The organism is Bradyrhizobium sp. SRL28, from assembly GCF_018596315.1.
Classification (GTDB): domain Bacteria; phylum Pseudomonadota; class Alphaproteobacteria; order Rhizobiales; family Xanthobacteraceae; genus Bradyrhizobium.
This window is the reverse complement of sequence record NZ_JAHEAG010000007.1, coordinates 111,816-168,442: the sequence shown is the minus strand read 5'-3', so window position 1 is coordinate 168,442 and position 56,627 is coordinate 111,816. Positions and strand designations below refer to the sequence as shown.

54 protein-coding genes and 1 pseudogene (1 of these 55 only partly in view) are annotated in these 56,627 nt (G+C 62.3%); 43 read left to right on the top strand and 12 right to left on the bottom strand.

Features of this window, described 5'->3' with window-relative positions; all coding sequences use genetic code 11:
• The 5 genes in view from KIP88_RS17970 to KIP88_RS17950 are tightly spaced (at most 14 nt apart) and all read left to right on the top strand, a layout consistent with a single transcriptional unit that may run on beyond the window.
• Positions 1-1,801 carry the 3' portion of an extracellular solute-binding protein gene (locus KIP88_RS17970; RefSeq protein WP_214489392.1) on the top strand. 50 nt of this gene lie to the left of the window's left edge, so the window shows 1,801 of its 1,851 coding nt (coding positions 51-1,851); its start codon lies off the left edge, out of view; it ends in the stop codon at positions 1,799-1,801.
• Between the two features lie 14 nt (positions 1,802-1,815).
• Positions 1,816-3,699: an extracellular solute-binding protein gene (locus tag KIP88_RS17965; protein WP_214489257.1), complete on the top strand. Its 1,884-nt coding sequence runs from the start codon at positions 1,816-1,818 to the stop codon at positions 3,697-3,699.
• The gene (locus KIP88_RS17960) at positions 3,699-4,811 is read left to right on the top strand and encodes a microcin C ABC transporter permease YejB (protein ID WP_214489256.1); all 1,113 of its coding nucleotides are present in this window, start codon (positions 3,699-3,701) and stop codon (positions 4,809-4,811) included. Before KIP88_RS17965 ends, KIP88_RS17960 begins: the two co-directional genes overlap by 1 nt.
• On the top strand, positions 4,811-5,989 hold the full coding sequence (locus tag KIP88_RS17955) for an ABC transporter permease (RefSeq protein ID WP_214489254.1): 1,179 nt from the start codon (positions 4,811-4,813) through the stop codon (positions 5,987-5,989). Before KIP88_RS17960 ends, KIP88_RS17955 begins: the two co-directional genes overlap by 1 nt.
• Before the next feature lie 11 nt (positions 5,990-6,000).
• Positions 6,001-7,617, top strand: a complete 1,617-nt coding sequence (locus KIP88_RS17950) for an ABC transporter ATP-binding protein (RefSeq protein ID WP_214489253.1) — start codon at positions 6,001-6,003, stop codon at positions 7,615-7,617.
• A 127-nt stretch (positions 7,618-7,744) separates the two neighbouring features.
• Here KIP88_RS17950 and KIP88_RS17945 read toward each other — a convergent pair whose 3' ends face one another.
• Together KIP88_RS17945 and KIP88_RS17940 are read right to left on the bottom strand one after the other, a co-directional pair.
• A complete protein-coding gene (locus tag KIP88_RS17945; RefSeq protein ID WP_214489252.1) occupies positions 7,745-8,593 on the bottom strand; it encodes an NlpC/P60 family protein in 849 nt (282 codons plus the stop codon).
• On the bottom strand, positions 8,586-9,968 hold the full coding sequence (locus KIP88_RS17940; protein ID WP_214489251.1) for a M17 family metallopeptidase: 1,383 nt from the start codon (positions 9,966-9,968) through the stop codon (positions 8,586-8,588). The genes KIP88_RS17945 and KIP88_RS17940 overlap by 8 nt, the downstream gene beginning before the upstream one ends.
• 135 nt (positions 9,969-10,103) lie before the next feature.
• On the opposite strand from KIP88_RS17940, the gene KIP88_RS17935 reads away from it, so the two are divergent.
• The gene (locus KIP88_RS17935) at positions 10,104-10,940 is read left to right on the top strand and encodes a tetratricopeptide repeat protein (protein WP_214489250.1); all 837 of its coding nucleotides are present in this window, start codon (positions 10,104-10,106) and stop codon (positions 10,938-10,940) included.
• A gap of 135 nt (positions 10,941-11,075) precedes the next feature.
• On the opposite strand, the gene KIP88_RS17930 is transcribed toward KIP88_RS17935, so the two are convergent.
• The 3 genes from KIP88_RS17930 to KIP88_RS17920 all read right to left on the bottom strand — a co-directional run bounded on the left by KIP88_RS17930 (position 11,076) and on the right by KIP88_RS17920 (position 15,026).
• The gene (locus KIP88_RS17930; RefSeq protein ID WP_214489249.1) at positions 11,076-12,527 is read right to left on the bottom strand and encodes a hypothetical protein; all 1,452 of its coding nucleotides are present in this window, start codon (positions 12,525-12,527) and stop codon (positions 11,076-11,078) included.
• Positions 12,528-12,640: 113 nt separating this feature from the next.
• Positions 12,641-14,086, bottom strand: a complete 1,446-nt coding sequence (locus KIP88_RS17925) for a hypothetical protein (protein ID WP_214489248.1) — start codon at positions 14,084-14,086, stop codon at positions 12,641-12,643.
• A gap of 112 nt (positions 14,087-14,198) precedes the next feature.
• Positions 14,199-15,026, bottom strand: coding sequence for a sterol desaturase family protein (locus KIP88_RS17920; RefSeq protein ID WP_214489247.1), 828 nt, complete (start codon positions 15,024-15,026; stop codon positions 14,199-14,201).
• 308 nt (positions 15,027-15,334) lie between these two features.
• On the opposite strand from KIP88_RS17920, the gene KIP88_RS17915 reads away from it, so the two are divergent.
• The 13 genes from KIP88_RS17915 (at position 15,335) to KIP88_RS17855 (ending at position 27,352) form a co-directional block, all read left to right on the top strand.
• Positions 15,335-15,499, top strand: a complete 165-nt coding sequence (locus tag KIP88_RS17915; protein WP_214489246.1) for a Flp family type IVb pilin — start codon at positions 15,335-15,337, stop codon at positions 15,497-15,499.
• Between the two features lie 183 nt (positions 15,500-15,682).
• Complete coding sequence (locus KIP88_RS17910; protein ID WP_214489245.1) at positions 15,683-16,207, top strand: prepilin peptidase; 525 nt, start codon at positions 15,683-15,685, stop codon at positions 16,205-16,207.
• Positions 16,208-16,333: 126 nt separating this feature from the next.
• The gene (gene cpaB, locus KIP88_RS17905; protein WP_214489244.1) at positions 16,334-17,128 is read left to right on the top strand and encodes a Flp pilus assembly protein CpaB; all 795 of its coding nucleotides are present in this window, start codon (positions 16,334-16,336) and stop codon (positions 17,126-17,128) included.
• A gap of 44 nt (positions 17,129-17,172) precedes the next feature.
• Positions 17,173-18,612: a type II and III secretion system protein family protein gene (locus KIP88_RS17900; RefSeq protein WP_214489391.1), complete on the top strand. Its 1,440-nt coding sequence runs from the start codon at positions 17,173-17,175 to the stop codon at positions 18,610-18,612.
• Positions 18,613-18,633: 21 nt separating this feature from the next.
• Positions 18,634-19,374 (top strand): CpaD family pilus assembly protein, encoded by a 741-nt coding sequence (locus KIP88_RS17895; protein WP_214489243.1) that lies wholly within the window; start codon positions 18,634-18,636, stop codon positions 19,372-19,374.
• Positions 19,371-20,642, top strand: a complete 1,272-nt coding sequence (locus tag KIP88_RS17890) for an AAA family ATPase (RefSeq protein ID WP_214489242.1) — start codon at positions 19,371-19,373, stop codon at positions 20,640-20,642. Before KIP88_RS17895 ends, KIP88_RS17890 begins: the two co-directional genes overlap by 4 nt.
• Positions 20,643-20,664: 22 nt before the next feature.
• Complete coding sequence (locus KIP88_RS17885) at positions 20,665-22,122, top strand: CpaF family protein (protein ID WP_214489241.1); 1,458 nt, start codon at positions 20,665-20,667, stop codon at positions 22,120-22,122.
• 7 nt (positions 22,123-22,129) lie between these two features.
• Positions 22,130-23,107: a type II secretion system F family protein gene (locus tag KIP88_RS17880; protein WP_214489240.1), complete on the top strand. Its 978-nt coding sequence runs from the start codon at positions 22,130-22,132 to the stop codon at positions 23,105-23,107.
• A gap of 10 nt (positions 23,108-23,117) precedes the next feature.
• On the top strand, positions 23,118-24,092 hold the full coding sequence (locus KIP88_RS17875) for a type II secretion system F family protein (protein ID WP_214489239.1): 975 nt from the start codon (positions 23,118-23,120) through the stop codon (positions 24,090-24,092).
• Positions 24,093-24,402: 310 nt separating this feature from the next.
• A complete protein-coding gene (locus KIP88_RS17870) occupies positions 24,403-25,230 on the top strand; it encodes a sterol desaturase family protein (protein ID WP_214489238.1) in 828 nt (275 codons plus the stop codon).
• Positions 25,231-25,452: 222 nt separating this feature from the next.
• Positions 25,453-25,950, top strand: coding sequence for a pilus assembly protein N-terminal domain-containing protein (locus tag KIP88_RS17865; protein WP_214489237.1), 498 nt, complete (start codon positions 25,453-25,455; stop codon positions 25,948-25,950).
• A 222-nt stretch (positions 25,951-26,172) separates the two neighbouring features.
• Positions 26,173-26,727: a TadE/TadG family type IV pilus assembly protein gene (locus tag KIP88_RS17860; RefSeq protein WP_214489236.1), complete on the top strand. Its 555-nt coding sequence runs from the start codon at positions 26,173-26,175 to the stop codon at positions 26,725-26,727.
• 4 nt (positions 26,728-26,731) lie between these two features.
• Complete coding sequence (locus KIP88_RS17855) at positions 26,732-27,352, top strand: pilus assembly protein (protein WP_308163591.1); 621 nt, start codon at positions 26,732-26,734, stop codon at positions 27,350-27,352.
• Between the two features lie 596 nt (positions 27,353-27,948).
• On the opposite strand, the gene KIP88_RS17850 is transcribed toward KIP88_RS17855, so the two are convergent.
• The 4 genes from KIP88_RS17850 to KIP88_RS17835 all read right to left on the bottom strand — a co-directional run bounded on the left by KIP88_RS17850 (position 27,949) and on the right by KIP88_RS17835 (position 32,088).
• Positions 27,949-29,532: a TadE/TadG family type IV pilus assembly protein gene (locus KIP88_RS17850; RefSeq protein WP_214489235.1), complete on the bottom strand. Its 1,584-nt coding sequence runs from the start codon at positions 29,530-29,532 to the stop codon at positions 27,949-27,951.
• 280 nt (positions 29,533-29,812) lie between these two features.
• Positions 29,813-30,025 carry a cold-shock protein gene (locus KIP88_RS17845; RefSeq protein ID WP_002714433.1) on the bottom strand — a complete coding sequence of 71 codons (213 nt, stop codon included), beginning with the start codon at positions 30,023-30,025 and terminating at the stop codon, positions 29,813-29,815.
• A 270-nt stretch (positions 30,026-30,295) separates the two neighbouring features.
• Positions 30,296-30,580 (bottom strand): translation initiation factor IF-1, encoded by a 285-nt coding sequence (gene infA / locus KIP88_RS17840; RefSeq protein WP_074819689.1) that lies wholly within the window; start codon positions 30,578-30,580, stop codon positions 30,296-30,298.
• A gap of 23 nt (positions 30,581-30,603) precedes the next feature.
• Positions 30,604-32,088 carry a DEAD/DEAH box helicase gene (locus tag KIP88_RS17835; RefSeq protein ID WP_214489234.1) on the bottom strand — a complete coding sequence of 495 codons (1,485 nt, stop codon included), beginning with the start codon at positions 32,086-32,088 and terminating at the stop codon, positions 30,604-30,606.
• Positions 32,089-32,650: 562 nt separating this feature from the next.
• On the opposite strand from KIP88_RS17835, the gene urtA reads away from it, so the two are divergent.
• The 15 genes from urtA (at position 32,651) to KIP88_RS17760 (ending at position 46,518) form a co-directional block, all read left to right on the top strand.
• Positions 32,651-33,967, top strand: a complete 1,317-nt coding sequence (urtA, locus tag KIP88_RS17830) for an urea ABC transporter substrate-binding protein (RefSeq protein ID WP_214489233.1) — start codon at positions 32,651-32,653, stop codon at positions 33,965-33,967.
• Between the two features lie 137 nt (positions 33,968-34,104).
• Positions 34,105-35,682: an urea ABC transporter permease subunit UrtB gene (urtB, locus tag KIP88_RS17825; RefSeq protein WP_249790860.1), complete on the top strand. Its 1,578-nt coding sequence runs from the start codon at positions 34,105-34,107 to the stop codon at positions 35,680-35,682.
• Positions 35,679-36,848, top strand: a complete 1,170-nt coding sequence (urtC, locus tag KIP88_RS17820; protein WP_214489231.1) for an urea ABC transporter permease subunit UrtC — start codon at positions 35,679-35,681, stop codon at positions 36,846-36,848. Before urtB ends, urtC begins: the two co-directional genes overlap by 4 nt.
• A gap of 4 nt (positions 36,849-36,852) precedes the next feature.
• Positions 36,853-37,614: an urea ABC transporter ATP-binding protein UrtD gene (urtD, locus tag KIP88_RS17815; RefSeq protein ID WP_214489230.1), complete on the top strand. Its 762-nt coding sequence runs from the start codon at positions 36,853-36,855 to the stop codon at positions 37,612-37,614.
• A 3-nt stretch (positions 37,615-37,617) separates the two neighbouring features.
• Positions 37,618-38,313 carry an urea ABC transporter ATP-binding subunit UrtE gene (gene urtE / locus KIP88_RS17810; protein ID WP_214489229.1) on the top strand — a complete coding sequence of 232 codons (696 nt, stop codon included), beginning with the start codon at positions 37,618-37,620 and terminating at the stop codon, positions 38,311-38,313.
• A 31-nt stretch (positions 38,314-38,344) separates the two neighbouring features.
• Positions 38,345-39,181 (top strand): urease accessory protein UreD, encoded by an 837-nt coding sequence (locus KIP88_RS17805; RefSeq protein ID WP_214489228.1) that lies wholly within the window; start codon positions 38,345-38,347, stop codon positions 39,179-39,181.
• A 25-nt stretch (positions 39,182-39,206) separates the two neighbouring features.
• Positions 39,207-39,509 carry an urease subunit gamma gene (locus tag KIP88_RS17800; protein ID WP_025588283.1) on the top strand — a complete coding sequence of 101 codons (303 nt, stop codon included), beginning with the start codon at positions 39,207-39,209 and terminating at the stop codon, positions 39,507-39,509.
• 169 nt (positions 39,510-39,678) lie between these two features.
• Positions 39,679-39,984, top strand: coding sequence for an urease subunit beta (locus KIP88_RS17795; RefSeq protein WP_214489227.1), 306 nt, complete (start codon positions 39,679-39,681; stop codon positions 39,982-39,984).
• On the top strand, positions 39,981-41,696 hold the full coding sequence (gene ureC / locus KIP88_RS17790) for an urease subunit alpha (RefSeq protein ID WP_214489226.1): 1,716 nt from the start codon (positions 39,981-39,983) through the stop codon (positions 41,694-41,696). The genes KIP88_RS17795 and ureC overlap by 4 nt, the downstream gene beginning before the upstream one ends.
• Before the next feature lie 46 nt (positions 41,697-41,742).
• Positions 41,743-42,042: a putative quinol monooxygenase gene (locus KIP88_RS17785; protein ID WP_214489225.1), complete on the top strand. Its 300-nt coding sequence runs from the start codon at positions 41,743-41,745 to the stop codon at positions 42,040-42,042.
• 27 nt (positions 42,043-42,069) lie between these two features.
• Complete coding sequence (locus KIP88_RS17780; RefSeq protein ID WP_214489224.1) at positions 42,070-42,369, top strand: putative quinol monooxygenase; 300 nt, start codon at positions 42,070-42,072, stop codon at positions 42,367-42,369.
• A 4-nt stretch (positions 42,370-42,373) separates the two neighbouring features.
• Complete coding sequence (locus KIP88_RS17775; RefSeq protein ID WP_214489223.1) at positions 42,374-42,955, top strand: urease accessory protein UreE; 582 nt, start codon at positions 42,374-42,376, stop codon at positions 42,953-42,955.
• Positions 42,936-43,673 carry an urease accessory protein UreF gene (locus tag KIP88_RS17770; protein WP_214489389.1) on the top strand — a complete coding sequence of 246 codons (738 nt, stop codon included), beginning with the start codon at positions 42,936-42,938 and terminating at the stop codon, positions 43,671-43,673. The genes KIP88_RS17775 and KIP88_RS17770 overlap by 20 nt, the downstream gene beginning before the upstream one ends.
• 162 nt (positions 43,674-43,835) lie before the next feature.
• Entirely contained in the window at positions 43,836-44,474 is a 639-nt protein-coding gene (gene ureG / locus KIP88_RS17765; protein WP_214489222.1) for an urease accessory protein UreG, read from the top strand.
• A 385-nt stretch (positions 44,475-44,859) separates the two neighbouring features.
• Positions 44,860-46,518 (top strand): HWE histidine kinase domain-containing protein, encoded by a 1,659-nt coding sequence (locus tag KIP88_RS17760; protein ID WP_214489221.1) that lies wholly within the window; start codon positions 44,860-44,862, stop codon positions 46,516-46,518.
• A gap of 207 nt (positions 46,519-46,725) precedes the next feature.
• On the opposite strand, the gene KIP88_RS17755 is transcribed toward KIP88_RS17760, so the two are convergent.
• Together KIP88_RS17755 and KIP88_RS17750 are read right to left on the bottom strand one after the other, a co-directional pair.
• Positions 46,726-47,274 (bottom strand): sigma-70 family RNA polymerase sigma factor, encoded by a 549-nt coding sequence (locus tag KIP88_RS17755; RefSeq protein ID WP_214489220.1) that lies wholly within the window; start codon positions 47,272-47,274, stop codon positions 46,726-46,728.
• Positions 47,274-47,471, bottom strand: a complete 198-nt coding sequence (locus KIP88_RS17750) for a NepR family anti-sigma factor (RefSeq protein WP_108514289.1) — start codon at positions 47,469-47,471, stop codon at positions 47,274-47,276. The genes KIP88_RS17755 and KIP88_RS17750 overlap by 1 nt, the downstream gene beginning before the upstream one ends.
• A gap of 307 nt (positions 47,472-47,778) precedes the next feature.
• On the opposite strand from KIP88_RS17750, the gene KIP88_RS17745 reads away from it, so the two are divergent.
• The 6 genes from KIP88_RS17745 to KIP88_RS17720 all read left to right on the top strand — a co-directional run bounded on the left by KIP88_RS17745 (position 47,779) and on the right by KIP88_RS17720 (position 53,306).
• A complete protein-coding gene (locus tag KIP88_RS17745; RefSeq protein ID WP_214489219.1) occupies positions 47,779-48,585 on the top strand; it encodes a response regulator in 807 nt (268 codons plus the stop codon).
• Positions 48,586-48,711: 126 nt separating this feature from the next.
• Positions 48,712-49,710, top strand: coding sequence for a DUF808 domain-containing protein (locus tag KIP88_RS17740; RefSeq protein ID WP_214489218.1), 999 nt, complete (start codon positions 48,712-48,714; stop codon positions 49,708-49,710).
• 163 nt (positions 49,711-49,873) lie between these two features.
• Complete coding sequence (locus KIP88_RS17735; protein ID WP_214489217.1) at positions 49,874-50,062, top strand: hypothetical protein; 189 nt, start codon at positions 49,874-49,876, stop codon at positions 50,060-50,062.
• A gap of 222 nt (positions 50,063-50,284) precedes the next feature.
• Positions 50,285-51,166 carry a DMT family transporter gene (locus tag KIP88_RS17730; RefSeq protein WP_214489216.1) on the top strand — a complete coding sequence of 294 codons (882 nt, stop codon included), beginning with the start codon at positions 50,285-50,287 and terminating at the stop codon, positions 51,164-51,166.
• 85 nt (positions 51,167-51,251) lie between these two features.
• Entirely contained in the window at positions 51,252-52,526 is a 1,275-nt protein-coding gene (locus KIP88_RS17725; RefSeq protein ID WP_214489215.1) for an MFS transporter, read from the top strand.
• 477 nt (positions 52,527-53,003) lie between these two features.
• The gene (locus KIP88_RS17720) at positions 53,004-53,306 is read left to right on the top strand and encodes a GlsB/YeaQ/YmgE family stress response membrane protein (protein WP_214489214.1); all 303 of its coding nucleotides are present in this window, start codon (positions 53,004-53,006) and stop codon (positions 53,304-53,306) included.
• Positions 53,307-53,383: 77 nt separating this feature from the next.
• Here the strand turns inward: KIP88_RS17720 and KIP88_RS17715 are convergent, their stop codons facing one another.
• On the bottom strand, positions 53,384-54,064 hold the full coding sequence (locus KIP88_RS17715; RefSeq protein ID WP_214489213.1) for a Crp/Fnr family transcriptional regulator: 681 nt from the start codon (positions 54,062-54,064) through the stop codon (positions 53,384-53,386).
• Positions 54,065-55,519: 1,455 nt separating this feature from the next.
• On the opposite strand from KIP88_RS17715, the gene KIP88_RS17710 reads away from it, so the two are divergent.
• The 3 genes and pseudogenes from KIP88_RS17710 to KIP88_RS17700 form a co-directional block, all read left to right on the top strand.
• Positions 55,520-55,882: a phasin family protein gene (locus tag KIP88_RS17710; protein WP_214489212.1), complete on the top strand. Its 363-nt coding sequence runs from the start codon at positions 55,520-55,522 to the stop codon at positions 55,880-55,882.
• A gap of 102 nt (positions 55,883-55,984) precedes the next feature.
• Positions 55,985-56,230, top strand: coding sequence for a hypothetical protein (locus KIP88_RS17705; protein WP_214489211.1), 246 nt, complete (start codon positions 55,985-55,987; stop codon positions 56,228-56,230).
• Between the two features lie 85 nt (positions 56,231-56,315).
• Positions 56,316-56,519: pseudogene (locus tag KIP88_RS17700) on the top strand (PRC-barrel domain containing protein); the annotation flags it as partial.
• Positions 56,520-56,627 lie beyond the last annotated feature (108 nt).

The following is a 56,627-nucleotide window of genomic DNA, read 5'->3' as shown; positions in this document are numbered from 1 at the left end:
AAAGGCGCAAGGCGCAGGCGGCGAGCCGGCCTGGCGGCACGCGCTGTCGCTGTTCGGCGACATCAAATACCCGGCCGACTTCGAGCGTTACGATTATGTCAATCCGGACGCGCCCAAGGGCGGCGTCGCGCGGATGATCTCGATCGGGACCTACGACAATTTCAACATGGCCGTGGCTGGCATCAAAGGCTCGCTCGCCCCCGCCGCTGCCCAGATCTACGAAACCTTGATGGCGAAGTCGCTGGACGAGGTCATGACCGAATACGGTCTGCTCGCAGAGGCAGCCTCCCATCCGGACGATTTCTCCTGGGTCATCTATCGGCTGCGCAAGGAAGCGCGCTGGCACGACGGCAAGCCGGTGACGCCGGAAGACGTGATCTTCTCACTTGAGACGCTCAAGAAGCAGAGTCCGTTCTACGCCGCCTATTATCGTCACGTCGTCAAGTCCGAGAAGAGCGGGGAGCGCGACATCAAGTTCACCTTCGATGCGCCGGGCAATCGCGAACTGCCGACCATCGTCGGCGAAATTCTGGTGCTGCCGAAACACTGGTGGGAAGGCACCGACGAGCAGGGCCGCAAGCGCGACATCTCGCAGACCACGCTGGAGAAGCCGCTCGGCTCGGGTCCGTACCGCATCAAGGATTTCGTTGCCGGCCGTTCCGTTACCCTGGAGCGGGTGAAGGATTACTGGGGCGCCAAGCTGCCGGTGCGGGTCGGACAGAACAATTTCGACGAGTTGCGCTTCGAGTTCTTCCGCGACAACCTCGTGGCGTTGGAAGCGTTCAAGGCCGACCAGGCCGACTGGATCGCCGAGAATTCCGCCAAGCAATGGGCGACGGCGTACGAATTCCCGGCGGTCGTGGACAAGCGCGTCGTCAAGGAAGAATTTCCGGTCAACGATTCGGGCCGGATGCAGGCTTTTGCCGTCAATAACCGGCGGGAGCAGTTCAGGGATGCGCGGGTGCGGCGCGCCTTCAACTATGCGTTCGATTTCGAGGAGATGAACAAGCAACTCTTCTACGGTCAGTACAAGCGCATCAACAGCTACTTCGAGGGCACCGAGCTTGCCTGCTCGGGCCTGCCGCAGGGACAGGAACTGGCGCTGCTGGAGGCAGTACGCGACAAGGTCCCGCCGGAAGTCTTCACCACGGCTTACGTCAACCCGGTTGGCGGCAATCCCGAAAACGTCCGCAACAATTTGCGCGAAGCCACCAAGCTGCTGAAGGAAGCGGGATTTGAGGTGAAGGAACGCAAGCTTGTGGACACCACAGGCAAGCCTGTGACGGTTGAAATCCTGGTTGAGAGTCCCTCCTCCGAGCGTATCGCGCTGTTCTACAAGCCGTCGCTGGAACGCATCGGTGTCACCACATCGATCCGCGTCGTCGACGCTGCGCAATATGAGAACCGGACCCGCAGCTTCGATTTCGACATGATTATCGATCAGTGGGGCCAGTCGCTGTCGCCCGGCAATGAGCAGCGCGAATTCTGGAGCTCGCACGCGGCCGATCAGCCAGGCTCGCGCAACACCCTCGGCATCAAGAATCCGGCCATCGATGCGCTGATTGAGAAAGTGATCTTCGCCACCGACCGCGAGGGCCTGATCGCGGCAACGCGGGCGCTGGATCGCGTCCTGCTGTGGAACTTCTACCTCGTGCCTCAATTCACCTACGGCTTTTCACGGTATGCCCGTTGGGATCGGTTCAGCCATTTCGAGCCGGCGCCCAAATACGGCCGTTCCGGTCTACCGTCGCTCTGGTGGTACGATGCCGAGAAGGCTGCCAGGATCGGCAAGCGCTCTTGAAGGATTTTTCGCGCATGGCGCAATTCTCCCGCCGGCACGTCCTCGGCCTCGGTGCAGGCGCGCTGAGCCTTCTGCGGCTCGGGCCGGTGCAAGCTTCGGAAGAGGCCGGCGCCGAGGTGCATGGTATCTCGGCGTTCGGCGATCTGAAATACCCGGCCGACTTCAGGAATTTCGATTATGTGAATGTCGCTGCCCCCAAGGGCGGCCTGTTTTCGACCATTCCCTCGACGCGCGCCTATAATCAGTCCTACCAGACCTTCAACTCGCTCAACGCCTACATCCTCAAGGGCGAGGGCGCGCAGGGCATGGACCTGACCTTCTCGGCGCTGATGGCGCGTGCCGGCGACGAGCCAGACGCGATGTACGGGCTCGCCGCCAAATCGGTGCAGATTTCCCCGGACAAGCTGACTTATCGCTTCACGCTGCGCCCTGAGGCCAAGTTCCACGACGGCTCGAAGATCACGGCGCATGACGTTGCCTGGTCCATCAACACGTTGAAGGCCAAGGGCCATCCGCTGGTCCAGGTACAGATGCGCGACGTGAAAGGCACTGAGGCCGTTGACGATGCGACCGTGATCGTCAGCTTTGCTGAAAACCGCGCGCGCGACGTGCCGCTCTATGTCGCCGGCCTGCCGATCTTTTCGAAGAAGTATTATGAGACGCGGCCGTTCGATGAATCGACGCTCGATACGCCGCTGGGTTCGGGGCCATACAAGGTCGGCAAGTTCGAGGTCAACCGCTTCATCGAGTATGAACGCGTCAAGGACTGGTGGGGCGCGAACCTCCCGGTCTGCCGCGGTTACTACAACTACGATGTGGTCCGCTACGAATTCTATCGCGACCGCGACGTTGCCTTCGAAGGCTTTACCGGCAAGAACTATCTGTTCCGTGAAGAGTTCACCGCGCGCATCTGGGCGACGCGCTACGAGTTCCCCGCGATCAAGGACGGCCGCGTCAAGCGCGAGCAGGTACCGGACGAAAGGCCGTCGGGCGCGCAGGGCTGGTTCATCAATACCCGCCGCGACAAGTTTAGGGATCCCCGCGTGCGCGAGGCGCTGATCAATGCCTTCGATTTCGAGTGGACCAACAAGACCATCATGTACGACGCCTATGCGCGGACGCATTCGCCGTTCCAGAATTCGGACATGATGGCGAAGGGGCCGCCTTCGCCGGACGAGCTGAAGCTGCTTGAGCCATTCCGCGGCCAGGTGCCCGACGAAGTGTTCGGCCAGCCCTACGTGCCCCCGGTTTCGGACGGCTCGGGACAAGACCGCAACATGCTGCGCAAGGCGCAGCAATTGCTTAACGAAGCCGGCTTCGTCATCAAGGACGGCAAGCGGATGACGCCGAGCGGCGAAGTGTTCCGCATCGAATTCCTGTACGACGAGCCTTCGCTGAATCCGCATCACGCGCCCTACATCAAGAACCTGGGCACGCTCGGAATCGAGGCGAGCCCGCGCATGGTCGATGCCGTGCAGTACCGCGCGAGGGTGGAAGATTTCGATTTCGACATGACTATCACGCGCTTCTCGATGTCGACGACGCCGGGCGATGCGATGCGCGCCTTCTTCTCCTCGCATGCCGCCAAGACCAAGGGTTCGTACAATCTCGCGGGTATCGAGAGCCCTGCCATCGACGCGCTGATCGAAAAGATCATTGCGGCCGAGACCCGCGCCGAGCTGACCGTCGTGTGCCATGCCTTCGATCGCGTTTTCCGCGCCGGGCGCTACTGGGTGCCACAGTGGTACAACAAGACCCACCGGCTGGCGTATTGGGACACGTTCGATCGCCCGAAGAACCTACCGCGTTATCAGATCGATGCATCGGGGTCTGGCGAGCGCGTTATCTGGTGGTATGACGCCGCCAAGGCGGGCAAACTCGAGCAGGCGAAGCAATAATGACTGCCTATATCGCCCGCCGCATCCTTTTGATGTTTCCGACCTTGCTCGGCATCCTCTTCATCTCCTTCGTGGTGGTGCAGTTCGCGCCGGGCGGCCCGGTCGAGCGCGTGATTGCGCAGCTTTCCGGTGCCGACACCGGCGGCTCCTCGCGCATCTCAGGCTCGTCCACCGGCGACTTTGCCGGCCGTACGCCACAGGCCGGCGCCTCCGCCGACGCCGTCAGTTCGAAATATCGCGGCGCGCAGGGACTTGATCCGGATTTCATCAAGAACCTCGAAAAGCAGTTCGGCTTCGACAAGCCTGCGCATGAGCGCTTTGCGCTGATGGTGTGGAATTTCGCCCGCTTCGATTTCGGCAAGAGCTACTTTCGTGACACCACCGTGGTGCAACTGATCAAGGAGAAGCTGCCGGTCTCGATCTCGCTCGGTCTGTGGTTGACGCTGCTGACCTACCTGATCTCGATCCCGCTCGGCGTCCGCAAGGCGGTCGCGGATGGCTCGCGCTTCGATACGTGGACGTCAGCGGTGATCATCATCGGGTTTGCGATCCCCGGATTCCTGTTCGCGATCCTGCTGATCATCCTGTTTGCGGGTGGCTCGTTCTTCAACGTGTTCCCGCTGCGCGGCCTGACCTCGGATGGCTGGGCGCAGTTTCCCTGGTACTGGAAGATCATCGACTACTTCTGGCACCTCACGCTGCCCCTGATCGCCATGGGCCTGGGTGCCTTTGCCACCATGACGCTGCTGACCAAGAACTCGTTCCTCGATGAGATCAGGAAGCAGTATGTGATGACCGCGCGCGCCAAGGGCTGCGGTGAGGGGCAGGTGCTCTACGGCCATATCTTCCGCAACGCTATGCTGATCGTGATCGCGGGCTTTCCCGGTGCATTCATTGGCGCATTCTTTTCCGGCTCGCTGCTGATCGAGACCATCTTCTCGCTCGACGGGCTCGGGCTGCTCGGCTTCGAGAGCGTGCTCAACCGCGACTATCCGGTCGTGTTCGGCACGCTGTTCATCTTCTCCCTTGTGGGCCTTGTGGTGGGTCTGATCTCCGACCTCGCCTATATGTGGATCGATCCAAGAATCGATTTCGAGGCGCGGGAGGTCTGATGACAATGCTCGCCCCGCAGCCGATCGAGACCTCGACGCAGTCGCCGCTCGGCGCCGCCGTGCCGGTCTCGCGTCATCCCCTTGCGATGTCGCCGCTCAACCGCCGGCGCTGGCAGAGCTTCAAGGCCAACCGCCGCGGTTACTGGTCGCTCTGGATTTTCCTCGCGCTGTTCTTGATCTCGCTGTTCGCGGAGCTGATCGCCAACGACCGCCCCTTCATGCTCAAGTATGACGGGAGACTCTATTGGCCGGCTTTCGTCAGCTATTCCGAAACCACCTTCGGCGGCGATTTCGAGACCGCGGCCGATTACCGCGATCCCTATCTGCAGAAGCTGATTGCGGACAAGGGCGGCTGGATCGTCTGGCCGCTGATCCGCTATTCCTACGCCACCCATAATCTCGACCTGCCGACGCCGGCGCCGTCGAAACCGACCTGGATGCTGACGGAAGAGCAGTGCAAGCCTGTGGTCGAGAAGAAAGGCCTGAAGAGCTGCAGCGACCTGGAACAGAACTGGCTCGGTACCGACGATCAGGGCCGCGACGTGGTGGCGCGGCTGATCTATGGCTTCCGCATCTCGGTGTTGTTCGGCCTGACGCTGACCATCTTTTCCTCGATCATCGGCGTCATCGCCGGCGGCGTACAGGGTTATTTCGGCGGCTGGACCGATCTGATCTTCCAGCGCGTCATCGAAATCTGGAGCGCGATTCCCTCGCTCTATCTGCTGCTGATCCTGTCATCGGTGCTGGTGCCCGGCTTCTTCGTGCTGCTCGGCATTCTCTTGCTGTTCTCCTGGACGTCCCTGGTGGGTCTCGTGCGTGCGGAATTTCTGCGTGGGCGTAATTTCGAATACATCCAGGCCGCGCGTGCGCTCGGCGTCTCCAATGGCGTCATCATGTTCCGGCACTTGCTGCCGAACGCGATGGTGGCGACCATGACTTTCCTGCCGTTCATCGTGTCGTCCTCGGTGATGACGCTGACCGCGCTGGATTTTCTTGGCTTCGGCCTGCCGCCGGGCTCGCCGTCGCTCGGCGAGTTGCTGGCGCAAGGCAAGGCCAATGTGCAGGCGCCCTGGCTCGGCTTCACCGGCTTCTTCTCGGTCGCGATCATGCTGTCGCTCCTGATCTTCATCGGCGAGGGCGTGCGCGACGCCTTCGATCCGCGCAAGACGTTCCGGTGAGGGGCAAACGCATGGACGCCATCAACCAGCCCTTGCTCGATGTCCGCGACCTCTCGGTGGCGTTCGGCAACAGCATTGCCGTCGATCATGTGTCGTTCTCGATCAAGCGCGGCGACTGCGTGGCGCTGGTCGGTGAATCCGGCTCCGGCAAGTCCGTCAGCGCGCTGTCGGTGCTGAAGCTGCTGCCCTATCCGAGCGCCTCGCATCCATCCGGCACAATCCATTTCAAGGGCCGCGAGCTGCTCAGTGCCTCGGAACGCGAGATGCGCGAGATCCGCGGCAACGACATCTCGATCATCTTTCAGGAGCCGATGACCTCGCTCAATCCGCTCCACACCATCGAGGCGCAGATCGGGGAAATCCTCTCGCTGCATAGAGGCATCGGCGGATCGGCGGCGCGGGCGCGAACGCTCGAATTGTTGACGCAGGTCGGCATTCCCGATCCGGAAACGAGGCTGCAAAGCTATCCCCATCAATTGTCCGGTGGCCAGCGCCAGCGCGTCATGATCGCGATGGCGCTCGCCAACGAGCCGGACCTCTTGATCGCGGACGAGCCGACCACCGCGCTCGACGTCACCGTGCAGGCCCAGATCCTGGCGCTGCTCGCCGAGATCAGGTCGCGGCTCGGCATGAGCATGCTGTTCATCACCCATGACCTGGGCATCGTCCGCCGCATCGCGGACGTCGTCTGCGTGATGAATTCGGGCAAGATCGTCGAGCAGGGGCCGGTCGAGCAGGTCTTCACCGCGCCGAAACATGCCTATACCCGCGCGCTGCTCGCGGCCGAACCCAAGCCCGATCCGGCGCCGCCGCGGCCCAACGAGCCGGTGGTGATGTCGGCCGACAATCTCAAGGTCTGGTTTCCGATCAAGCGCGGGCTGTTGCGCTCGACCGTCGGCCATATCAAGGCGGTGGATGGCGTCAGCGTCGCGGTCCGCAAGGGCGAGACGCTCGGCGTCGTCGGCGAATCCGGCTCGGGCAAGACCACGCTGGGGCTGGCGCTGCTCCGGCTGATTTCCTCTGACGGCCCGATCGTGTTCCTCGGCAGCAACATCCAGGGCCTGCGCTTCAAGGACATGTTGCCGTTCCGCCGCGACATGCAGATCGTGTTTCAGGACCCGTTCGGCGCGTTGAGCCCGCGCATGTCGGTGGGCGATATCGTCGCCGAGGGCCTGAGCGTGCATCAGAAGTCGCTGTCGTACGAAGAGCGCGAGGTGCGCGTCGTCAAGGCGCTCCAGGACGTCGGCCTCGATCCGGCAACGCGCTTCCGCTACCCACATGAATTCTCCGGCGGCCAGCGCCAGCGCATTTCGATCGCGCGCGCGGTGGTGCTGGAGCCAAATTTCGTCGTGCTGGACGAGCCGACGAGTGCGCTCGACATGCTGTTCCAGGCCCAGATGGTCGATCTCCTGCGCGAGCTGCAGCGCAAGCGCGATCTCACCTACATGTTCATCTCGCACGATCTGCGCGTCGTCGCCTCGCTGGCGAGCCATCTGATCGTGATGCGTCACGGCAAGGTGGTGGAGGAGGGGCCGGCCGCGGAGCTGTTCAAGAATCCGAAGAGCGACTACACCCGCGCCCTGTTCGCCGCCGCGTTCCGGATCGAGGCCGTGCCGGATCTGCAGTGATGGCCGTCAAAGTAACAGTCGTCATACCCCGCGAAGGCGGGGTATCCAGTACGCCGCGGCTTCTCGGCTCTTGCTCAACTGCTCTGGAATACTGGATCACCCGCTTTCGCGGGTGATGACAGCGAGGCTAGTCGGTCAACCTCTTGATCGCCGTGACTTCGCTGCCCGCCGCCTTGATCCGCGCAATCGCCTCGCGCGTGTTTTCGATCACCGTCGCCATGTGATGCGCATTGGCGTGCACAATGGTGTCGCCATCACGGGCGATGGCGACATGCCCCTTCCAGAAGATCAGATCGCCGCGCTGCAGCCTCTTCGTCTCGGCCGGACTCAATTCCCGCCCAAGGCCGTCCTGCTGCATGTCGCTGTCGCGCGGGCAACCGGTGCCGGCGGCGTTCAGCGAAACCTGGACGAGACCGGAGCAATCGATACCGAGCGAGCTCTTGCCGCCCCAGAGATAGGGCGTGCCGACGAAGCGTTCGGCGATCGCGACGAAATCCTTTTCCATCGCGTCGAGGCCGCCGACATGCCGTCGCGGCAGATACCAGCCTTCGCCCGTTACGGCGAACGCGCCGTCTTCACGGGCAACCGTGACGCGCGCGCCCATCGGCAGCGTCTCGACCGGCGGCAGCTTGATCGAGGGGCCCGGGAACGCGAACGTCCGCAACGCCGTGATCTTGTGCGTCGGAGCGGCCGCGGGCCTGACCAGCGCGGCATCCGGAATCCAGCCGACATAGCCGTCGCCGTTCAATTGGCCCCAGGCAAGGCCTTCGCCGTTGCGATCGTAGATCGTGACGCGCTCGCCCTTCAGCGCTTGCGTCGACAGCATGGCATCCGCAGTAGGTCCCTCACGCAGCGGCGCGATGGCGTCGCGCACGTCAAATTCCTCGCCGGTGACATAGCGCGCGGCCGTCACCTTGCCCTCGAGATATTTGGCGGCGACTTCGGGCCGTGCCGGCGTCAGGCGCGGATCATGCATAGCGTTGGCTCAGCAGCTTGTAGATGGCGCGCGCGGCCTGGCATTCGCCGCCTTCGGGGCGCGCGGGTTTAGCGGACGGTGTCCAACCGTAGATATCGACATGCAGCCAGCTCGTTGCATCCGTCACGAAGCGCTGCAGGAACAGCGCGCAGGTGATCGAGCCGGCAAAGCCGCCCGACGGCGCGTTGTTGATGTCGGCTGTCTTCGAATCCAGCCACGAATCATAGGGCGGCCACAGCGGCATTCGCCACAACGGATCGTTCTCCTGTTTCGCATGAGCCGCGACGCTTTCGGCGAGCGTCTCATCATCGGTGTAAAAGGGCGGTAAATCCGGTCCCAGCGCCACCCGCGCCGCACCCGTCAGCGTACCCAGATCCACCAGCAGATCGGGCTTCTCCTCGTCGGCCAGCGCCAGCGCATCCGCCAGCACCAGCCGCCCCTCGGCATCGGTGTTGCCGATCTCCACGTTAAGCCCCTTGCGCGACTTGAAGATGTCGAGCGGGCGGAAGGCGTTGCCGGCCACCGCGTTCTCGACCGCGGGGATCAGCACCCGCAGCCGCACTTTCAGCTTCGCATCCATCACCATCTGCGCCAGCGCCAGCACGTTGGCGGCGCCGCCCATGTCCTTTTTCATGATCAGCATGCCGCTGGACGGTTTTATGTCGAGACCGCCGGTGTCGAAGCAGACGCCCTTGCCGACTAAAGTCACCTTAGGGTTAGCGGGATCGCCCCAGCTCAGGTCGATCAGGCGCGGCGCGCGCGTCGAGGCCATGCCGACGGCGTGGATCAGCGGAAAGTTCTGCTTCACGAGCTCGTCGCCGACGATGCAGTTGAACTGGGCGCCGAACCGCGTCGCCAACGCTTGCGCAGCCTGCGCCAGTTCTTCCGGGCCCATATCGTTCGACGGCGTATTGATCAGGTCGCGCGCCAGCGCGGCCGCCTCCGCCATCCGCGCGACATCGGCGACATCGATGCCGTCGGGCGGCACCAGCCGGACGTCAGGCGTCTCGTTCTTGCGGTAGCGGCCGAAGCGATAGCTCCCGAGCGCAAAAGCGAGCGTTGCCAGCCGCACGTCGTGGGGTGCATTGGCGAAGCGATAGACGCCGGCCGGCAGCAGGCCGGGCAGCGCGCCCGGCCGGAACAGATCGCGTGATTTGGCGGTCTCATCCTCGATGCCGAAAACGACCTGCGCGATCTTCCCGTCGGGTGCGGGCAGCGTCAGGCATTTGCCGGGCTTGCCGGTGAAGTCGTTGGCCGCCGCAAACCGTCGGGCCTGTTCGGGAAGGTCCCTCGCGATCGCGCCCCAGGTTGTCTTGGTGGCGAAAAAGATCGGAATGGCAGCGGCGCCGGGCGTGGTCTCGAACGGGGATTGCATGCTGGTCTCGCTAGAGGGGACGGGCAGGGTGGTGCCGATGGCATAGCACGGCCAATTAACCCGCCGTTAGGGTTAACAGTCTATTGCTGGCGCGTTCGGCTTCATTCGTCAGCCTTTTCCGTGAGTTGAAGTGCCATGCGTCGACCGTCCAGCCATGCCGGATCCCTTGCCCGGTTCCTCTCCTCCGCGGCCGTAACGGCGGTTCTCGCCGCGGGCCTTGGCGGCTGCCAGACCATGTCCGACATAACAGGATCGCTGACCTCCTCGTCACCGAAGGCGCAAGCTGTTCCCGACGATCCGCAGCGCGCGGCCGAGGTCTACGGCGAGCGATATCGCGCCAATCCCAAGGATGCCGAGGCGGCATTGGGATACGGCCAGGCACTCCGCGCCACCGGCCAGCGGGCGCAGGCCGCGGCCGTGCTCGAACAGGCCACCCTGGCCCATCCCGGCAACAAGTCGCTGCTTGCCGCTTACGGCCGCGCGCTCGCCGACAACGGCAATTCGCAGGCGGCCTTCGACGTGCTCAGCCGCGCGCATTCGCCCGCCAATCCCGACTGGCGCATTCTTTCGGTGCAGGGCACCACGCTCGACAAGATGGGCAAGCACGAGGAGGCCCGCCGCTATTACACGACCGCGCTGAAGATCGTGCCGGAAGAGCCTTCGGTGCTGTCCAATCTCGGTCTCTCCTACATGCTGACGCGGGAATTGCCGCAGGCCGAGGAGACGCTGCGGCGCGCTTATTCCAATCCCCGCGCCGACGGAAGGGTGCGGCAGAACCTGGCGCTCGTGGTCGGCCTGCAGGGCCGCTTCGCGGAAGCCGAGACCATCGCCAAGGGCGATCTGCCGGCCGATGAAGCGACTGCCAACGTGGCCTATTTGCGGGAAATGCTCAGCCGCAAGGACAAGGACAATTCGCGCCCTCCCGGCAACAGGGCGACCGTCCCGGTCGCAGCCCTCAACCGGCCGGACTAGAGCTTCGATTCTGATTGAATCAGAACCGAAGTGCGAGATTGTTGTTTTGAAGCGTTCTCTTCACGCGAACCGCGAATCCGCCCCGGATCAAGTCCGGGGCAGCTTTCGCTCGAAAAACGCCATAGGCCGGCCGGATCAGTTGGCCGTGCGAACATGCAGCACGGCGTTCTCATCGGCATAGGCGCGCCGCCAGCCGCCGATATGATCGAGCAGGCCGACCGCCGGGGTGCGCGGCGTCAGCAGCACGGCATCGATGTCCCATTTCTTGAGAGTGTCGAGAAACTGGTTGACGTCCTTGAGCTGCATCGCGCGGTAAAAGGCCATGTCGAACGCTTCGCCGTAGAGCTCGGCGCGGCCGTCGACGAATACGGGGATCTGCCGCCAGATCAGATAGCCGCCGAACGGAAGATCGTTGAGAACCCGCTTGGGATTATGCGCCTTCAGCGCATCGACGGCCGCAGACGGCGACTGGTTTTGGGGCGGCGCGAAAGTGGTTTTGGCCGCAAGCAGCCACGTCCCGCCGCCGAGCAGGACCATCACCGCCGCCATCACGGGCATCGGAACCCCGGAGCGGGCGGGCCAGGCGGGCCGCAGCGCGAACTGCGCCGTCACCGGCGCGAGCACCACGATCGGCAGCAGCAGGGCGAAGATCTCGACATTCCTGACATGCGCCAGCGCCATGTGCAGCAGGCCGAGCACCAGCGCAATCCGCGGCGGCGTGAGCTTGACACCGCGATAGAGCGCGGCGCCGATCAGCGTAAGGATCGTCATCTCGAACGCGCCGAATTTGCTGAAATCCGCCGGCATCCATTCGTAGATCAGATGCAGGAGTTCTCCGAGACCGAGGATCTTGCGTGCGGCGAGGATCGAGCCCCATCCGTAAGGCGTGACGCAGCAAGCTACCAGCGCGCCGATGCCGAACGCTGCCCAGCGCAGCACCAGCGACTTTTGCTGCGCGCGATCGGCATTCCACAGCGCATCGAACGCGAACGCGCCGACCAGCACCAGGCCGAACACGAATCCACCGTGCAGGTTCGCCCACAGCGCGATCACCGGCAGCAGCCAAGGCGACGGCGCCTCGCCGCGCTCGCTCGCCGTTAGCAGCCCATGCGCCCACGCCAGCATGACCGGCAGGACCAGCACATGCGGACGCGCCAGAAAGTGCCCCATCGAAAGCACCATTGCCGCCATCGCGATGGCGACCGCGTATGTCGCGGGGATACGGCGGCCGAGAATATGAACGAGCAACGCGAAGGTCGCGGCAATGCAGGTCGCGGCAAGAACCACCGGCCCGGTCCAGCCCGCCAGATTGTAGCTCGTCGCATACAGCACCTGCGACAGCCAGGACGACGATGTCCACGGCTCTCCCGCCCTGGTGAAGGAATAGATGTCGTCGCGCGGCATTGCGTGGTGATCGAGGATCCACTGGCCCACGGCGATCTGCCAGTAGGTATCGGAATCGTTCAGGAGCCCGCCGCCATTGCTCAACAGCAGCAAGTAGACACCGATGCCCACCCACAGCCATGCAGGCACCTGGCCTAGAATGGAAGACTTCTCGCTGGACGCCGCCGCGATGCTTGTATTCATGCTAGTAGCCCTCGAAGCCTGGGAAAATCCTGCTTACGGCAGCCGGATTGTTCCGCACGGGATGTCCCTGGCCGACAATCAATGGACGAAGCCGATGCCGTTGCCCTCATCGGTCAACTGCCGCCGCGCATGTAGAGGACTGCCACATCGTCGGCGTAGACACGCCGCCAGACGCCGAGATGATCGAGCAGGCCCGCCGCAGGTGCGTCCGGCCGAAGCAGCAAGGCATCGATGTCGTGGTCCTTGAGCAGACCGAGAAACTGGCTGACGTCCTTGAGATCCAGCGCGTTGAAATAGTCCATGGTGAATTTTTCGCCGTACAACTCGGCCCGCCCGTCGATGAATACGGGCATCTGCCGCCCGATCAAATAGCCGCCGAATGCGCGATCGTTGAGAACCCGCCGGAGATTGTGCGTCTTTATGATCTCGACGGCAGCAGCGGGCGACTTGCTCTTCAGGGGCGAATATATCTGGTGCGCAGCGAGAGCCCAGGTCGAGATGCCGAGCGCGACGGCCAGCATTGCCGCCGAAACAAACGTCATCCTGCCCGACGGGGTCGATTGCAGAGCGAACTGCTGTGACACCGGCGTCAGCAAGACGATCGGCAGCAGCAGCGCAAATATCTCCAGATTCCTGCCATGCGAGAGCGCCATATGCAGCAGGCCGAGCATCAGCGCGATCCGCGGCGGCGACAGCCGGACGCCGCGATATAGCACCCCTGCAATCAGGGCGAGGATCGTCAGTTCGAACAGGCTGAGCTTACTGAAATCCGCCGGCGCCCATTCGCTGATGATACGCAGCAGCACTCCAAGGTCGAGAATCTTGCGTGAAGCGAGGATCGATTCCCAGCCGTAAGGCGTGAAGCAGCAAGCCGCCAATGCTGCCAACCCGAACGCAGCCCAGCGTAGCGCCAGCGGTTTCCGCTGCGACGGCTCGGCGTTCCACAGCGCGTCGATCGCGAATGCGCCGGCCAGCACCAGGCCGAACACGAAGCCGCCATGCAGGTTGGCCCACAACGCAATCAGCGGCAGCAACCAGAATGATGGCGGCTGACGCCGCTCGCTCGCCGTCATCAAACCATACGCCCAGGCCACCATGACCGGCATTGCCAGCACGTGTGGACGCGCCAGAAAATGCGACGCCGACAGCGCCATCGCCACCAGCGCGACCAGGGTCGCATAGCCTGCTGGAATGCGGCGCTCCAGGATATGCGCGAGCAGCCCGAAGGCTGCGGCGATAGAGCCCGCCGCAACCACGACCGGCCCAGTCCAGCCGGCAAGATTGTAGCTCACGGCATAAAGAATTTGCGCAAGCCAGGATGACGAAATCCAGGGCTCGCCAAGCTTGCTGAAGGAATAGACATCGACGCGCGGCAGAGTCCCGTGATCGAGAATCCATTGGCCCACGGCGATCTGCCAATAGGTGTCGGAATCGCCCAGGAGCCCGCTGCCATAAACCAGGGAGAGCACGTACACGCCGGCGCTCAGCCATAACCAGGCCGGGACCCGGCCAAAGCTAAAGGCTTTCGCCTGAGGAATCGTTGTGGCGTCAATGCTCATGACACGTCCCAAGCCAGTGCCTCGGCGCGCGATCGGATCAAACCTGACTCCCGTTTCTTGTTGCGCTGCGCTTCTTGGTCGCGCACCAGCACGCGCTTTTCCCGATCATGCCCTAGTGACGGAACGGATAGGCCAATTGCCCGCCGATCTCGGCCGGAATCTCCTGGTCGTCCACACCGTAATTGTCGGGCAGTCGGTTCTCCGGCATGCGAAACGTTCCGAACAGGATATCCCAGAGCGGGAAGGTGCCCGCGAAGTTGGTATTGCCGCCCTCTTCGAGCGGCGTGTGATGCCAGCGGTGGAAGACCGGCGTGGCGAGCACGTATTTGAACGGCCCCAACGTCCAGCTCAGGTTGGCGTGAACGAAAGCGGAATGGAAGGTCGTGAACGGCCCGACCCACAGCATGATGTTGGGGGAAATGCCCGCCATCAGAAGGATGACGTCGACCAGAATCGTTCCGATGAACAGGTTGACGGGATGAAACCGCGCCGCGGAGATCCACTCCAGATCCTCCGAGGAGTGATGGATGGCGTGATATTTCCAGAAGCCGCCGCCGTGAAACATGCGGTGCAGCCAGTACAGCATGAAGTCGGATGCAACGAGGAACAAGATCGCCTGCACCCAGAGCGGAAGCTGCGACAGCGGCCCATGACCATTGTCGTAGAATGCGATCAGTTCGTCGGAATCGTGAATGTTGAAGACGATGGCGGCGCCGAGCACCAAAAGCCCGATGCGGAAGATGCGCGCGAATACCGGCACGAAGAACCAGTAACAGATGTCGGTAGCGAGCTCGCGCTTGCGCCACCAGGGTTTGCCCGGATTGCAGGCCCAGAAGTGCGAGAGCACAGTGAAGACAAGGGCGAGCGCGATCGTCACCGGAACGACCTTCACCATCGTCTGGCCTACTACCTCGATGACTTCCATCGGCAAACTGGACATGGCGGCCTCGTTCAATCGGAGACCTCAGGGGTATCTGCTCGCGCTTAAGGAGCCGTGAATCAACGGAGTTGACGGACACTGCGCGACCACGACGAACGACGCCGACGTCTCGCTTGCATTTTCTCGAACGGTTTAATTCGGTGTTTACTGTGCTCAAGAACAGCAAGTTCCAAACATTTTTGCGCGGTCGAATTAACTGCGTCGAAATTGTCGCACCCTAGGGTGATGCCATGGTCACGGCGCTGAGAACGCCGGCGAGACCAAACTTAAGTTCGACCAGCCACGTGTGTACACAGGAGTTATCATCTATGAAGAATCTCGTTTCGCGTTTCGTGAAGGATGAGTCCGGCGCCACCGCCATCGAATACGGTCTGATTGCCGCCGGCATCTCGATCGCGATCATCAGCGTCGTCAACGGTCTCGGCACCACGCTGTCGACGAAGTTCAGTGACATCTCGGCCTCGCTGAAGTAAGCGAGAGTTGCGAGCTAGCTTTAAAGGCCCCGGCATGCCGGGGCCTTTATCGTTTTCGCAAAGCGCATGCGCCGGACAAGCCGCCGCCCGTATGTCGCTCAAGCGTTTCCCGATTGTTCATTTCTCGTGGCTAGGCTCGGCCGAAGCCTGGACCCCGGGTCAACCGCAGCCTCGCGTGAAATCATGATCCTCGATACCGCCCGCCTCCTGCTGTTTCCGGCCCTGATGGCGTTCGCAGCCGCGAGCGACCTGTTCACGATGACGATTTCGAACCGGGTGTCGCTGGCGCTGATCGCCGGTTTTGTGGCGCTCGCGGTGCTGGGCGGCATGGGTCTGCACGACATCCTCATGCATTTCGGCGCTGGCGCGGCCGTTCTGGTCGTAGCCTTTGCCTGCTTCGCGATGGGATGGGTCGGCGGCGGCGACGCCAAGGTCGCGGCCAGCGTGGCGCTTTGGTTCGGTTTCGACCATCTCCTCAATTATCTGGTCTATGCCTCGCTGCTCGGCGGGGCGCTGACAGTCCTGCTGATTCAATTCCGGCGATGGCCGCTGCCCTACCCGCTTGCGGGACAGGCCTGGCTGAATCGGCTGCACGACAAGCAGAGCGGGATTCCTTACGGCATCGCGCTCGCGCTCGGTGCGCTGATCGTCTACCCGGAGACCGAATGGATCAAGGCGATCGACCTCGCTCATCTCGCCATGCGCTGATCCAGCATCGCTAACTTTCCGTTAAGGCAATTTACACACGCCTCATTAACCATGCTTTGACGAATAGCTGGTCAACTCCCATCACGGCGACGGAAGCGTCGCGGCGTAATGTGGAAAGTGAAGCGTATGAATAAGCCACGCATTGTGGTCCTGGCCATCGCCATCGGCGCCGGCGGCATTGCCGCATATCTCGCCAGCGGGTCCGGGGACAAGCCTGCGCCGGCCCAGCCGGTCGCGCAGATGCAGACCGTCGATATTCTCGTCGCCAAATCGGATATCGGCCTCGGCCAATCGGTCAAGCCGGACAATCTGCAATGGCAGACCTGGCCGGCCGCGACCGCCAGCAGCAACTTCATCAGCCGCGCCGGCAAGGCCGATGCCATCAAGGAGATCACGGGCTCCATCGCGCGCTCGCCGTTCATCGCGGGTGAGCCGATCCGCGAACAGAAGCTGGTGAAGGCCGACGGCTCCGGCTTCATGGCGGCGATCCTGCCCGCCGGCTACCGAGCCATTTCCACCGAAATTTCGCCGGAAACCGGCGCCGGCGGCTTTATCCTGCCGAACGACCGGGTCGACGTGATCCTGACCAAGCGCGAGAAAAATCCGGACAAAGCCGGCCCGGACGTCTCCAGTGCGGAGGTCATCCTCACCAACGTTCGTGTTCTCGCGATCGACCAGGCGCCGAAGGAAAAGGAAGGCTCCAGCTCGCTGGTCGGCAGGACTGTCACCCTCGAACTGAAGCCCGAGCAGGCCGAGATGCTGGCGCGATCGCGCCAGAACGGCACGCTGACGCTGGCGCTGCGCAGCATTGCCGACATCAACGCGGTCGAGAAGCCGGACGACCAACAATTCAACAGGCGCGGCGAAAACCTCAACGTCATTCGCTATGGCGTCGCCAGCCAGCAGACGGTGCAGAAGTGACCGAAAGGACGCACGATATGAAGTGCAGGGAAATTCAGCCGATGATGCGAACGTTCATCGTCCGCGCCCTGTCGTTTTCGGCCGTGGCTGCTCTTACGCTTAATCCGGCACTGACGCCGGTGGTGGCGAGCGACTATCGCGCCGCTGCTCCGGTCAACACCGACGGACAGATGAACGCGCGGTTCGTTTCGCTCGGGATCGGCAAATCGTTCGTGATCGACCTGCCGCGGGAGATCAAGGACGTGCTGGTCGCCGATCCGAAGATCGCCAACGCCGTCGTCCGCTCGACCCAGCGCGCCTATATCATCGGCGCCGCGGTCGGCCAGACCAACATTGTCTTCTTCGATGCCACGGGCGCGCAGATCGCGGCCTACGACATCGCGGTCAAGCGCGACCTCAACGGTGTGCGCGCCGCGCTGAAGCAGTCGATGCCGAATTCGGACATCCTGATCGAGGGCGTCGGCGATGGCGTGGTATTGAGCGGCACCGCGGCGAGCCCGATCGAGGCGCAGCAGGCCGCCGATATCGCCGCCCGCCTTGTGGGCGGCGCGGACAAGGTCGTCAATTCGATCGCCGTCCGCGGCCGCGATCAGGTGATGCTGAAAGTCACACTTGCTGAAGTCCAGCGCTCGATCATCAAGCAGATGGGCATCGATCTCAGCGCCAGCATGACCTACGGCACATCCGTTGTTAAGTTCACCAACAACAACCCGTTCACCGCAAACAGTGCGCCGCTGGTCGCCGGCAACGCCGTTACCGGGACTATCGGCACGGGGCCGTCCGTGCAGGCGACGCTGCGCGCCATGGAAAGCGCCGGCGTGGTGCGGACCCTTGCTGAGCCTAACCTCACGGCCGTTTCCGGCGAGTCCGCAACATTTATCTCCGGTGGCGAATTTCCAATTCCAACCGGCGTGACCTGCCAAACAACAACGGGTGGTGGCATCGGACAATGCGTCCAGACCGTCAGCTTCAAAAAATTCGGCATCTCCCTCAACTTTACGCCAGTCGTGCTGACGGAGGGACGGATCAGCCTTCGGGTGATGACCGAAGTGTCGGAAGTCTCGACGGAAAACGCTCTGACTGGCGGCCAAGGTGGAACAACCATTCCGTCGATCAAGACCCGCCGCGCCGAGACGACGCTGGAAATTCCGTCCGGCGGCGCGATGGCCATGGCCGGCCTGATTCAGGACCAGACCAAGCAGGCCATCAATGGCTTTCCGGGCCTGGCGCAACTGCCGGTTCTCGGCACGCTGTTCCGCAGCCGCGACTTCGTCAACAACCAGACCGAACTGATGGTTCTGGTCACGCCCTATGTGGTGCGCGCGGTGGCGCAGAAGGATCTGTCGCGGCCCGATGACGGCTTTGCCAGCGCATCCGATCCGCAGGCCGATCTGCTCGGCAGCATCAATCGAGTCTACGGCGTTCCGGGCCGTGTCGAGAAGGCTCGGAATTATCGCGGCACCTACGGCTTTATTACGGACTGAGGCGGGACGATGACACCGAGGATGAAATCAAGGAAGCCCGCCGATCCAAGGCGCGCCCTCTGCCTGGCGGGAGCGCTGATCGGTCTTTCCATCGCGCTCAGCGCCTGCAAGCACACCACCGATGTCGTGACGACGGCGGGCGTGCCCGACGACTATCGACAGCGCCATCCGATCGCGGTCCAGGAAGCCGACCGCTCGATCGTCGTTTTCGTCGGCCGCGGACGCGGAGGCCTCTCAGCCTCCCAGCGCGCCGACGTGATGTATCTGGGCCAGACCTGGATGCGGGAAGGCACCGGCACCATCAGCATCGACGTGCCCGTGAATACGCCGAACGCGCGGGCGGCCGAAGATTCGTTGCGCGAGATCCAGGCGACCTTCTCCGCTGCCGGCGTGCCGCCGCGCGCGGTCAATGTCCGCCAGTATCGCCCGGAAGACCCCAGGCACATGGCGGCGATCCGCCTCAACTATCCAAAGATTTCGGCGGTGGCCGGCCCCTGCGGGCTGTGGCCGGAGGATCTCGGACCGTCGGTCAACAACAGGGGCTATTTCGAAAACAAGCCCTATTACAATTTCGGCTGTTCCAATCAGCGCAATCTGGCGGCGATGGTCGACAACCCGTCGGATCTCGTGCAGCCGCGTCCCGAAACCCCGGCCTATACGCCGCGCCGTGGTGTAGCCTTCGACAAATATCGCAAGGGCACCTCCACCGCGACCATCTATCCCGACTCCGACAAGGCCAAACTCAGCGATACCGGCAAATGATCACTTACTCGCGCCAGAATACAGAACAGCAGCCGGAAATCACGGCGCCGTCCACCGAGGATCACATCGCGCCGGCGCCGCGGGTGTCGGTGCAGGCTTTCTGCGAGACGGTAGAAACCGCGGCCGCCGTGCAGTCGGCGGGCGAAGACCGCCGCCTCGGCAAGGCTCACCTCAAGATCCAGATGGGCGGCATGGCCGCCGCCATCGAGGCCTACCGCTCGGCCCCGACCCCGAACGTCATCATCCTGGAGACCGAAGGCCGCAACGACATTCTCCTCGGCCTCGACCAGCTCGCCACCGTCTGCGACGCCGGAACCCGCGTGATCGTGATCGGGCGCATCAACGACGTCATGCTCTATCGCGAACTGGTGCGCCGTGGCGTCAGCGACTACGTCATCGCCCCGGTCGGCGCCATCGACGTCGTGCGCTCGGTCTGCAACCTGTTCTCGGCGCCGGAAGCCAAGGCCGTCGGCCGCATCATTGCCATCGTCGGCGCCAAGGGCGGCGTCGGCGCGTCCACCGTCGCCCACAACGTCGCCTGGGCGATCGCGCGCGATCTGGCGCTGGATTCCGTGGTCGCCGATCTCGACCTCGCTTTCGGCACCGCCGGCCTCGACTACAATCAGGACCCGCCGCAAGGCATCGCGGATGCGGTGTTCTCTCCCGACCGGGTCGATACCGCGTTCCTCGACCGCCTGCTGTCGAAATGCACCGACCACCTCAGCCTGCTGGCGGCGCCGGCAACGCTCGACCGGGTCTACGATTTCGGCGCGGAGGCGTTCGATTCGATCTTCGATACGCTTCGCACCACGATGCCCTGCATCGTGCTCGACGTCCCCCATCAATGGTCGGGATGGACTAGGCGCGCCCTGATTGCGGCCGACGACATCCTGATCGTCGCGGCGCCCGATCTCGCCAATCTGCGCAACACCAAGAACATTTTCGATCTCTTGAAGTCATCGCGGCCGAACGATCGCGCGCCGCTCTATTGCCTCAACCAGGTCGGCATCCCGAAGCGGCCGGAGATTCCCGCCGCCGAGTTCGCCAAGGCGATCGAAAACCACCCGATCGCTACCATCCCGTTCGAGCCGCAACTCTTCGGTTCGGCAGCCAACAACGGCCAGATGATCGCGGAAATCTCCGCGACGCATCGTACCACCGAGATGTTCTTGCAGATTGCGCAGCGGCTCACCGGCCGCGGCGAGACCAAGAAGCCGAAGAGTTCGTTGTTGTCGCCGTTGATCGAGAAGTTGCGGGCCAAGAAGTAAACAGCTCGCGTGGAGTGCCATCGTGTTTGGTAAGCGTAGTGATAGCGATACGCGGGTAAAGCCCGCCATTCAGGCGCCGGAGCCGGTTTCCAGCGCCGCGGTAGCACCGCGCGAAACGGCGGTGCCGACCGTCGCCTCGCCGGCGATTGCGCCCGCGAAGGCGCCGCCCGCCCCCGCCATGGAGGCGCGGCGGTCCGACAATTATTACCAGGTCAAGTCGACCATCTTCGGCGCCCTGATCGAGGCGATCGACCTTGCCCAGCTCGCCAAGCTCGACGGCGAGTCGGCGCGCGAGGAAATCCGCGACATCGTCAACGAGATCATCGCGATCAAGAACATCGTGATGTCGATTGCCGAGCAGGAAGAGCTGCTCGACGACATCTGCAACGACGTGCTCGGCTACGGCCCGCTGGAGCCGCTGTTGTCGCGCGACGACATCGCCGACATCATGGTCAACGGCGCCGGCACGGTGTTCATCGAAGTCGCCGGCAAGATCCAGAAGACCGGCATCCGCTTCCGCGACAACCAGCAGCTTCTCAACATCTGCCAGCGCATCGTCAGCCAGGTCGGCCGCCGCGTCGACGAATCCTCGCCGATCTGCGACGCCCGCCTCGCCGACGGCTCCCGCGTCAACGCCATCGTTCCGCCGCTGGCGATCGACGGCCCCGCGCTCACCATTCGTAAGTTCAGGAAGGACAAGCTGACGCTCGATCAGCTGGTCAAGTTCGGTGCGATCTCGCCGGAAGGCGCGCAGATTCTGCAGATTATCGGCCGCGTCCGCTGCAACGTGCTGATCTCAGGCGGTACCGGCTCCGGTAAGACCACATTGCTGAACTGCCTGACGCAGTTCATCGAGCATGACGAGCGCGTCATCACCTGCGAAGACGCCGCCGAACTTCAATTGCAGCAGCCCCACGTGGTGCGGCTGGAAACCCGCCCGCCCAACATCGAAGGCGAAGGCCAGATCACGATGCGCGAACTGGTTCGCAACTGCCTGCGTATGCGCCCTGAACGCATCATCGTCGGCGAAGTCCGCGGACCCGAGGCGTTCGACCTGCTGCAGGCCATGAACACCGGTCACGACGGCTCGATGGGAACGCTGCACGCCAACAACCCGCGCGAAGCCCTGTCGCGCTGCGAATCCATGATCACGATGGGCGGCTTCTCGCTGCCCTCGCGCACCATCCGCGAGATGATCTGCGCCTCGATCGACGTCATCGTGCAGGCCGCACGCCTGCGCGACGGCTCGCGCCGCATCACCCACATCACCGAAGTGATGGGCATGGAAGGCGACACCATCATCACCCAGGACGTATTTCTCTACGACATGATCGGTGAGGACGCGAACGGCAAGATCATCGGGCAGCACCGCTCGACCGGGATCGGACGTCCGCGGTTCTGGGAACGCGCGCGATATTTCGGCGAAGAGAAGCGGCTGGCGGCCGCGCTCGATGCCGCCGAAGTCATCGACAAGACGTGAGGATCCTATGAGCATGCAGACGCTTGCACTGGCGTTTCTCGCCGCTACCGCCATCGGCGGCCTGGCATGGGTATTCATCTATCCGTCGCTGTCGGGCGAGCGTAAGGCCGAATCCCGCCGCGCCTCGATCGCGCGTTCCGACGCTCCGGCGCGCCAGGTCGAGAAAACCCAGCGTTCGCGCCGTGAGCAGGTCGAGGGGTCGCTGAAGGAACTCGACGCCCGACGCAAGAAAGACAGCTCCGTCTCGCTCACCATGCGCCTCGCCCAGGCCGGTTTGGGATCCTGGACGCCCCAGAAATTCTGGATCGCGTCGGGCGTTTCCGGCGCGGTCGGATTCGTGCTCGCCTTTGTGATCGGCGGCCACCTGCTGGGCGCTGCCGTGATGGCTTTCGGCACCGGCCTCGGCCTGCCGCGCTGGGTCCTGGGCTTTCTCAAGAAGCGCCGCGAGAAGGCGTTTCTGAAGGCGCTGCCCGACGCCGTCGACGTCATCGTGCGCGGCATCAAGGCCGGTCTGCCGCTGTTCGAATCGATCAAGGTGGTGGCAGCCGATTCACCCGAGCCGCTGAGGAGCGAGTTCAGCGCCATCATCGAAACCCAAACCATCGGCATGCCGCTCGGCGAGGCCTGCGCGCGGCTGTATGAGCGGATGCCGCTGCCGGAGGCGAACTTCTTCGGCATCGTGATCGCGATCCAGCAGAAGTCCGGCGGCAATCTGTCGGAAGCGCTGGGCAACCTCTCCAAGGTGTTGCGCGACCGCAAGAAGATGGCGGAGAAGATTCAGGCGATGTCGACGGAAGCCAAGGCCTCCGCTGGCATCATCGGCTCGCTGCCGCCGATCGTGATGCTGATGGTCTGGATTTCGACGCCCGACTACATCTCACTGCTTTGGACCCATCAGGTCGGCCAGTTCATGCTGGCATGCTGCGTCGGCTGGATGACGATCGGCATCCTGGTCATGAAGAAAATGATCAATTTCGATTTCTGACGGTGCCGCCATGATGGATTTTCTGATCACCAAGATGCACGATGCGCGGTTCATGACCATGCTCCTTGCCGCCATCGCGGCGAGCGCGACCGCCTATACGCTGATCATGCCGCTTTTTGCCGGCGAAGGCCTCGCCAAGCGCATGAAGGCGGTCGCCAGCGAACGCGAGCGACTGCGGCAGCGCGAGCGCGAGCGCCTCAACAAGTCGGAGAAGGTGTCGCTGCGGCAAACCCCGAAGCAGCTCGTCTCCAAGGTGGTGGAAGATTTCAACCTGACCAAATGGCTGGCGCAGGAAGCCGCACGCGACAAGCTGATCATGGCCGGCTATCGCGGCCACGCGCCCTACGTCACGTTCCTGTTTGCCCGTGCGGTGACGCCGGTCGTTCTGTTTCTCGGCGCGGTGCTCTACGTGTTCGTGATCACGCACATGGACAAGTCGCTGACGGTCAAGCTCGGCATTTGCATCGCCGCCGCCTATCTCGGACTGCAGGCGCCGATGCTGTTCCTGAAGAATGCCATCAGCAAGCGCCAGCTCCAGATCAAGCGAGCCTTTCCCGACGCGCTCGACCTGCTGTTGATCTGCATCGAATCCGGCATGTCGGTCGAAGTTGCCTTCCGCAAGGTCGCCACCGAGATCGCGGGACAATCGATCGCGCTGTCGGAGGAGTTCGCGCTGACCACGGCCGAATTGTCCTACCTGCAGGACCGCAAGGTGGCCTATGAGAACCTCGCCAAACGCACCGGCCTCGAGGGCGTGAAATCGGTCTGTCTCGCGCTGATGCAGTCGGAACGCTACGGCACCCCGCTCGGCCAGAGCCTGCGCGTGATGGCGCAGGAAAATCGCGACATGCGGATGACCGAGGCCGAGAAGAAGGCGGCCGCCCTGCCGCCGAAGCTGACCGTGCCGATGATCCTGTTCTTCCTGCCGTGCCTGTTCATCGTCATTCTCGGACCGACCTACATCAAGATCCAGATGATGCCGTGAGACGATCGGCGCGGCGGATGCCGCACCGTGCGACGTCGTCAGCCCCGGCTTGCCGCGGCACGCGCGACGCTGGATTAACTTTAGATAGCCTTGAAGATTGGGAAGTCCGCTTCGCTGGCGACGACGGCTCGCGGCCGACCTATAGCGTTTTCGAGCGAAAGCCTGCCCGGACTTGATCCGGGGTGGACACCGGTTCGCGCCAAGAAAACGTCAAAACAAGAATCTGGAGCCCGTTCTGCTTCAATCAGAATCGAAAGGCTCCAGAACGCCCGAACTGGCGGGCGGGCCGGGATTCTGGTACGCGGGCCGGATGAACCTGCCGGGCGAAGTCGTCGAGATGCTGGGCCAGACGGTGGCCAAGGTGGTGCCGGTCACCATCGCGCTGGCGCTCGTGTTCTCGGTGCTGGCGCATTTCTGGGCCTGCAATCCCGGCAGGCCCTGGTGGCGCAAGCGCGAGCTCGTCACCGACGTCTGCTACTGGTTCCTGGTGCCGCTGTTCGCGCGCGTGTTCCGCATCGGGCTGCTCGTGCTCGGCGCCGCCCTGGTGTTTGGAATTCGCGACGCCGACGAGCTGATCGCCTTCTACGACAACGGCCATGGCCCGCTGTCGAGGCTGCCATTGTGGCTGCAGGCGATCCTGTTCCTGGTCGCGGCCGATTTCATGATGTACTGGCTGCACCGCATGTTTCATGGCGGCGGGTTCTGGAAATACCACGCCATCCATCATTCGTCGGAAGATGTGGACTGGATCTCGGCGGCGCGCTTTCACCCCGTCAACCTGCTGTTAGGTACCATCGGGGTCGATGTCGTGCTGCTGATGGCCGGGATTTCGCCGGGTGTGATGCTCTGGCTCGGGCCGTTCAACATCTTCCATTCGGCGTTCGTTCACGCCAACCTCAACTGGACGCTCGGCCCGTTCAAATACGTCGTGGCGACGCCGGTGTTTCACCGCTGGCACCACACCGCCCGCGAGGAGGGCGGCGACACCAATTTCGCGGGCACCTTTCCGCTCTGGGACATCCTGTTCGGGACCTTCCGGATGCCGAAAGGGACGCTGCCGGACCAGTATGGTGTGGACGATCAGTCCTCGTTTCCCCGCGAAATCATCGGACAACTGGCCTATCCGTTCCGCAAATAGAGCATGATCCGCAAAAGGGGGTTGCCGGTTTTCCCTCGCGACAAACGCGGAAACGCGTTTGCGCGCAATTCATGCTCAATTAAGCATGCGCCCAGCGGATTTCTTGGCTCATTTCGGGGCCTATTTGCCCTTTGTTCATGAATTGTCGTCAGATTCACCGTGTCGGGCGCCGGTTCCGCTGCGTATCGCCATTGCCGGCTTGTTGATGCCCCGGGGTAAAGTATGTCGTTCAAGTTCCAGCGTACTCGCGCACGCGCGCGTTTTGGATTGTCTCTCGCCGCAGGAATCCTGCTGTGGCCGGCCATCTGCCTGGCCTCGCCCGATCCCGACCGAATCGCCGTCTATGTCGATCAGGCAAAGCTCGTGAAGCTTCCTGCCAAGGTCTCCACCATCGTGGTCGGAAACCCGCTGATCGCGGACGTGACCCTGCAGAGCGGCGGCATCGTCGTCGTTACCGGCAAGGGCTACGGCGCCACCAATTTCATCGCCATGGACCGCAACGGCGAGGTGCTGGTCGACCGCCAGATCCAGGTCGAAGGTCCGACCGATCAGCTCGTCACGGTCTATCGCGGCGTCGAGCGCGAGTCGTATAGCTGCATGCCGATCTGCCAGCGCCGCGTCACCCTCGGCGACGGCGAGACCTACTTCAAATCGGCGATCGACCAGGCCGGTTCTCTCAGCGGTCAAGCCGCCAGCGCCGGGACCAAATCGGCAAACTGAGCTCTTTCGGTTCTGATTGCATCAGAACCGAAACTGCAGTCGGCGTGTCCGGCACATTATCCAGTCTGCGAATCGACCTCGGCCCGCACGAGGCCCGTTCCGAAGACAGTTAACGCCCGGTTAGCGGGCCGGGCCGCTCTGCCTCGATTCGACGAAACACTTCCACAATCACTTTCAGGTAGTTCTTGCAGGCGGATAATCGCTGCCGTCTGGGGATTTTCGATGTCGTCACCCGCTGCTGCAACAGTCTCTGTTAGAAATATATTGCGCCGATTTCGCCGCAACCGACAGGGCTCGGCCGCCGTCGAGTTCGCGCTGGTCGCGCCGTTGTTCTTCGGCGTACTGTTTGCGATTCTCGAGACGGCGATTATGTTTTTTGCAGGCCAGGTTCTGGAACTGGGAACGGCAGAAAGCGCGCGGCTGATGATGACGCATCAGGCCCAGGACAGCAGCATGACCGAAGCCGAGTTCAAGCAGGATCTCTGCAATCGCATCAAGGTGTTGTTCAAATGCCAAGGCAATCTGGGTAACCTTAGTTTGGATGTGAAGGTCTTTTCCCCCGGCACCGCTATCACGATTACCGATCCGATCGTCAGTGGAAGCCTGACCGGACCTTTCGTGTATTCTCTGCCGCCATCGGGTTCGCCCAATACCGTCGTCGTTCGCGCCTTTTATCAATGGCCGCTATACGTGACGCGGTTCGGCTACAACATTGCAAATCTCAGCGGCAGCAAGCGGCTGCTGGCTGCGACGGCCGCCTTTCATGTAGAGCCGTGAGACGATGATGGTATCCCCGATGCAGAAGATGTCGCTTCGCGTGCGCGGTCTGTTGGATGATCGCAGCGGACTTGCGGCGGTCGAATTTGCCATGATTTTTCCGATGATGGTGGTGATGTTCTTCGGAGTGGTCGAGCTTTCGTCGGCCATTTCTGCGGATCGCAAGGCCACCCTGGTGGCGCGAACGCTTGCCGATCTGACGTCTCAGATGGCGAGCGTGGCGGATGCCGATCTCATCAGTTTCGGTCAAACGGCAAAGGCGATCATGACACCTTACCCGACTTCGCCGTTGATATCCTCGATTACGGAGGTTTACATCGATAGCGTATCGGGGGCCGCTCGGGCTCAGTGGAGCAAGGCGTTGGCGATCGATACGGCAGGCAACGTCACGATCTCGTCGGGGCCTCATGGTCAGGGTGACGTTGTGGTGTTGCCGCCGGCTCTCGTCGTGGCCAAGGGGACATATGTGATCTGGAGCAAGGTCAGCTACAAGTATACGCCGGCCGTTGGTTACATGCTGGCGAAGACCGGTCTTACCTTCAACGATACCGCTTACACGCGTCCGCGGACGGTGCTCTGCGTTAAATACAACGGGCTGCCCGCCAACTCCTGTCCGACGCTGTAACGACAGAAGTCCCGGACAACTTTCGCAACTCGTAGCGTTCGGCGCGACCTTCTCTTGGAGGAGGGGCGGCGCTGTTTTGCAGGTTAAATTGGTTCAGGCTTTGGTGAGGGCGGGCCTGATCCGCTGCATTCGAAAGCGGCCCGGTACGGGCAGCGTTACAATTCAGTGCGGATGCGTCCAAACCCTCCACTGATCGACACACGGCGCCTCTGCCCACGCCATCGTGGGGCTTCAACTGCTGGCGCATGATCCAGGAAAGTGGGGAGCAGTTTTCCCTCGGGACGAACGCGAAGTGTTTGCCCGGAGGTTATGCTCACATTGGATCCTGATCCGATTCGATTTGATCGGATCAGGATCTAGTCTAAAGCGCGCGCCAGCAATCCGGAATTTCTGCATCTATCGCTTGCTTGGCGGCCGAACGGACAACCTTAATCTCATCGTGGTCGTTCGCGGCGCCTTGCCGTCTGGAATAGAACGTTAAGAAAAAACGTTGGCCTCATACCAAGGCCATCCGCAGTCGTGGCCGATTTTGAAGACGAGGCCCTGCCGGCCGAACAACTCCACTGGGAGGCTGATGGCCGGCCCCTTCTGCCAGGTCAGTTCGTAAGATGCGCGGTCCTCAGCGCGTGGTTGAACATGGCGTTCAGCGCAGCCGTGATATCAGCGGGCGTGTTCGCAGTGTAGAAGAAGCCGGGTGACGCGCAAGCCTGAAGACTGGGCGCAATAAACGGGATGTTGTTGTTGGCATAGGTGCCTTCATTGTTGGCAAAGCTCGTATTCACGGGATCGATCTTTTGATAGGGAATATAGAGCACGGAAACGACGATGCCGCGGTCCTTGAGCGTCTTGCAGGCATTGGGGTACTGGTTGATGGGGTTGTTTAGCACGGTGGCACGGTTGCTGCCGGACCATCCTCCGCTGGCACCGAGGCCTTTCACCTGGTTGTCTTGTGCGCCGTCGGTGACGAGGAAGACGTAAGGCTGCGGGGTGGTCGGCGTGCTGCCGTCGCCGACTGTGCCGACGCCGGTGCCGATTTTTTTATTGACCGAATCAAGCGCGTTATCGATATGCGTGCCGCCGGAGCCAAGGTTTGCATTCATATTTGTGTCAAGCAGCGTGGCAAGGTTTGCGGCCGCGTAGTTGATGGTGCCGGGGGTGGTGGGAGATCCGTTGATGGCGCTGGTCAGCGGAAAATAGGCGTAGAGGTACCGAATGAACGGGTAGAGGCCAATCCGGAACTGGTCGGTAACCTTCTTGGAGGCGTTCGCGGTGATGAACAATTGGTTCACGGCGTAGCCGACCGCGTCGGCGCGCAATTGGATGCAGGCGTTGGTGCCGTCGGTGTCGCAGGATGAAACCGGCGGCAAGGCCGTATACAGCGAATTCGGCAAGCCGGGCACCATCGCATCCGGGAGCTTCTTGCCTGCGGGATAAGTCCCATTTATTGTAGTGGTCGTGAGCAGACCCTTGTATCCGCTTTGGCTGACGCGCGAGATCGCATAGCCCATGCAGTAGTTGTTCGTTGGGTATGCCTGGGTCCCGGAATTGGTGCACGCGCTATTCTGCGGCGCAAAATGGCAGGCGAAGGCGCAGCCGGTGGGATATTGGCGATAGTTATCCGGGTTGACTTGGGCAAGCCGCGTCTGCTCGGCGGCCGTCGACGCAAGGCCCATCGACCCCGAGACGTCCAGCGTCAGATAGAAATCGAGGTACGGCGGCAAGGTGGCGGCCGAACCTGAAGAGCCCGTTACCGTCAGTTTCTGAAATCCGATCACTTTCAGGAAGGTGACCGATACGTCGGCCGTGAACACGACGCTGGCAGCCAGCTTGATTCCGGTCTTCGTAACGGTGCTGCTGCGAACCAGATTTTGATAGCCGGTGATCCCGTTCATGTTGGCGTCAAAGACATTGTTGGCATCGGTAACGCCGGCGGCGACCGAGCCGTTGCCTGTCATGACCGAGGCCGCGAGAAAGCCGGGCGACTTCTGCGACAGCGCGGCAATGCTCGCGGCGTCGGCCGCGGTTTGCAGCTTGGCCTTCATTCGGGTCGCGAGCGAGTAATCCACCGCACAACCAATGGCCGATATCAGGGGGATCGCCGCGATCGTGAAAATTACCGCGACATTGCCGCGTTGATCGCGGCGGAAACGGGAAAGACACTGCTGAAGACTGAATGGCACGAGTACGCCCCCTGGCTATCCAAAAGCGCGTGATCGTAGCCGCAACCTCCCTAAGTGCCCCTTAATTCGGTTGCCGAAAAACAGGCAGATCTCGGACGTGACCGATTTCAGGAGCGGTCGGTTACGATCTCTTTACTACGTGGGCTTCGTGAAGGCGCAATGCCTGCGCTCGTCGTCGATAGCCAGATCGCTCGCATCGACCGAATAAGAAAGGCCGCGCATCAGCGCGGCCTTTCTATATTTCGAACGGGATTTCTCGGCCGAGGCCGGAGGAAACCCCTTATCCGGCGGCGCGCAGATTGTCGGCCGAAGATTTGCCAGAGCGACGATCTGCCACGATTTCGTAGGAGATCTTCTGGCCTTCACGCAGCGTTCCAAGACCGGCACGCTCGACAGCGCTGATGTGCACGAACACGTCATTGCCGCCGTCATCCGGCTGGATGAAGCCATAGCCCTTGGTTGCGTTAAACCACTTCACGGTTCCCATGCTCACGGGGGTAGTCCCTTCTCAGATATACAAGTCGTAGCCCACCCTTCGATGGGCTGGTGAGATCGAATTTTTGGAAGGGTCGTCAGCGTCTAAACCGGCTGTACCGGTGGATAGCTAATGTCGTCCGGCCGAAAATCGATGAACAATATTATTCGATAGTAGTGTTCAAAACAATCCTGACGTGCACGATTTTTTGATTCGGCCGGCCAGCCGGCCGCGACCGCGCGCGATATGGGCGTATCGGGCGCGTTTTCGCTAACGTTGCAGGTACACTTACCGGCGGCGGAACTGACCGCCGCGTGGCGGCCCACCCCGCGGGGCTCCGGTACTGGGACGCTCGTCCTTGTGACGGAAGATCAAGCGACCCTTCTCCAGATCGTAGGGCGACATTTCGATCGTGACCCGATCGCCTGCCAGCGTCTTGATCCGGTTCTTCTTCATCTTGCCGGCGGTGTAGGCAACAATCTCGTGTCCGGCGTCGAGCTGCACGCGGTAGCGCGCGTCGGGGAGGATTTCGGTCACCAGTCCTTCGAACTGGATCAGCTCTTCTTTAGCCATGGTGGTCTCCAGGTCGATCGAGGCTAGCGCTGCGGTCGGTGGGTACGGTTGGGTTGAGTATTCGGACGGCTCTCGCGATGCAAGAAGGCGACGCCCTGAATGCCCTCACTTTTCCCGCCTTGGCTCTTGCCGGCCTGTTGCGCCGGACGCGGCTGTTCGTGCCGGTTCGGCTGCGGCGCGGCATTATTACCACCACCGCGGCGGGGACGGCGAGGGCCTTTTGATCCCGGTGCCGATTCATGTCCCCGGGATTCGTGACCTCGGGATTCATGTCCTCTTGAGTCCTGGGACCTGGCGGTGTGGGCGCGCGGTGCGGACCGTCCGCCCCGGTGCTGCGCAGGGCGCTGCGAGGGGGCCGGCGCGGCGTCGCGGCTGCCGGGTGTGCGACGGTCTTCCCGCGGCAGCGTGATGCGGATCAACCGCTCGATGTCGCGCAGATAGCCCATCTCCTCGGCGCCCGCGATCAGCGAGATCGCAACGCCTTCGGCGCCGGCGCGCGCAGTGCGGCCGATGCGGTGGACATAGGTTTCCGGGATGTTGGGCAGGTCGAAATTCACCACATGGCTGATGCCGTCGACGTCGATGCCGCGGGCGGCAATGTCTGTAGCGACCAGGGTGCGGATCTCGCCGGTGCGGAACGCCGCCAGCACGCGCTCCCGGTGGTTCTGCGACTTGTTGCCGTGAATGGCATTGGCTGAGATGCCGGCCTTCTCCAGCGTCTTCACCACCTTGTCGGCGCCGTGCTTGGTGCGGGTAAAGATCAGCGCGCGGTCGACCGGTTCCTGCTTGAGGAGCTGCGCCAGCACGCCCGACTTGGCCGAGAAATCGACCTGGATGATGCGCTGGGTGATGCGCTCGACGGTCGAGGCCACCGGCGTCACCGCCACCCGGGCGGGGTCGCGCAGCATGGCTTCGGCGAGTTCCGCGATGTCCTTTGGCATGGTGGCCGAGAAGAACAGGGTCTGCCGCTTGATCGGCAGCTTGCCGACGATTTTGCGGATGTCGTTGATGAAGCCCATGTCCAGCATTCGGTCCGCTTCGTCGAGCACTAGGAACTCGACCTGGCCGAGCTTCAGCCCGTTGCTCTGGACGAGATCGAGCAGGCGGCCGGGGGTCGCCACCATGACTTCGACGCCCTGCATCACCGAGCGGACCTGACGGCCCATCGGCACGCCGCCGATCGCCAGCGCCGAGCTCAGGCGGATGTGGCGGCCATAGGCGTTGAAGCTGTCGAGGATCTGGCCTGACAGCTCACGGGTGGGCGAGAGCACCAGCACGCGGCAGGTCTTGGGCTGCGGCCGGATGCGGTTTTCCAGGATGCGGTGCAGGATCGGCAGCGCAAAGGCTGCAGTCTTGCCAGTGCCGGTCTGGGCGATGCCGACGACGTCGCGGCCGGTCATTGCGATGGGGACGGTCTGAGCCTGGATGGGCGTGGGCGTGTGGTAATTTTCTTCCTTGAGTGCACGCGAGATGGGATCGGCGAGGCCGAAATCCTGAAAGGAGGTCAAAAGAGGGTTCTTTCCATTAAAAAAGGCAGGCGCCCGGCTTCCATGGCCAGGTGCGCGCGAGTGTGTCTGAGACACCCGCGTGTTTGGGGCGTCGGTTGTGCTAGCTGAAAAGGGGCAAGCCAGAAACCGTTGGACGGGCTCAGAACACGCGGCTCGCAGGGACCTGATGATTCTCTAGGTCACGAGGATCATATGGAGCACAAGCGCGGCGCTTTCAAGGTGAATTCCGCGCGTATCGTCCGCGCGGTTAAGGAACCCGGTTGGTTAGAACGCAACTGTTGCGCCCGTTAGAAATCCAAACGACCAAAATTCGTGCAAGAAATTTAGCCAAATTGCGACGTTTGCACAAAAAATAGATGGTTTGCCGCCAAAGCATACATTTCCTCAGTCTAAAAAATAGGCGAATTTCCCGCCGCTGGTTTCCGCGCGATCGGAATTTCAAAGCGATTATATGGGCTTACCCCATTTTCGGCCGATGGCATGGTTCTTGCGATTCCGTTAACGCAGGCGGCCGTGGGGCCGTTCGCAGCGTCTAACGCCTGCGTCAGGGAGATGACACCTCATGCTTACTCAATTGACTCACGATATATCGACGATGAGCCGCCGTCGCTGGCTGGCGGCGACCGCCGGCCTGGTTTTGGGCCTGGCCGCATTTTCAAACGCCAAGGCGCAGGAGACCATCAAGGTCGGCGTCCTGCACTCGCTTTCCGGCACCATGGCCATCAGCGAAACCACGCTGAAGGACACCGTTCTCTTCCTGATCGACGAACAGAACAAGAAGGGCGGCGTGCTCGGCAAGAAGCTTGAAGCCGTCGTCGTCGACCCCGCTTCGAACTGGCCGCTGTTTGCGGAAAAGGCGCGTGAGCTGATCACCAAGGACAAGGTCTCGGTCGTGTTCGGCTGCTGGACCTCGGTGTCGCGCAAGTCCGTGCTGCCGGTATTCAAGGAGCTGAACTCGATCCTGTTCTACCCCGTGCAGTACGAGGGCGAAGAGTCCGAGCGCAACGTGTTCTACACCGGTGCCGCGCCAAACCAGCAGGCGATCCCCGCGGTCAACTACCTGATGAAGGACGAGAAGGTGAAGCGCTGGGTGCTGGCCGGCACCGACTACGTCTATCCGCGCACCACCAACAAGATTCTGGAAGCCTACTTGAAGTCGAAGGGCGTCAAGCAGGAAGACATCATGATCAACTACACGCCGTTCGGTCATAGCGACTGGCAGACGATCGTGGCCGACATCAAGAAGTTCGGCTCGGCCGGCAAGAAGACCGCCGTGGTCTCCACCATCAACGGCGACGCCAACGTTCCCTTCTACAAGGAGCTCGGCAACCAGGGCATCAAGGCGACCGACATTCCGGTTGTCGCGTTCTCGGTCGGTGAAGAAGAACTCGCCGGCATCGACACCAAGCCGCTGCTCGGCCATCTCGCCGCCTGGAACTACTTCCAGTCGATCAAGGACCCGGCCAACGAGAAGTTCATCAAGGCCTGGCAGGCCTACACCAAGAATCCGAAGCGCGTGACCAACGACCCGATGGAAGCACACGTCATCGGCTTCGAAATGTGGGTCAAGGCGGTCGAGAAGGTGAAGTCGACCGACGCCGACAAGGTGATCGACGCTCTCCCGGGCATCGAAGCCAAGAACCTGACCGGCGGCACCTCCAAGATGCTTCCGAACCATCACATCACCAAGCCGGTGTTCATTGGCGAAATCAAAGCCAACGGCCAGTTCGACGTGGTGTGGAAGACCCCGGGTCTGGTCGCGGGCGATGCATGGTCGAAGGAGCTCGATGGCTCCAAGGACCTGATCGGCGACTGGGTAGGCAAGAAGTGCGGCAACTACAACACCAAGACCAACAAGTGCGGCGGTCAGGGCTCCTGATCACCTCCTGAAACAAAAACTTCCAAGAGAACTCGAACTACAAGCAAGGAGAAGGCGGCGGTGCCGCCGCCTTCTCCCCACACTCCTGCCGGGGTCGTATTGTGTCTGCCAATTTCCTTGACCGTTTTCGCGCGGTTTTGCTCGCGATCCTGTTGACTGCAGCCTTCGTCGTGCCGGCGCTGGCGGGCCCGTTCGAGGATGCGGTCGCCAAATTCGCCAATGACGATTTTTCCGACACTGATGAAGCGATCGGCGCGGTCGCTACCTCTGGCAATCCGCTGGCCTTTCCCATCATCAGCGCGCTGCAGGAAGGCCGGCTGTCGGCCGATCCGGATACCAAGAAGGTTTTCGTAACGGGGGGCGACGGCAAGATCATCGATGCCGCCACCGGCGCCGCCGTCGACAAGCTGCCTGACAATGCCGCCGCCGTCCGTCTCAACAACCGCCTGCGCCGCGCCGTGGAGGCAGCCCTCGGCGGCCTGACGCTATTGTCGCCCGATCCCGCCAAGCGCATCGCGGCCGCGCAGTCGGTCTTCAAGAGCCATGAGGAGAGCGCGCTTGCCGTGATCGATGGCGCGCTCGCCAAGGAAACCAACAAGGGCGCCAAGGCGGCCTTCACCGAGGCCCGCGCTGCCATCCTGCTCTACAAGGCCGATGCAACCGAGGTCGAAAAGCTGGAAGCCGTCGCAATCGTCAAGGCGCGGGGCGACCAGGAAGCGATGGCGCTGTTGACCGGCCTCGGCAGCGACGTGCCGCCCAATGTCGCGCGCGCCGCGGCCAGCGCGATCGCCTCGATCCAGAGCAATCTGGCGATGTGGTCGATGGTGCAGAACGCCTGGTACGGCCTGTCGCTGGGCTCGGTGCTGCTGCTGGCAGCGATCGGCCTTGCGATCACCTTCGGCGTCATGGGCGTCATCAACATGGCCCATGGCGAGATGGTGATGATCGGCGCTTACACCACCTTCGTGGTGCAGGAAGTCATCCGCACCCGCTATCCCGGCCTGTTCGATTATTCGCTGCTGATCGCAGTGCCGTTGGCTTTCCTCGTGGCCGGCGCGATCGGCGTCCTGATCGAGCGCGGCATCATCCGCTTTCTCTATGGCCGCCCGCTGGAGACGCTGCTCGCGACCTGGGGGCTTTCGCTGGTGCTGCAGCAGGCCGTGCGCACCATGTTCGGTCCCACCAATCGCGAAGTCGGCAATCCCTCCTGGATGAGCGGCGCGTTCGAACTCGGGCAGATCACCATCACCTATAACCGGCTCTGGATCCTCTGCTTTACGTTAGCGGTGTTCGTCATTCTGCTCGCCATGCTGCGCTACACGGCGCTCGGGCTCGAGATGCGCGCGGTCACTCAAAATCGCCGCATGGCGGCTTCGATGGGGATCGCCACCTCGCGCGTCGATGCGCTGACCTTCGGCCTCGGCTCCGGGATTGCCGGCATCGCCGGCGTGGCGCTGTCGCAGATCGACAATGTCAGCCCCAATCTCGGCCAGAGCTACATCATCGACAGCTTCATGGTCGTGGTGTTCGGCGGCGTCGGCAATCTCTGGGGCACGCTGGTCGGCGCGTTCACGCTCGGCATTGCCAACAAGTTCCTGGAGCCGGTGGCGGGCGCCGTCCTCGGCAAGATCGCCATTCTGGTGCTGATCATCCTTTTCATCCAGAAACGGCCGCGCGGCCTGTTCGCGCTCAAGGGCCGGGCGGTGGAAGCATGACGCCGCACGTTCTGACGCGTTCGCTCGATCGCAGCGCCACCATCTTCCTCGTCGTCGTCGCAGCCCTCGGCGTGCTGATCCCGCTGTCCAACCTGTTGCTGCCGGCGGGCTCGATGTTCCAGGTGCCGACCTATCTGGTCGCGCTGTTTGGCAAATACGCCTGCTACGCCATTCTCGCGCTCTCGATCGATTTGATCTGGGGCTATTGCGGCATTCTCTCGCTCGGCCATGGCGCGTTCTTCGCGCTCGGCGGCTACGCGATGGGCATGTACCTGATGCGCCAGATCGGCAGCCGCGGCGTCTACGGCAATCCGATATTGCCCGACTTCATGGTGTTCCTGAACTATCCAAGCCTGCCGTGGTACTGGTACGGGTTCGACATGTTCTGGTTCGCGGCCTTGATGGTGCTGGTGGTGCCGGGCCTCTTGGCGTTCTGCTTTGGCTGGCTGGCCTTCCGCTCCCGCGTCACCGGCGTCTACCTCTCGATCATCACGCAGGCGATGACCTACGCGCTGTTGCTCGCGTTCTTCCGCAACGATTTCGGTTTTGGCGGCAACAACGGCCTGACCGACTTCAAGGATATTCTCGGCTTCAATGTCCAGGCCGACGGCACCCGCGCCGCATTGTTTGCGCTGAGCTGCCTCGCGCTGATCCTGGCCTTCCTGATCTGCCGGGCGGTGGTGACCTCGAAACTCGGCAAGGTCCTGATCGCGATCCGCGACGCCGAATCCCGCACGCGCTTCCTCGGCTATCGCGTGGAATCCTACAAGCTGTTCGTGTTCACGCTGTCGGCCTGCATGGCCGGCGTTGCCGGCGCGCTCTATGTCCCGCAGGTCGGCATCATCAATCCCGGCGAATTCGCCCCGGGCAATTCGATCGAGGCTGTGATCTGGGTCGCGGTCGGCGGCCGCGGCACGCTGGTCGGTGCTGCGCTCGGCGCCGTCGTCGTCAACTACGCGAAGACTGTCTTCACGTCGGGTCCGCTGGCGCCGTACTGGCTGTTCATGCTGGGCGCGCTGTTCATCCTGGTGACGCTGCTGCTGCCGAAGGGGATCATCGGCACCTTCAACGCATGGTGGGAGGGACGGAAAGCCAAACAAGTGACTGCCAACGCCGAAAGCGCCGATCTCGAAGACGGCGTCGGCGAACCGAAGCCGGCGGAGTGAGCGCATGAGTGTCATGGAGGGAAGGACCACTTCCGCGCTGCTCTATCTCGACGGCGTGCACGTCTCGTTCGACGGCTTTCACGCCATCAACAATCTGTCGCTGACGCTCGAGCCCGGCGAGATGCGCGCCATCATCGGCCCGAACGGCGCCGGCAAGACCACGATGATGGACATCATCACCGGCAAGACCAAGCCGGACGAGGGCACGGTGCTGTTCGACGGCATGACCGACCTGACGCGGCTTGATGAGACCCGCATTGCCGAACTCGGCATTGGCCGAAAATTCCAGAAGCCGACGGTGTTCGAGAGCCAGACCATCGAGGACAATCTGTTGTTGGCGCTGAATGTCGATCACAGCGTGAAAGGCACGCTGTTCTGGCGCGGCAGCAGGGACGAATCCGAACGGATCGACCGCGTGCTGGAAACCATCCGCCTGACCGACGCGCGCAACAGATTGGCCGGAAGCCTGTCGCACGGCCAGAAGCAGTGGCTCGAGATCGGCATGCTGCTGGCGCAGGATCCAAAACTTCTGCTGGTCGACGAGCCGGTCGCCGGGATGACCGACGTCGAGACGCATCAGACCGCGGAGCTGCTCAAGGAAATCAACAAGGAAAAGACGGTCATGGTCGTCGAGCACGACATGACCTTCGTCCGCGAACTCGGTGTCAAGGTCACCTGTTTGCATGAAGGCACGGTGCTGGCGGAGGGGACCATCGATCAGGTCTCGTCGAATGAGCGGGTGATCGAAGTGTATCTGGGGCGCTGATCCATGCTGAAGGTCGACAATATCAGCCTTTACTACGGCGCAGCCCAAGCCCTGCGCGGCGTCTCGCTGTCGGCGGAGCCGGGCAAGGTCACGTGCGTGCTCGGCCGCAACGGCGTCGGCAAGACCTCGCTGCTCCGCGCGATGGTCGGCCAGTACCCAATCGCGGGCGGGTCGATCATGCTCGATGGCAACGACATCACCGGCCTGAAACCTTACGAACGCGCCCGGCGCGGCATCGGCTTCGTGCCGCAGGGCCGCGAGATCTTTCCGCTGCTGACGGTGGAGGAAAATCTCAAGACCGGTTTTGGCCCGCTCAAGCGCGAGGACCGCCATATCCCCGACGACGTGTTCTCGCTGTTTCCGGTGCTGAACACGATGCTGGGCCGACGCGGCGGCGACCTCTCCGGCGGGCAACAACAACAATTGGCAATCGGTCGCGCCCTGGTGATGCGGCCGAAATTGTTGCTGCTGGACGAGCCGACCGAAGGCATTCAGCCCTCGATCATCAAGGACATCGGCCGCGCCATCTCTTACCTGCGTAGCCTCGGCAACATCGCGATCGTTCTGGTCGAACAATATCTCGACTTTGCCTGCGAGCTCGGCGACAATTTTGCTGTGATGGATCGCGGCGCGGTGAAATATGCCTGCGACCGCGCCAACCTCGATCCTGCGGAGATCAGCCGCCAGATGGCGCTGTAAGGCCGTATCGGGCGTTGCGTTTGGGGGACGGATGCGGACCGATAGCACGCGCGCGAGTTCAGCGACGTTCGCGGCCAACCGCGCCCAGGGCGCGGTCAGGTTTGGCGTGCATGTCAGGGACGGTGTCACCCGCCGCGGCGACCTGCACGAATCCGGCTCGCTGCGCGTGCGTTTTCCTTCCCCTGAGGCGGAAGGGCTGTCGGGCGTGTTCGTCAACACGGCCGGCGGCATCGCCGGCGGCGACCGCTTCGATATCGATATCGCGGCGGGCGAGGGGACACGGCTGACGCTCACGACGGCGGCTGCCGAGAAAGTTTATCGTGCGCCCGGTGCGGCTGCCCAGCTCAGCATAGCCCTGAAGGCGGAGAGGGGAGCGCATCTCGCCTGGCTGCCGCAGGAGACCATCCTGTTCGACCGCGCGCGGATTATCAGGCGCATCGACATCGACCTGGCCGAAGACGCCTCGCTTCTGCTCTGCGAAATCGTGGTGTTCGGCCGTGCGGCGATGGGCGAAAAGATGCTGCATGGTGAATTCGTCGACCGCTGGCGCCTGCGCCGCGGCGGAAAGCTCGTGTTTGCGGAGACCATCCGGCTCGACGGTGACATCGGCGCAAAACTGGCGCGGCCGGCCATTGCAAAGGGCGGCGTTGCCATCGGCACCGCGCTGATCGTGCCCGGTAACGAGGCAGTGGTGGAGCGGATTCGCGAAGCGTCCGAGACGTTCGGCGGCGAGGTCGGCATCTCCGCCTGGAATGGATTTGCAATGGCGCGCTTCTGTGCCCAAGATGCGGCCCGGCTCCGCGCCGATATGATGGCAGTGCTCAGCCGCGCCAGCGGCGTGGCGCTTCCAAGGCTCTGGCTTAACTAGATCTATCAATCACCCGAGTGCTCGCATGAATCTCTCCCCCCGCGAAAAGGACAAGCTCTTGATTTCGATGGCGGCCATGGTGGCGCGCCGCAGGCTGGAGCGCGGCGTCAAGCTCAACCACCCCGAGGCGATCGCCATCATCTCCGATTTCATCGTCGAGGGCGCGCGCGACGGCCGCACCGTCGCCGAACTGATGCAATCAGGCGCGCAGGTCATCACCCGCGCGCAATGCATGGACGGCATCCCGGAAATGATCCACGACATCCAGGTCGAGGCGACGTTTCCCGACGGCACAAAACTCGTCACCGTGCATGAGCCGATCAGGTGACGTGCGTGGATTTATCAACGTCGTCATGCCCGGGCTTGTCCCGGGCATCCACGACCTCTGGCCCGCGAGTTAAGACGTGGATGGCCGGGCATAGGCGAGTGGAAGCGCCACCGTCCTTCAGACGGCTATGCCCGGCCATGACGCAGCAAAGTGTTGTGAGGTAACGAAGATGATCCCCGGCGAACTCTTCATCAAGGACGGCGAGATCGAACTCAATGCCGGCCGCAAGACGGTGACACTCTCCGTCGCCAACACCGGTGACCGCCCGATCCAGGTCGGCTCGCACTACCACTTCTTCGAAACCAATCCCGCGCTGAAATTCGACCGCAGGAAAGCGCGCGGCATGCGTCTTGACATCGCCGCTGGCACCGCGGTGCGCTTCGAGCCCGGCCAGACCCGCGACGTGCAACTCGTCGCACTCGCCGGCAAACGGGTCATCTACGGCTTCCGCGGTGACGTGCAGGGGAAACTATGAGCGTCAAAATCAAACGTTCCGTCTATGCCGACATGTTCGGGCCGACCACCGGCGACAAGGTGCGGCTGGCCGATACCGACCTCATTATCGAGGTGGAAAAGGATTTCACCATCTATGGCGAGGAGGTGAAGTTCGGCGGCGGCAAGGTGATCCGCGACGGCATGGGGCAATCGCAGGTCACCAACCGGCAGGGCGCGGCCGACACTGTCATCACCAGTGCGCTGATCGTCGATCATTGGGGCATCGTGAAGGCCGACGTCGCGATCAAGGAAGGGATGATCGCTGCCATCGGCAAGGCCGGCAATCCCGACATCCAGCCCGGCGTCACCATCGTGATCGGCCCCGGCACCGACATCATCGCGGGCGAAGGCAAGATCCTCACCGCTGGTGGTTTCGACAGCCACATCCATTTCATCTGCCCGCAGCAGATCGAGCACGCGCTGATGAGCGGCGTCACCTCGATGCTCGGCGGCGGCACCGGCCCGTCGCACGGCACGTTTGCGACGACCTGCACGCCCGGCCCGTGGCACATGGGGCGGATGATCCAGTCGTTTGACGCCTTCCCGGTCAATCTCGGCATATCAGGCAAGGGCAACGCCGCGCGCCCCGCGGCGCTGGTCGAGATGATCAAGGGCGGCGCCTGTGCGCTGAAGCTGCACGAGGACTGGGGCACCACGCCGGCTGCGATCGACAACTGCCTCAGCGTTGCCGACGATTACGACATCCAGGTGATGCTGCATTCGGACACGCTGAACGAGTCAGGTTTTGTCGAGGATACCGTGAAGGCGTTCAAGGGCCGCACCATCCATGCCTTCCACACCGAAGGCGCCGGCGGCGGCCATGCGCCTGACATCATCAAGATCGCAGGGTTGAAGAACGTGCTGCCGTCCTCGACCAACCCGACGCGCCCATTCACGCGCAATACCATCGACGAGCATCTGGACATGCTGATGGTGTGCCACCATCTCGATCCCTCGATTGCGGAGGATCTCGCGTTTGCCGAAAGCCGCATCCGGAAAGAGACGATTGCCGCGGAAGATATCCTGCACGATCTCGGCGCGCTCTCGATGATGTCGTCGGACTCGCAGGCGATGGGCCGGCTCGGCGAGGTCATCATCCGGACCTGGCAGACCGCTGACAAGATGAAGAAGCAACGCGGCGCGCTGCCTGAGGATAGGGGCAACGACAACGACAATTTCCGCGTCAAGCGCTACATTGCGAAATACACCATCAACCCGTCGATCGCGCATGGCGTGTCGAAACTGATCGGCTCGGTGGAGAAGGGCAAGCTCGCCGACCTCGTGCTGTGGTCGCCGGCCTTCTTCGGCGTCAAGCCGGATTGCATCATCAAGGGCGGCTCGATCGTGGCCGCTCCGATGGGTGACCCGAATGCGTCGATCCCGACGCCGCAGCCCGTGCACTACCAGCCGATGTTCGCCGCCTACGGCAAATCGCTGACGGCGTCCTCGGTGGTGTTCACCTCGAAGGCGGCCATCACTGGCGGGCTGGCGCGCAAGCTCGGCGTCGAAAAGAAGCTCTATCCCGTGAAAAACACCCGCGGCGGCATCTCCAAGAAGAGCATGATTCATAACGGCGCCACGCCGAAGATCGAGGTCGACGCCGAGACCTATGAGGTGCGCGCAGACGGCGAGCTTCTGACATGCGCGCCGGCCGAGGTCCTGCCCATGGCGCAGCGGTATTTCATGTTCTAAGGTCGTGCCCGGAACTTGAGCCAGAACAAAAGTCCGGGAGGATCTAGTGATTTACGTCGTTGCCACGCTGACCGTGAAACCCGAAACGCGCGCCGAATTCATCGCGGCCGCCACCGCCTGCATCAAGGAAACCCGCAAGGAGCCGGGCAACATCGCCTACGACCTGCACGAAAGCGTCACCGATCCCTCCAAGATGGTGTTCGTCGAGCAGTGGGAAAACATGGAAGCGCTGGGCCCGCACCGGACGGCCGAGCACATGAAGACCTTCGGCCGCGTCGCGGTCAAATGCATGACGGCGCCGCCGAAGATCGAATACATCACGCCTGCGAAAGTCGAAACCCGCTAACAAGAAAAGCCAACGGGAGAAAATCTCATGATCTACGTCATCGCCACCACGCCGATGAAGCCGGAAAACAAGGACGACTTCATCAAGGGGCACAAGGCTTGCACCGCCGAAACGCTAAAGGAGAAGGGCTGCATCTCCTATGAAGGCCATGTCAGCGTGAACAATCCCAATCTGTATGTGGTGGTGGAGCGGTGGGAAACCCGCGACGACCTCAACGCGCATGGTCGCGCGCCCCACATGAAGGTCTGGCGGGAGTATTCCTTGCAGATGAAGACGGCGCCGACGGTGATCGAAATCATCAGCGACGGCAAGGTGGAGAAGTTCTGAACCAATGATCCGCGCGACAACAGTCCTGGGCCAGCACCGCTGGACGCAATCGGCGGCCGATACCGTCGTGCTCGATTTCGACGACCGGCACCGGCGGCGGATGGCGATGACGGGCACGCGCGGGCTGGAATTCCTGCTCGATCTGGAAAACGCCGTGGCGCTGCGCGGCGGCGACGCGCTGGTGCTGGAGGATGGCAGGCTGATCGAGGTGGTCGCGGCCGCCGAGCCCTTGATCGAGATCAGGGGCGCCGATCCCCTGCACCTGGTTCGCATCGCCTGGCATCTCGGCAACCGCCATCTGCCGACCCAGATCATGCCAAAAGGGCTGCGCATTCGCCGCGATCACGTCATCGAGGCGATGGTGAAGGGATTGGGCGCGCGCATCATCGAGATCGAGGCACCGTTCGATCCCGAGGGCGGGGCCTATGCGCAGGCGGCGCCTGATCACGCCGCGCATGATCATGGCCATCATCATCACGATCACCACAGTGATCACGATGATCACGACCGCCACCATCACCACGACGAACATTGCGACCACGATCACCACCACCACGATCACTCCCATGCTCATGACCACAAGTGAGCCCGCGCCGCCCGACGCCAGCAGCGGAATGAATGCGGATGAGGCGGCGGCGCTGTACCGGCTGATGACCTGGCTGTCGCCATCCTTTCCGGTTGGCGCGTTCTCCTATTCCAGCGGCATCGAATGGGCGGTGGAGGCGGGCGACATCACGGATGCCGCATCGCTGCGCGACTGGCTGGCCGCGATGCTCGGCGACGGCTCGGGCTTCTGCGATGCGGTGTTTCTGGCGCAGGCGCATTGCGCGGCGGCCACGCAAGACAGCGCGGCTTTGCGCGAGATCGCTGAACTCGCGGCCGCGTTCGTGCCCTCGCGCGAACGCCAGCTCGAGACCTCGACGCAGGGCCGCGCCTTCATCGAGATCGCGCGTTCAGCCTGGGCCTGCGACGGGCTCGACGAAATGGTAGCTGCTTGTGGCGGCGTGACCGTCTATCCCGTCGCGGTCGGGATCGTCAGCGCGGCGCACGCCGTACCTCTGGCGCCGGCGATGCACGCCTTCCTGCATGCCGTGGTGTCGAACTGGATTTCCGCCGGCGCGCGGCTGGTGCCGCTCGGACAAACCGACAGCCAGCGCATTCTCGCAAGTCTGGAAGCCGATGTTGCCGCTACCGCGAAGCGCGCGCTGGAAGCATCGCTCGACGATCTCGGCAGCGCCACCTTCCGCGGCGATCTCGCCAGCCTGCGCCACGAAACGCAATATACGCGGCTGTTCCGGTCATGATGCGAACGAGATACTCACCACGTGTCGTCCCTGCGAACGCAGGGACCCATAACCACAGGTGTTCATTTGGCGAAGGTCGTCGGCCACCGAAATCCATCGCGAGGCCGCGGCGTATGGGTCCCTGCGTTCGCAGGGACGACCACAACACAGAGGTCTGCCCACATGTCTAAATCTCACGGTCCCCTCCGCATCGGCGTCGGCGGTCCCGTCGGCTCCGGCAAAACAGCGCTGATGGACCTGCTCTGTAAGTCGATGCGCGAGCGCTACGACATCGCCGCGATCACCAACGACATCTACACCAAATGGGATGCGGAGTTTCTGGTGCGCTCGGGCTCGCTGACGCCGGACCGCATCGCCGGCGTCGAGACCGGCGGCTGCCCGCACACCGCGATCCGCGAGGATGCCTCGATGAATCTAGCCGCCGTTGCCGACATGCGCGCGAAATTTCCCGATCTCGATCTGGTCCTGATCGAATCCGGCGGCGACAATCTCGCCGCGACGTTTTCGCCCGAACTCGCCGATCTCACGATCTACGTGATCGACGTCGCCGCCGGCGACAAGATCCCCTCCAAGGGCGGGCCGGGCATCACCCGCTCGGATCTGCTGGTGATCAACAAGATCGACCTCGCCCCGCATGTCGGGGCGTCGCTGGAGAAAATGGATACCGATGCGAAGAGGATGCGGGGCGAGCGGCCGTTCGTGATGACCAACTTAAAGAAGAGCGAGGGGCTCGATCGCATCATCGGCTTCATCGAGACCAAGGGCGGCCTGCGCCCGGCCGCGAAGGCCAAGGCCGGGTAGGCCGAGATAAACGGCCAAAGATAACGGTCGAGATAAACGGCCGAGCCAGGTGGGGCGCGCAAGCGACCGGAAAAACGGTCAGGCCAGCGGCCGGGTGGGGCGGCGCGTTAACATTAATAGTCGGCCCGCCGCCACAGCCTCGGATTTGTCCGTCTTCGCTGGAACCAAATTGGCGCTGTCAGATTATCAACCTCTGGCCCCGCCAATTCAGCGTTAACGGTGGCCGTGTTGTTTACCTCGCTGCCACCTGTCAGTTGCGTGCTGATGAGCGCTCCGTCATATTCGCCGCGGTTGGCCTTCGCGCTATTGCCATGTGCCTCTGCCCCGGCAGACCCAAAGATGCTTCCGATACGTCTTCGCCAATACGTCATTCCCGAGTAAGCGAGTGGTTCGGCTGGGCTTCATTATCGGCTTTATCGCGCTGATCGGAGTTCTGCTCTCCGGTCTCGCGGCCTATCGCGTTCACGAACAGGAACTGGCGATCGACGGCATTGCGCTGTCCCGCGCCATCGACGTCCACGCCAGCCTGGTGCAGGACCGGCTGACCGAGCGCGAATTGCTCGCACGCGTTGCATCCGGATTGTTTCGCGCACCTTCGGTGGTGAAAGCCAACATGCTGCAGCCGCTGCGCTCGGCGATCTATGCCTTCAAGACCGATTTCGTGACCGCGTTCTGGATCGCGCGGCTCAAGTCAAGCGACCTGGCGGCGGCGCAGGCAGAGCTCAAGAGCGCCGGCTTCACCAACCCGACGATCAGGGATTTCGACGACCGGCCACTCGACATCAAGGCGATCGACAAGCCGCTCGACGTCCTGATGGATCTCGAACCGCGCAGCGCGGATACGCTGGGCTTTCCCGGCCGCGCCTACGACCGTCACTCGGTGATCGGGCCGATGCTGGCGAAGGCGGCGGAGACCGGCAAGCCGGTGGCGTCGGACCCGATTCCGCTGCTGCGGCAGGGCGGGCCGGTCGGCCTCGTGCTCGCGTCCGCCATTCTCAAGGAAGGCACCACGGAGCCCGCAGGCTTCGTGACGTTTTCCTACGAGCTGGCGTCGTTGATGCTGACCAATGACGACCGCTCGCTGTTTGCGGTGGTGCTCAAGGACCCCGATGACGCCAGCGACGAATATGTCGCCAACGACCAGGGCGTGATCACCTTGCGGGCGGTCAGGCAGGGCGATCCGTTGCCGTCGGTGGTGCGGACAGTGACGTTCGGCGGCCGCGACTGGTCGCTCGGCTATTACGCCAAGAACAACGCCGCGCAGCGCGCGCAGCAGACGGCGATCATCGTGGCGGCCATCGGCTTCGCGCTCACCGGCATCGTCTGCGGCCTGTTCGGCTATGTCGCCTACAACAATCTGCGGCTCAGCCGCGAGATCCAGGTCCGGATCGGTTTCGAGCGGCGGTTGACCGCCGTCATCGACGAGCTCAACCACCGGGTCAAGAACATCCTCGCCGTGATCCAGTCGATCGTGACGCGCACGTTGCGCCACGGCTCCGACATGGACGTGTCGCGCGAGCTCCTGATCGGCCGCATCCATGCGATGTCGAACGTGGTGACGCTGCTCAGCGAAAGCCAGTGGCAGGGCGTCAAGCTCAAGGGCCTGTTTGAGTCGCGCGCGATCCCGCATGCCGACCGCATCGTCGTCAATGGCCCGGATATCTCCGTCAGCGCGCGCGCCGCGCAGTCGCTCTCGCTGTTGTTCTTCGAACTGGCGTCGCATTCCGACGAGGGCCTGTCGCTGGTCGGCAAGCACCCGCACATCGTCGCCAACTGGGAAGTCACGGGCGAGGAGCCGGATGCGATCTTTCATTTTCGCTGGGAAGAGTTCAACACCAGCGCGGCGACGCGGCGGGAAGACAGTGATTTCGGCCTTATCCTGCTCGATCGCGTAGCACCCGAAGCGATGGGCGGCACCGCGAAGCGCTATTTCACCGAAGTGAGTTACGTCTACGAACTCACCGCGCCGATGGAAACCGTCGTCGACATGACCGAGCGCGACCGCACCGAACAGATTTCCGCACCCGTGCGGCCGGTAAGGTAGGGGCACGCTCTCTCCGCACGTCGTCCCTGCGAAAGCAGGGACCCATAACCACCGCTGCAAGTTGTCCGATGACAGGCTCCACGAAATCCGGGGCCGGTCTATGCCGTGGAGTCCCGGGTTACGCTGCGCTTCACCCGGGCTACGACATCGGCAATAAAAAAGGCGGCCGCTCGGGCCGCCTTTTTCCATGTCATTTCGATAGCGTCATCACCCGCCGTTGCCGCCGATCACGGCGCGCACCGTTTCATCGGGACCAAAATCCTCGGCGCCCTCGACATAGAGCAGCGCTGAGAGTTTCGAGCGCGCGCGGTTGACGCGGCTCTTGATGGTGCCGACCGCGCAGCCGCAGATGGCGGCGGCGTCCTCATAGGAGAAGCCGGAGGCGCCGACCAGGATCAACGCTTCGCGCTGGTCCTGCGGCAGCTTGTCGAGCGCTTGGCGAAACTCCTCGAACTCCAGATGCGCATTTTGCGCCGGCTGGGTCTTCAGGGTTTTCGCGTAGTTGCCCTCGGCGTCCTCCACCTCGCGCCGCCGCTTCCGGTAGTCCGAGCGGAACAGGTTGCGCAGGATGGTGAACAGCCAGGCCGGCAGGTTCGAGCCGGGCTGGAACGAGTCGATGTTGGCAATGGCGCGCAGCAGCGTTTCCTGAACCAGGTCGTCCGCACGGTCGCCATTACCAGAGAGCGAGATCGCGAACGCGCGCAGGCTGGGTACCGACGCCAAAATGTCGTCGCGAAGAGAGTCGGTGAGAGGCATTAGTCCCTCCCGTCGTTTTTTGCTGGGTCGTCGATTTGGGCCGCCGCCGCTTCCGGCCCATCGAGCTTCCGGATCAGTTCTGCAAAGCGGTCCGGCACGCCCTGTCGGACCACATCGTCGTACATGGCGCGGAGCTGGTGCCCGATTCTGGATTGAATCTCGGCGTTAAGCCCGCCCTGCTTCTTTACTTCCTTCATGGTCTGATCCACGCTTCCCCGAGAGTTAAGTCTCTGTGGTTTCAAGAGAATACCTCGAAATTGGGCCTAGGTCGCCGCGTTGTAGGTTGAAGGCTAATGCGAATACGTCCGGATGGTTCCGGAATCTGGGAACTTTTTTTGGAACTTTTTTGCCCTACGCGAGTAATCGGGGGTGACAGGGGAACCGGGGTCCCCCCGCCGAAACTAAAATTGACGCCCGACGCGGCGCTTTAAGGTTACGTCCGCCCGGCTGAGACCCTAAGTAAGTACGGCCAAGGATACGGCCCTAGATAAGGATTAAATGGGGATGTCCCGATCACAGCTCGTTGCTGAACATCTGCCGCTATTGCGGCGCTATGCCCGTGCGCTGACCGGAAACCAGGCCTCGGGCGATGCCTATGTGGGTGCCATGCTGGAGGCCCTGCTGCAGGACGGCTCGCTGCTCGACGAACGGCATGGCCCGCGCGCCGGGCTGTTCAAGCTTTTCACCCAGATCTGGAACTCGGTCTCGCTCAACGACAACCCGGACGTCGCGACGCTGGCGCTGCCGCCGGAGCGCAGGCTGTCGAACATCACGCCGCTGCCTCGGCAGGCGTTCCTGCTGCTCTCCCTCGAAGGCTTCTCCGAAGAAGAGGTGTCGTTCATTCTCAACATCGACATCCCCGAGACCCGCCAGTTGACGGACGCCGCCGGCCGCGAGATGGCAGCGGAAATCGCCACCGACGTCCTGATCATCGAGGACGAGACCTTCATCGCGATGGACCTCGAGAGCCTCGTGAAGAACCTCGGCCATAACGTGATCGGCGTCGCCCGCACCCATGCCGATGCGGTGGCGCTGGCCAAGAACAAGAAGCCCGGCCTGATCCTCGCCGACATCCAGCTCGCCGACGGCTCGTCGGGCCTGGATGCGGTCAACGAGTTGTTGAAGGTGTTCGAGGTGCCGGTGGTGTTCATCACCGCTTACCCCGAGCGCTTCCTGACCGGCGAACGCCCCGAGCCGGCGTTCCTGATCTCGAAACCGTTCCAGCCTGCGATGGTCTCCGCCGTCGCCAGCCAGGCGCTGTTCTTCCAGCGCAACTCGCGTAACCGCGCCCCGCGGGCGGCCGCGGGCTAGAGCCCATATTTGTACCTGGGGTAGGAATGATCCGGCGCGCTCCCCACTGCGCGCCGGATTTTTGTTGAGAACAATCCGTTACGGTCTTCCTGTCTTGATGATGTGGAGCAAGGGGAGCAAGGATCGATGAGTGTCGGGCTGATCGGCCTTCTCGACGATATAGCTGGTATCGCCAAGGTGGCTGCAGCCTCACTTGATGATGTGGCGAGCCAGGCTGCCAAAGCAGGCGCCAAGGCGGCGGGTGTCGTCATCGACGATACCGCCGTTACACCCGGTTACGTGATCGGCTTCGAGCCGAAGCGCGAGCTTCCCATCGTGGGCAAGATCGCGGCGGGATCGCTGCGCAACAAGCTCTTGATCCTGCTGCCGGCTGCCCTGGTGCTGAGCTACTTCCTTCCCTGGACGATTACGCCGCTGCTGATGCTGGGCGGCGCCTACCTCTGCTACGAAGGGACGGAGAAGGTGCTCGAGGCCATCATGCCCCATCATGCCCATCAGCATGAGGCCCAGCTCGGCACCGTGGCGTTGAACGCTCAGTCGGTCGAAGACGAGAAGATCGCAAGCGCCATCAAGACCGACTTCATCCTGTCGGCCGAGATCATGGCGATCACGCTGGCGGCCCTCCCCGTAGGAAGCATCTGGAAGCAGGCGCTTGTGCTGGCGGTCGTGGCGATCGGAATCACCGTCGCCGTGTATGGCGTGGTTGCCTTGATCGTGAAGGCCGACGATGTCGGTGTGGCGCTGGCACGGCGCGACGGCGCCTCGGCGATCGGCCGCGCGCTCGGACGTGGCATCGTTCGCGCCATGCCTGTGTTTCTGAAGATTCTCAGCGTGGTCGGCACTGCCGCCATGATCTGGGTCGGCGGCGGCATCATCCTGCATGGCGTCGAGGTCTACGGTCCGCCTGCAATCCACCATGCCGTCAAGGCCGCTGCCGAGGCGGTGGCCCACGCATTCCCGCCGCTTGCCGCGATCCTCGAATGGGCTGTCGAGGCAGCCATATCCGGCGTGATCGGCCTCGTGGTCGGCGCCGTATCTATTCCGGTCGTTGGATTTGTCTTCGCGCCTGCATGGAAATCGCTGAAGCGCTTTCTGCCCGGCCGTCAGACTACGTCCGCTCAGTGAAGGGCCGCCTGTCGGCACCGTATCGAGCGTACCGGGTTCCGCTGCGCAAAGCCGGGCTTATAAACCTTCGTATAGCCGGTCCATCCATTTCGATGTCGGCCATCTACCTCGGTACAATAGAGCAGGGCGAGCGAAGATCATAACGTCGTCACGTCGAGGCAGGATGTACCATCCTCGCATTGTCTGCGCATCGTCGATCTCGTCTCCGGTCGTCAGCGCCGCCTGCCTCGTCACCTCGATCGCCGCAATTTCCGTTCGCGCGGGGCGATCACGCGACCTCGCGCATGATTTCCGATTGAGGCGCTATGTGAACCAGTTCACCTTCGGATTGCGACGCTGGCGCTATCATTAACTCTGCTGATTCTCCGCCGGCCCCCCGGATTTCGTATCTCAGGGCTGCGATTGCCGGCGTTACCGAGTTCGCGGCCAGGCACCTCCCCCTGGCTCGGGCCACCAGCCTCGAAGCTGGTCGGACTTATCCGGCGCGCCCCACCTGCGCGCCGGATTTTTTGTGCCAAGAGCCATGCGCGCGCTCACCATGGAGCCGCGGGTTCCAGGCTGCTAAGCACTCGGCATGGATGAGGCGCATCGCGGCAAATGGATCGGCTTTCTCTGCCTTGGCGTCACCGCCTTCGGATGGGCGCTGAACTGGCCGCTGATGAAGCTGCTGCTGCAGCAGTGGCCGCCGCTGTTCGCCCGTGGGCTCGCAGGCGTCGCCGCCGCGCTGATCCTGTTTTCGATCGCAAAGGCGAGGGGGCAACCGCTTGACGTCCCGCGCGAGGCGGTCCCGCGGCTGCTGTTCGCGTCCTTCACCAACGTCTTTGCCTGGATGGGATTTTCGACGGTGGCGATGAAGTTCGTCCCGGTCGGCGAGGGCGCGCTGATCGTCTACACCATGCCGATCTGGGCTACGCTACTGGCATGGCCACTGGCCGGCATCCGCCCGAAGCTGGTGGATATCGCAGCGCTCGTCCTCGGCGTCGGCGGTATCGCCGTGCTGCTGGGCGGCAATGGATTTTCCTTCGATAGCGGACGGATCATCGGGATCGTGTTGCTGTTCTCCGCGGCGATCCTGTTTGCGATCGGCAATATCCTCAACCGCGTGGCCTTGCCGATGCCGCCGCTGGTCGTGGTTGCCTGGCAGGTCGGGCTCGGCTGCCTTGCAATGCTGATCCTTGGCGTTGCGTTCGAGCAGCCAAACTGCGGCGCGCTCACGGCGCAGGGGCTTGCCTGCTTCATCTACATGACGTTGGTGCCGATGGGCCTCTGCTATCTCACCTGGTTCGAGACGTTGCGACGCCTGCCGCCTTCATCGGCCTCGACCGGCATGCTGCTGGTCCCCCTGATCGGCGTGATCTCGGCGGCCCTCATTCTGGGCGAGCCGCTCGGCCTGCGCGAAGTCGTGGCGATGGTACTGACGCTCGGCGGCGTGACGCTGGCGCTGCAGAGGGCGTGATGGGTGGATTGCTTGTTGAACTGCGCCCCACGCCCGCATAGGGTCGCTGCAGCAACAAGAAAATAAACGGAAACGTCCTTCACCGATGCAGTCCGCCGAGCGGCCTTTGCCCTACCGCCGGGGCCTGATCATCGTCGCGACAATGGCCACCGCCTATGTCGCCAGCCATTTTTTCCGCGCCTCCAACGTCACCATCGGCCTCGATTTGATGCGCGACCTCGCCATCGGGCCGGAAGCGCTGGGCGCGCTGACCGGCGCGTTCTTCTTCGGCTTCGCCGCGATGCAGATTCCCTGCGGCTTCTTCTTCGACCGGTTCGGGCCGCGCTATACCGTGGTCGGCATGCTGATCATTGCGAGCCTCGGCGGCGCGCTGTTCACGCTGGCGCCGAGTTGGCCGGTGCTCTTGACCGGCCGGGTGCTGATGGGCGCCGGCTGCGGCGTGATGCTGATCGGCAGCATGGTGGTGATCTCGCGCTGGTTTCCGCCGGACCGCTTCTCGACACTGACAGCCATGGTGCTGTCGATCGGCCTGCTCGGCAACCTCGCCGCCACCACGCCGCTGGCCTGGGCGTCGGAGGCGGTCGGCTGGCGCCCGGTGTTCGGCGCTGTCGTCGTCTTCATCGCGCTGGCGACGATCGCGATCTGGCTGGTGGTGCGCGACGCGCCGCCAGGTCATCCATTCCTCTCCCGCAAGGTGGAACCATCAGGCGAAATGCTCCGGGGCATGCTCGAGGTGCTGCGCAACCCGCGCCTGAAGCCGATCCTGGCGCTGAACTTCTGCAACTACGCCTGCACCTTCACCGTACAGGGCCTGTGGGGTGGTGCGTTCCTGCGCGAGGTGCATGGCCTCAGCCCGATCGCGGCCGGCAACGTCCTGCTCTGCGCCGTGATCGCCTACCAGGCCGGCATGCTCGCCTTTGGCCCCCTCGACCGCCGGCTCGACACCCGCAAGGGAATCGCGATCGGTGGCACGCTGGTGATCGTTGTTCTGCTCGCGATGCTGGCGCTGTTTTCCCACCCGCCGGCCTGGCTGCCGGTTGCCGTCATCATCGCCATGGGCTTCTTCTCCGCCTCCAGCACCATGGTGATGACGCACGGCCGCGGCATCTTCCCGGACAGGTTGATCGGCCGCGGCATCTCGACCATGAACACGTCGGTGATGCTCGGCGTCGCCTGCATGCAGACGCTGTCCGGAATCATCATCGGCGCGTTCGAACCGCTGGCCAGCGGCGCGCGCACGGAGGAGGCTTACCGCGCACTGTTCGGCACGCTGACGCTGGTGCTGATCGTCGCTCTCGCGATCTACAGCCGCTCGCAGGACGTGAAGCCGAGTGACGAGATGCGGGCGGCGGGGCGGTAGCCCTGTACTTACGTCGGCGTCTTCAGCTCGCCGGAGATCCAGCTGGCCGAGACCGCATTCATCGGGTCCTTAGCGACTGCGTTTGTGAAGCTGTGGTCGCATTTCCTGCACTCAAACGTGCGGAGCTCAAGGCCCTCCGGGCCGGGCGCAATCCCGATCAGCATCATGCGGCCTTCGCATTTCGGACATCCGGGCCGGCGGATCGGAAGCAGGCAAGGTTCGGGGCGCGTATGTAGTTCCGGCATGGTGCATTCCCCCGCGGATCAAGGTGGGAGCCGTCTGCTTCTGCCACCGGCGGATGCCGCTGACATGCAATGATTCAAGCAAGATGCCGCGAGTCGAAGTGAAGCCACTGTTCAATTTTGCTCACTCCCGGAAATTTAAGGCGCCGTGGTGCAGCCAATTGGTCAATTCGATACAGACAGCAGCACTGCCAGTCTGTGATGCTTCCTCTCGGGCAAACCGCGAGGTCACCAAATGCACATGTCGAGCGAAAGCCTGTTGGTCATATTGTTTGTCGGCCTCGTTGCCGGCTGGCTCGCCGGCCAGATCGTGCAAGGGACCGGCTTCGGACTCATCGGCGACGTTATCATCGGAATCCTGGGCGCCTTTATCGGAAGCTGGTTGCTGCCCCAACTCGGTATCCATCTCGGAACCGGATTGATCAGCGCAATCCTCAACGCCACCATCGGGGCCGTATTACTCCTGCTCATCGTGCGCCTCGTTCGTAACGGCCGTGGCGGCGGATGGGGGTGGCAAAGGAGCTGGTGGCGCCGATAGATACCTGCGTCGCCCGCGCGGAGCCAGGGTTGGTTCGGCAATAACGTGGCGCTCAATGACCGCGACGAGATATCAGGTCACGGCTCGCGCTTGATCTCGGGCTTGTCGTACAACACCGCGTTCAGCAATGAACTGTTGACCTCGATCTTCCCGTTGTAGGTGATGAAGCCGAGCTTGCGGAATCTGTTCATGAAGAAGCTGACGCGGGATCGCGTCGTACCGATCATCTCGGCCAATGTTTCCTGGCTGATATTCGGAATGATCGGTTGTGGGCTGCCCTCCTTGCCGAAATTCGCCAGCAGGAGCAGCAGGCGCGCCAGCCGTTTTTCACTGGAGTTGAAGAGCTGGTCGATCAGGTCCTCTTCAATCCGGCTATTGCGGGTCAGCAGATAGGCCATGAACAATTCGGAAAACTTCGGCTGATCGTGAAGCGCCTGGAGCATGGCCGTCTTCGTTATCGCGGTGACCAGGCACTCCTCCATCGCTGTCGCCGTCGCTATACGCAGCGAATGGCCGTTCATGCAGCCTTCGCCAAAAAACTGGCCAGGCCCCAATATGCCGACCACGGCTTCCTTGCCTTGCTCGGATATGACAACAACCTTGACCCGGCCTTTTTGAATATAGAAGACCGTGCTCGCCGCGTCGCCCTGCGCAAAGACAATCCCATCCTTGCGAAATTCAAGGATGGTCTTCCCTTCGCCCACCTTGGCGAGAAATTCCTTGGGATCAAATACTGCTTGGTTGGCTTTGTTTGGCATGTCCCGTTTCGTCGCGGCGGTGGGACGCCTATCCTACCATTCAGGCCGCCGACATCAGAAGTAAAAGTGCCGCACGATGGGGGCTTTTCGCAGCAGGGATGAGCCGGGGAGTCCCGCCCTGAGCAACCGCGCGCCTTCATGGAAATGGCATGTGAGATCCAAGCGGCCGAAGGAGCATTCGGCTGCGGATAACTGATGAAGCGGTTAGCAAAAGCCGAAGCCGGAGCCGGATCCAACAGGTCGCAAAACTGGCCTAGTGGCTAGATCGCGACTGCAAAACTCCCGGTTGTCTTGCATTCCGAACACTCGAAGATGCGGACTTCATGACCGGGTTGAGCAGGCTCGATGCAAGCCAACCGCATAGGCTTGCCACACTTGGCACACGGAAGAATTCCGGTCTCCGCGCGGCTGTATAGTGGATTTGGTTGGATAGATGACATCATGCTTCCCTGTATTGGGCGGGAGCATTACCGATCTCTCTGTCGCCGATAACGGCCTATTTCGGACGACGATGGAGCCAGTCTTGCCCCAATACCCAATGCGGGGCTGGTCAATATTGACCACTATTGAAAATTTCGTTCAGCAAAAACGGCCCCAGTGTGGGGGACACTGAGGCCATCAATGCAGGATGCCTTGGGCAGGAAGGCGATCCATGCGGGGTTAAGGTCTCCAACCAGCACTTGTTCCGCCGGGTTATAGGATTGTGGGGCAGAGTCTGTGCGTTCGGTCATGAGCTGACATGATAAAAGGAGCTGCCGCCTGAGGCGCCTTACGTTGGCGCTTGCAGTTGTCCGCGAAGCCACGCGTTCGTTCTGAGCGACTTCATGGGATCGAATAGTTCGACCACAGTCTGATGGACGTGATCGCACGCAGGGCACTCAAACGTCTGAATGTCGAAGCCCAAGGGGCCGGGTGTAATCCGCGCCAACGTGGTTCTTGTTTGGCATGCGGGGCAAAGTGGTCGGATGATGATCATGATGCTTCGCCTTGGATCAGGCGAGAGCGTTACAGAACTCTCAGTCACCGGTAGATACCGACGGGGGCGGTGATGGCGCCAGCATGGAACTTCAGAAATTCCGCCGCTGTTCCGTTTTGCTCACATTCCACAATAAATTAACGCATCGTTAGCGAATTACGACACTCCCGGATTCAAGCTAAGACAATTGCTTGAAACAGGAACAGCCGAGACAGCGGCACGATCAGGCACGGTATCGTTTCATCCAAATCGAACAGACCGGAATAGGCGCATTTCTCTCCGGGATCGCCCGGAAGATTTGCTCACAAAACGCTGCAGGGCGAATGCAAACCGAGACGCGGCAGTCATAACACTGAGTTCCGATAACATCATGCGAACACACAAGCACCGCCTAGAGAACAAGCGGGAACTGCCTTTCGGTGCAACCATTGACGACGCGCAACATTGACTCACTGCTAAACAACCTAAGGATTTTCATAATGTCTAATACGAACCAGAATAACGCAAATCGGAATTTATCGCAGCCGCAGGATGGCAGAGAACAGATCGATGCCGCTGCTGCATCGATGAATTCCTTCCCGGCCGGCTTTCAAGCGATTGCCACAGCTTACAGCGACTACGCCAAAAAATCGTTTGAAGACACCAGATCGTTTGTCGAGCAGCTCTCGGGCGTGAAGTCGGTCGACAAGGCGATTGAAGTTCAAGCGGAATTCGCAAAGACGGCTTTCGAGACGTTCATGGCCGAGTCGCAAAAGATTGGTGCGTTGTATCGCGATCTTGCCACGGAATCCTTCAAACCGTTCGGTGGATTTCTTGCCAAGATGACCCCGACGAATCGATAAGTCTTACCCTCGCGATGTCAGCGCAAATCGCCCTGCTCGTCGCGGGGCTTTTTCTTTACCGCAGCCGGGGGCCTGCACCTGCAGTTTTACGAGGAGAACATCATGTTCAATGTTAATCCGCATTTCCAGAATCTGTCCCTCGATCCAACGGAGATGATCGCCGTAAACGAGGCATACGACCTGGCATGTCGAACGCTTCAGAATATCGGCCAGTTGGAAGTGGATCGCGAAATCATCGCCCGGGGAGTTCTGCGAGCCGTAAAAACTGGCGAGCGGAATGCCAACAAACTATGCGCGCGTGCCATCAATGGATTGACCGCGTTCGATTACCGGCAGCATGGCGCGTGACACGGCCTCCGTTGAACTCACATGCTCGGTTCAATCGCCGCCAGCCGCAACGATCGGCTCAATCGACTTTATGTCTGAAAACCCCATGCCAACTGTGAAAATTCGCGCGTCCACGATTCTCGGCGAGTTCGAACAAGCTCAGACAGAGCTTGTCGACAAGGCTGTGATCCTCACCGACGGCATATGCGGGACCGTGGACAAGGTATGGCTTGACGAATTGCACGGCCTGCGAATTTCGATCCGATGTCATGATGGAAAGTGGCCTGTCTCAACGATCAAGTTCTCGCAGACAGCTGAGTTTGTCAGGCCGCAATACCAAGCGATCTCGAGTCCAAAGGTTCAGGAACTTGTGAGAGGGCGGGCAGTTGGCCCTTCACAGGAGATTTCAATGCATAAA

Bases quoted from the DNA above. Each gene is read 5' to 3' on its own strand.
- KIP88_RS17965 (WP_214489257.1), top strand. From the start codon at position 1,816: ATGGCGCAATTCTCCCGCCGGCACGTCCTCGGCCTCGGTGCAGGCGCG.
- KIP88_RS17960 (WP_214489256.1), top strand. From the start codon at position 3,699: ATGACTGCCTATATCGCCCGCCGCATCCTTTTGATGTTTCCGACCTTG.
- KIP88_RS17955 (WP_214489254.1), top strand. From the start codon at position 4,811: ATGACAATGCTCGCCCCGCAGCCGATCGAGACCTCGACGCAGTCGCCG.
- KIP88_RS17950 (WP_214489253.1), top strand. From the start codon at position 6,001: ATGGACGCCATCAACCAGCCCTTGCTCGATGTCCGCGACCTCTCGGTG.
- KIP88_RS17945 (WP_214489252.1), bottom strand. From the start codon at position 8,593: ATGCATGATCCGCGCCTGACGCCGGCACGGCCCGAAGTCGCCGCCAAA.
- KIP88_RS17940 (WP_214489251.1), bottom strand. From the start codon at position 9,968: ATGCAATCCCCGTTCGAGACCACGCCCGGCGCCGCTGCCATTCCGATC.
- KIP88_RS17935 (WP_214489250.1), top strand. From the start codon at position 10,104: ATGCGTCGACCGTCCAGCCATGCCGGATCCCTTGCCCGGTTCCTCTCC.
- KIP88_RS17930 (WP_214489249.1), bottom strand. From the start codon at position 12,527: ATGAATACAAGCATCGCGGCGGCGTCCAGCGAGAAGTCTTCCATTCTA.
- KIP88_RS17925 (WP_214489248.1), bottom strand. From the start codon at position 14,086: ATGAGCATTGACGCCACAACGATTCCTCAGGCGAAAGCCTTTAGCTTT.
- KIP88_RS17920 (WP_214489247.1), bottom strand. From the start codon at position 15,026: ATGTCCAGTTTGCCGATGGAAGTCATCGAGGTAGTAGGCCAGACGATG.
- KIP88_RS17915 (WP_214489246.1), top strand. From the start codon at position 15,335: ATGAAGAATCTCGTTTCGCGTTTCGTGAAGGATGAGTCCGGCGCCACC.
- KIP88_RS17910 (WP_214489245.1), top strand. From the start codon at position 15,683: ATGATCCTCGATACCGCCCGCCTCCTGCTGTTTCCGGCCCTGATGGCG.
- cpaB (WP_214489244.1), top strand. From the start codon at position 16,334: ATGAATAAGCCACGCATTGTGGTCCTGGCCATCGCCATCGGCGCCGGC.
- KIP88_RS17900 (WP_214489391.1), top strand. From the start codon at position 17,173: ATGCGAACGTTCATCGTCCGCGCCCTGTCGTTTTCGGCCGTGGCTGCT.
- KIP88_RS17895 (WP_214489243.1), top strand. From the start codon at position 18,634: ATGAAATCAAGGAAGCCCGCCGATCCAAGGCGCGCCCTCTGCCTGGCG.
- KIP88_RS17890 (WP_214489242.1), top strand. From the start codon at position 19,371: ATGATCACTTACTCGCGCCAGAATACAGAACAGCAGCCGGAAATCACG.
- KIP88_RS17880 (WP_214489240.1), top strand. From the start codon at position 22,130: ATGAGCATGCAGACGCTTGCACTGGCGTTTCTCGCCGCTACCGCCATC.
- KIP88_RS17875 (WP_214489239.1), top strand. From the start codon at position 23,118: ATGATGGATTTTCTGATCACCAAGATGCACGATGCGCGGTTCATGACC.
- KIP88_RS17870 (WP_214489238.1), top strand. From the start codon at position 24,403: ATGAACCTGCCGGGCGAAGTCGTCGAGATGCTGGGCCAGACGGTGGCC.
- KIP88_RS17865 (WP_214489237.1), top strand. From the start codon at position 25,453: ATGTCGTTCAAGTTCCAGCGTACTCGCGCACGCGCGCGTTTTGGATTG.
- KIP88_RS17860 (WP_214489236.1), top strand. From the start codon at position 26,173: ATGTCGTCACCCGCTGCTGCAACAGTCTCTGTTAGAAATATATTGCGC.
- KIP88_RS17855 (WP_308163591.1), top strand. From the start codon at position 26,732: ATGATGGTATCCCCGATGCAGAAGATGTCGCTTCGCGTGCGCGGTCTG.
- infA (WP_074819689.1), bottom strand. From the start codon at position 30,580: ATGGCTAAAGAAGAGCTGATCCAGTTCGAAGGACTGGTGACCGAAATC.
- urtA (WP_214489233.1), top strand. From the start codon at position 32,651: ATGCTTACTCAATTGACTCACGATATATCGACGATGAGCCGCCGTCGC.
- urtC (WP_214489231.1), top strand. From the start codon at position 35,679: ATGACGCCGCACGTTCTGACGCGTTCGCTCGATCGCAGCGCCACCATC.
- urtD (WP_214489230.1), top strand. From the start codon at position 36,853: ATGAGTGTCATGGAGGGAAGGACCACTTCCGCGCTGCTCTATCTCGAC.
- urtE (WP_214489229.1), top strand. From the start codon at position 37,618: ATGCTGAAGGTCGACAATATCAGCCTTTACTACGGCGCAGCCCAAGCC.
- KIP88_RS17805 (WP_214489228.1), top strand. From the start codon at position 38,345: ATGCGGACCGATAGCACGCGCGCGAGTTCAGCGACGTTCGCGGCCAAC.
- KIP88_RS17800 (WP_025588283.1), top strand. From the start codon at position 39,207: ATGAATCTCTCCCCCCGCGAAAAGGACAAGCTCTTGATTTCGATGGCG.
- KIP88_RS17795 (WP_214489227.1), top strand. From the start codon at position 39,679: ATGATCCCCGGCGAACTCTTCATCAAGGACGGCGAGATCGAACTCAAT.
- ureC (WP_214489226.1), top strand. From the start codon at position 39,981: ATGAGCGTCAAAATCAAACGTTCCGTCTATGCCGACATGTTCGGGCCG.
- KIP88_RS17780 (WP_214489224.1), top strand. From the start codon at position 42,070: ATGATCTACGTCATCGCCACCACGCCGATGAAGCCGGAAAACAAGGAC.
- KIP88_RS17775 (WP_214489223.1), top strand. From the start codon at position 42,374: ATGATCCGCGCGACAACAGTCCTGGGCCAGCACCGCTGGACGCAATCG.
- KIP88_RS17770 (WP_214489389.1), top strand. From the start codon at position 42,936: ATGCTCATGACCACAAGTGAGCCCGCGCCGCCCGACGCCAGCAGCGGA.
- ureG (WP_214489222.1), top strand. From the start codon at position 43,836: ATGTCTAAATCTCACGGTCCCCTCCGCATCGGCGTCGGCGGTCCCGTC.
- KIP88_RS17755 (WP_214489220.1), bottom strand. From the start codon at position 47,274: ATGCCTCTCACCGACTCTCTTCGCGACGACATTTTGGCGTCGGTACCC.
- KIP88_RS17750 (WP_108514289.1), bottom strand. From the start codon at position 47,471: ATGAAGGAAGTAAAGAAGCAGGGCGGGCTTAACGCCGAGATTCAATCC.
- KIP88_RS17745 (WP_214489219.1), top strand. From the start codon at position 47,779: ATGTCCCGATCACAGCTCGTTGCTGAACATCTGCCGCTATTGCGGCGC.
- KIP88_RS17740 (WP_214489218.1), top strand. From the start codon at position 48,712: ATGAGTGTCGGGCTGATCGGCCTTCTCGACGATATAGCTGGTATCGCC.
- KIP88_RS17735 (WP_214489217.1), top strand. From the start codon at position 49,874: ATGTACCATCCTCGCATTGTCTGCGCATCGTCGATCTCGTCTCCGGTC.
- KIP88_RS17730 (WP_214489216.1), top strand. From the start codon at position 50,285: ATGGATGAGGCGCATCGCGGCAAATGGATCGGCTTTCTCTGCCTTGGC.
- KIP88_RS17725 (WP_214489215.1), top strand. From the start codon at position 51,252: ATGCAGTCCGCCGAGCGGCCTTTGCCCTACCGCCGGGGCCTGATCATC.
- KIP88_RS17720 (WP_214489214.1), top strand. From the start codon at position 53,004: ATGCACATGTCGAGCGAAAGCCTGTTGGTCATATTGTTTGTCGGCCTC.
- KIP88_RS17715 (WP_214489213.1), bottom strand. From the start codon at position 54,064: ATGCCAAACAAAGCCAACCAAGCAGTATTTGATCCCAAGGAATTTCTC.
- KIP88_RS17710 (WP_214489212.1), top strand. From the start codon at position 55,520: ATGTCTAATACGAACCAGAATAACGCAAATCGGAATTTATCGCAGCCG.
- KIP88_RS17705 (WP_214489211.1), top strand. From the start codon at position 55,985: ATGTTCAATGTTAATCCGCATTTCCAGAATCTGTCCCTCGATCCAACG.